Source organism: Kitasatospora sp. NPDC088134 (assembly GCF_044741705.1).
Taxonomy (GTDB): Bacteria; Actinomycetota; Actinomycetes; order Streptomycetales; family Streptomycetaceae; genus Kitasatospora.
The window spans coordinates 109943-165818 of record NZ_JBIUTD010000014.1 but is presented as its reverse complement, the minus strand read 5'-3'; the positions used below and the strand labels follow the sequence as shown (position 1 = coordinate 165818).

Annotated in this window: 51 protein-coding genes and 1 pseudogene (2 of these 52 cut by a window edge); 19 read left to right on the top strand and 33 right to left on the bottom strand. The window is 74.0% G+C overall.

The features are described from left to right. The 4 genes from ACIOHG_RS22530 to ACIOHG_RS22515 all read right to left on the bottom strand — a co-directional run. Positions 1-174 carry the beginning of a hypothetical protein gene (locus tag ACIOHG_RS22530; RefSeq protein WP_400953330.1) on the bottom strand. 363 nt of this gene lie to the left of the window's left edge, so only the first 174 of its 537 coding nucleotides appear in the window; its start codon is at positions 172-174; its stop codon lies beyond the left edge, outside the window. A gap of 14 nt (positions 175-188) precedes the next feature. Beyond that, positions 189-1397 carry a cyclic dehypoxanthinyl futalosine synthase gene (gene mqnC / locus ACIOHG_RS22525; protein ID WP_400953328.1) on the bottom strand — a complete coding sequence of 403 codons (1209 nt, stop codon included), beginning with the start codon at positions 1395-1397 and terminating at the stop codon, positions 189-191. 100 nt (positions 1398-1497) lie between these two features. Next, positions 1498-3132: a protein kinase gene (locus tag ACIOHG_RS22520; RefSeq protein ID WP_400953326.1), complete on the bottom strand. Its 1635-nt coding sequence runs from the start codon at positions 3130-3132 to the stop codon at positions 1498-1500. 130 nt (positions 3133-3262) lie between these two features. Further along, entirely contained in the window at positions 3263-4147 is an 885-nt protein-coding gene (locus tag ACIOHG_RS22515) for a menaquinone biosynthetic enzyme MqnA/MqnD family protein (protein ID WP_400953324.1), read from the bottom strand. 418 nt (positions 4148-4565) lie between these two features. On the opposite strand from ACIOHG_RS22515, the gene ACIOHG_RS22510 reads away from it, so the two are divergent. Continuing rightward, positions 4566-4769: a cold-shock protein gene (locus ACIOHG_RS22510; protein WP_003998944.1), complete on the top strand. Its 204-nt coding sequence runs from the start codon at positions 4566-4568 to the stop codon at positions 4767-4769. Between the two features lie 156 nt (positions 4770-4925). On the opposite strand, the gene ACIOHG_RS22505 is transcribed toward ACIOHG_RS22510, so the two are convergent. After that, positions 4926-5489, bottom strand: a complete 564-nt coding sequence (locus tag ACIOHG_RS22505; protein ID WP_400953322.1) for a TetR/AcrR family transcriptional regulator — start codon at positions 5487-5489, stop codon at positions 4926-4928. Next, positions 5486-5848: a DUF1304 domain-containing protein gene (locus ACIOHG_RS22500; RefSeq protein ID WP_400953320.1), complete on the bottom strand. Its 363-nt coding sequence runs from the start codon at positions 5846-5848 to the stop codon at positions 5486-5488. Before ACIOHG_RS22500 ends, ACIOHG_RS22505 begins: the two co-directional genes overlap by 4 nt. Before the next feature lie 103 nt (positions 5849-5951). Here ACIOHG_RS22500 and ACIOHG_RS22495 point away from each other — a divergent pair, with 103 nt between their 5' ends. Beyond that, positions 5952-6503, top strand: a complete 552-nt coding sequence (locus ACIOHG_RS22495; protein WP_400953318.1) for a DUF1707 domain-containing protein — start codon at positions 5952-5954, stop codon at positions 6501-6503. Positions 6504-6512: 9 nt separating this feature from the next. Here ACIOHG_RS22495 and ACIOHG_RS22490 read toward each other — a convergent pair whose 3' ends face one another. From ACIOHG_RS22490 to ACIOHG_RS22480, 3 genes are all read right to left on the bottom strand, one after another. Beyond that, positions 6513-7076: a Uma2 family endonuclease gene (locus ACIOHG_RS22490; protein ID WP_400953316.1), complete on the bottom strand. Its 564-nt coding sequence runs from the start codon at positions 7074-7076 to the stop codon at positions 6513-6515. 120 nt (positions 7077-7196) lie between these two features. Then, positions 7197-8528: a dicarboxylate/amino acid:cation symporter gene (locus ACIOHG_RS22485; RefSeq protein WP_400953314.1), complete on the bottom strand. Its 1332-nt coding sequence runs from the start codon at positions 8526-8528 to the stop codon at positions 7197-7199. Between the two features lie 124 nt (positions 8529-8652). After that, positions 8653-8790 (bottom strand): hypothetical protein, encoded by a 138-nt coding sequence (locus ACIOHG_RS22480; RefSeq protein WP_400953312.1) that lies wholly within the window; start codon positions 8788-8790, stop codon positions 8653-8655. Positions 8791-8953: 163 nt separating this feature from the next. Between ACIOHG_RS22480 and ACIOHG_RS22475 the strand changes: the two genes are divergently transcribed. Together ACIOHG_RS22475 and ACIOHG_RS22470 are read left to right on the top strand one after the other, a co-directional pair. After that, complete coding sequence (locus tag ACIOHG_RS22475; RefSeq protein ID WP_400953310.1) at positions 8954-10150, top strand: MFS transporter; 1197 nt, start codon at positions 8954-8956, stop codon at positions 10148-10150. A gap of 85 nt (positions 10151-10235) precedes the next feature. Then, positions 10236-10670, top strand: coding sequence for a GNAT family N-acetyltransferase (locus ACIOHG_RS22470; RefSeq protein ID WP_400953308.1), 435 nt, complete (start codon positions 10236-10238; stop codon positions 10668-10670). 47 nt (positions 10671-10717) lie between these two features. On the opposite strand, the gene ACIOHG_RS22465 is transcribed toward ACIOHG_RS22470, so the two are convergent. The 8 genes from ACIOHG_RS22465 to ACIOHG_RS22430 all read right to left on the bottom strand — a co-directional run bounded on the left by ACIOHG_RS22465 (position 10718) and on the right by ACIOHG_RS22430 (position 18110). Then, a complete protein-coding gene (locus ACIOHG_RS22465; protein ID WP_400953306.1) occupies positions 10718-11734 on the bottom strand; it encodes a LacI family DNA-binding transcriptional regulator in 1017 nt (338 codons plus the stop codon). 4 nt (positions 11735-11738) lie between these two features. Continuing rightward, complete coding sequence (locus ACIOHG_RS22460; RefSeq protein ID WP_400953304.1) at positions 11739-12068, bottom strand: DUF4229 domain-containing protein; 330 nt, start codon at positions 12066-12068, stop codon at positions 11739-11741. A gap of 74 nt (positions 12069-12142) precedes the next feature. Further along, a complete protein-coding gene (locus ACIOHG_RS22455; RefSeq protein ID WP_400953302.1) occupies positions 12143-12670 on the bottom strand; it encodes a GNAT family N-acetyltransferase in 528 nt (175 codons plus the stop codon). A gap of 37 nt (positions 12671-12707) precedes the next feature. Then, a complete protein-coding gene (locus tag ACIOHG_RS22450; RefSeq protein WP_400953300.1) occupies positions 12708-14018 on the bottom strand; it encodes an MFS transporter in 1311 nt (436 codons plus the stop codon). 87 nt (positions 14019-14105) lie between these two features. Beyond that, the gene (locus ACIOHG_RS22445) at positions 14106-15374 is read right to left on the bottom strand and encodes an MFS transporter (RefSeq protein WP_400953299.1); all 1269 of its coding nucleotides are present in this window, start codon (positions 15372-15374) and stop codon (positions 14106-14108) included. Positions 15375-15758: 384 nt separating this feature from the next. Then, positions 15759-16214, bottom strand: a complete 456-nt coding sequence (locus ACIOHG_RS22440) for an ATP-binding protein (protein WP_400953297.1) — start codon at positions 16212-16214, stop codon at positions 15759-15761. Between the two features lie 399 nt (positions 16215-16613). After that, complete coding sequence (gene purU / locus ACIOHG_RS22435) at positions 16614-17486, bottom strand: formyltetrahydrofolate deformylase (protein ID WP_400953295.1); 873 nt, start codon at positions 17484-17486, stop codon at positions 16614-16616. A gap of 117 nt (positions 17487-17603) precedes the next feature. Continuing rightward, positions 17604-18110, bottom strand: coding sequence for a hypothetical protein (locus tag ACIOHG_RS22430; RefSeq protein ID WP_400953391.1), 507 nt, complete (start codon positions 18108-18110; stop codon positions 17604-17606). Positions 18111-18337: 227 nt separating this feature from the next. Here ACIOHG_RS22430 and ACIOHG_RS22425 point away from each other — a divergent pair, with 227 nt between their 5' ends. Further along, positions 18338-19627: an ABC transporter substrate-binding protein gene (locus tag ACIOHG_RS22425; RefSeq protein WP_400953293.1), complete on the top strand. Its 1290-nt coding sequence runs from the start codon at positions 18338-18340 to the stop codon at positions 19625-19627. Positions 19628-19694: 67 nt separating this feature from the next. Here ACIOHG_RS22425 and ACIOHG_RS22420 read toward each other — a convergent pair whose 3' ends face one another. Both ACIOHG_RS22420 and ACIOHG_RS22415 read right to left on the bottom strand, forming a co-directional pair. Next, a complete protein-coding gene (locus ACIOHG_RS22420) occupies positions 19695-20873 on the bottom strand; it encodes a hypothetical protein (protein ID WP_400953291.1) in 1179 nt (392 codons plus the stop codon). A gap of 198 nt (positions 20874-21071) precedes the next feature. Next, positions 21072-22448, bottom strand: a complete 1377-nt coding sequence (locus tag ACIOHG_RS22415; RefSeq protein WP_400953289.1) for a transcriptional regulator — start codon at positions 22446-22448, stop codon at positions 21072-21074. Between the two features lie 255 nt (positions 22449-22703). Here ACIOHG_RS22415 and ACIOHG_RS22410 point away from each other — a divergent pair, with 255 nt between their 5' ends. Then, positions 22704-23408: a bifunctional DNA primase/polymerase gene (locus ACIOHG_RS22410; protein WP_400953287.1), complete on the top strand. Its 705-nt coding sequence runs from the start codon at positions 22704-22706 to the stop codon at positions 23406-23408. Between the two features lie 526 nt (positions 23409-23934). On the opposite strand, the gene ACIOHG_RS22405 is transcribed toward ACIOHG_RS22410, so the two are convergent. Then, positions 23935-24624, bottom strand: a complete 690-nt coding sequence (locus ACIOHG_RS22405; protein WP_400953285.1) for a metal-dependent transcriptional regulator — start codon at positions 24622-24624, stop codon at positions 23935-23937. 211 nt (positions 24625-24835) lie between these two features. On the opposite strand from ACIOHG_RS22405, the gene ACIOHG_RS22400 reads away from it, so the two are divergent. From ACIOHG_RS22400 to ACIOHG_RS22390, 3 genes are all read left to right on the top strand, one after another. Next, a complete protein-coding gene (locus ACIOHG_RS22400) occupies positions 24836-25585 on the top strand; it encodes a sugar isomerase domain-containing protein (RefSeq protein ID WP_400953283.1) in 750 nt (249 codons plus the stop codon). A 197-nt stretch (positions 25586-25782) separates the two neighbouring features. Then, positions 25783-26712 (top strand): DUF4231 domain-containing protein, encoded by a 930-nt coding sequence (locus ACIOHG_RS22395; RefSeq protein ID WP_400953282.1) that lies wholly within the window; start codon positions 25783-25785, stop codon positions 26710-26712. 22 nt (positions 26713-26734) lie between these two features. Beyond that, positions 26735-27604 carry an alpha/beta fold hydrolase gene (locus tag ACIOHG_RS22390; RefSeq protein ID WP_400953280.1) on the top strand — a complete coding sequence of 290 codons (870 nt, stop codon included), beginning with the start codon at positions 26735-26737 and terminating at the stop codon, positions 27602-27604. Between the two features lie 67 nt (positions 27605-27671). Here ACIOHG_RS22390 and fxsT read toward each other — a convergent pair whose 3' ends face one another. The 6 genes from fxsT to pdxH form a co-directional block, all read right to left on the bottom strand. Continuing rightward, on the bottom strand, positions 27672-31673 hold the full coding sequence (fxsT, locus tag ACIOHG_RS22385) for an FxSxx-COOH system tetratricopeptide repeat protein (RefSeq protein ID WP_400953279.1): 4002 nt from the start codon (positions 31671-31673) through the stop codon (positions 27672-27674). Positions 31674-31782: 109 nt separating this feature from the next. After that, on the bottom strand, positions 31783-33033 hold the full coding sequence (locus ACIOHG_RS22380) for a TIR-like protein FxsC (RefSeq protein ID WP_400953277.1): 1251 nt from the start codon (positions 33031-33033) through the stop codon (positions 31783-31785). Between the two features lie 102 nt (positions 33034-33135). Next, positions 33136-33918 carry an AAC(3) family N-acetyltransferase gene (locus tag ACIOHG_RS22375; protein WP_400953389.1) on the bottom strand — a complete coding sequence of 261 codons (783 nt, stop codon included), beginning with the start codon at positions 33916-33918 and terminating at the stop codon, positions 33136-33138. Positions 33919-34105: 187 nt separating this feature from the next. After that, complete coding sequence (locus tag ACIOHG_RS22370; protein WP_400953275.1) at positions 34106-36502, bottom strand: FxsB family cyclophane-forming radical SAM/SPASM peptide maturase; 2397 nt, start codon at positions 36500-36502, stop codon at positions 34106-34108. Positions 36503-36545: 43 nt separating this feature from the next. Further along, the gene (locus ACIOHG_RS22365; protein WP_400953274.1) at positions 36546-36716 is read right to left on the bottom strand and encodes a hypothetical protein; all 171 of its coding nucleotides are present in this window, start codon (positions 36714-36716) and stop codon (positions 36546-36548) included. Between the two features lie 232 nt (positions 36717-36948). Next, positions 36949-37680 carry a pyridoxamine 5'-phosphate oxidase gene (gene pdxH / locus ACIOHG_RS22360; RefSeq protein ID WP_400953273.1) on the bottom strand — a complete coding sequence of 244 codons (732 nt, stop codon included), beginning with the start codon at positions 37678-37680 and terminating at the stop codon, positions 36949-36951. Positions 37681-37995: 315 nt separating this feature from the next. Between pdxH and ACIOHG_RS22355 the strand changes: the two genes are divergently transcribed. From ACIOHG_RS22355 to ACIOHG_RS22345, 3 genes are all read left to right on the top strand, one after another. Further along, a complete protein-coding gene (locus tag ACIOHG_RS22355) occupies positions 37996-39096 on the top strand; it encodes a citrate synthase 2 (protein WP_400953272.1) in 1101 nt (366 codons plus the stop codon). A 195-nt stretch (positions 39097-39291) separates the two neighbouring features. Then, positions 39292-40416, top strand: a complete 1125-nt coding sequence (gene serC / locus ACIOHG_RS22350; RefSeq protein WP_400953270.1) for a phosphoserine transaminase — start codon at positions 39292-39294, stop codon at positions 40414-40416. Between the two features lie 335 nt (positions 40417-40751). Further along, on the top strand, positions 40752-41408 hold the full coding sequence (locus ACIOHG_RS22345) for a ScbR family autoregulator-binding transcription factor (RefSeq protein ID WP_400953269.1): 657 nt from the start codon (positions 40752-40754) through the stop codon (positions 41406-41408). Between the two features lie 116 nt (positions 41409-41524). On the opposite strand, the gene ACIOHG_RS22340 is transcribed toward ACIOHG_RS22345, so the two are convergent. Further along, a complete protein-coding gene (locus ACIOHG_RS22340; RefSeq protein ID WP_400953268.1) occupies positions 41525-42361 on the bottom strand; it encodes an AraC family transcriptional regulator in 837 nt (278 codons plus the stop codon). Positions 42362-42478: 117 nt separating this feature from the next. Here ACIOHG_RS22340 and ACIOHG_RS22335 point away from each other — a divergent pair, with 117 nt between their 5' ends. Next, the gene (locus ACIOHG_RS22335; RefSeq protein ID WP_400953266.1) at positions 42479-44245 is read left to right on the top strand and encodes a beta-galactosidase family protein; all 1767 of its coding nucleotides are present in this window, start codon (positions 42479-42481) and stop codon (positions 44243-44245) included. A gap of 30 nt (positions 44246-44275) precedes the next feature. Here ACIOHG_RS22335 and thpR read toward each other — a convergent pair whose 3' ends face one another. Next, a complete protein-coding gene (gene thpR, locus ACIOHG_RS22330; RefSeq protein ID WP_400953264.1) occupies positions 44276-44836 on the bottom strand; it encodes an RNA 2',3'-cyclic phosphodiesterase in 561 nt (186 codons plus the stop codon). Positions 44837-44888: 52 nt separating this feature from the next. Here thpR and ACIOHG_RS22325 point away from each other — a divergent pair, with 52 nt between their 5' ends. After that, positions 44889-45419, top strand: coding sequence for a GNAT family N-acetyltransferase (locus tag ACIOHG_RS22325; RefSeq protein WP_400953263.1), 531 nt, complete (start codon positions 44889-44891; stop codon positions 45417-45419). A 32-nt stretch (positions 45420-45451) separates the two neighbouring features. On the opposite strand, the gene ACIOHG_RS22320 is transcribed toward ACIOHG_RS22325, so the two are convergent. From ACIOHG_RS22320 to ACIOHG_RS22310, 3 genes are all read right to left on the bottom strand, one after another. After that, complete coding sequence (locus ACIOHG_RS22320; RefSeq protein ID WP_400953262.1) at positions 45452-47014, bottom strand: MFS transporter; 1563 nt, start codon at positions 47012-47014, stop codon at positions 45452-45454. A gap of 115 nt (positions 47015-47129) precedes the next feature. Then, entirely contained in the window at positions 47130-47564 is a 435-nt protein-coding gene (locus tag ACIOHG_RS22315; protein WP_400953261.1) for a MarR family winged helix-turn-helix transcriptional regulator, read from the bottom strand. 74 nt (positions 47565-47638) lie between these two features. Then, on the bottom strand, positions 47639-48184 hold the full coding sequence (locus tag ACIOHG_RS22310) for an FHA domain-containing protein (RefSeq protein ID WP_400953260.1): 546 nt from the start codon (positions 48182-48184) through the stop codon (positions 47639-47641). A 185-nt stretch (positions 48185-48369) separates the two neighbouring features. Between ACIOHG_RS22310 and ACIOHG_RS22305 the strand changes: the two genes are divergently transcribed. Beyond that, positions 48370-48858 carry a hypothetical protein gene (locus tag ACIOHG_RS22305; protein WP_400953259.1) on the top strand — a complete coding sequence of 163 codons (489 nt, stop codon included), beginning with the start codon at positions 48370-48372 and terminating at the stop codon, positions 48856-48858. 6 nt (positions 48859-48864) lie between these two features. On the opposite strand, the gene aspS is transcribed toward ACIOHG_RS22305, so the two are convergent. After that, positions 48865-50181, bottom strand: coding sequence for an aspartate--tRNA(Asn) ligase (aspS, locus tag ACIOHG_RS22300; RefSeq protein ID WP_400953258.1), 1317 nt, complete (start codon positions 50179-50181; stop codon positions 48865-48867). Positions 50182-50633: 452 nt separating this feature from the next. Here aspS and ACIOHG_RS22295 point away from each other — a divergent pair. Both ACIOHG_RS22295 and ACIOHG_RS22290 read left to right on the top strand, forming a co-directional pair. Beyond that, positions 50634-50813: pseudogene (locus ACIOHG_RS22295) on the top strand (tetratricopeptide repeat protein); the annotation flags it as partial. 83 nt (positions 50814-50896) lie between these two features. Beyond that, complete coding sequence (locus ACIOHG_RS22290; RefSeq protein ID WP_400953387.1) at positions 50897-51337, top strand: NUDIX domain-containing protein; 441 nt, start codon at positions 50897-50899, stop codon at positions 51335-51337. A gap of 115 nt (positions 51338-51452) precedes the next feature. Here the strand turns inward: ACIOHG_RS22290 and ACIOHG_RS22285 are convergent, their stop codons facing one another. Further along, on the bottom strand, positions 51453-52916 hold the full coding sequence (locus tag ACIOHG_RS22285) for an NCS2 family permease (RefSeq protein ID WP_400953257.1): 1464 nt from the start codon (positions 52914-52916) through the stop codon (positions 51453-51455). A 200-nt stretch (positions 52917-53116) separates the two neighbouring features. On the opposite strand from ACIOHG_RS22285, the gene ACIOHG_RS22280 reads away from it, so the two are divergent. Continuing rightward, entirely contained in the window at positions 53117-53485 is a 369-nt protein-coding gene (locus ACIOHG_RS22280; RefSeq protein WP_400953256.1) for a DUF2530 domain-containing protein, read from the top strand. A gap of 99 nt (positions 53486-53584) precedes the next feature. After that, positions 53585-55876: the 5' portion of an HAD-IC family P-type ATPase gene (locus ACIOHG_RS22275; RefSeq protein ID WP_400953254.1), read on the top strand. Its footprint extends 177 nt past the window's final position; the window shows 2292 of its 2469 coding nt (coding positions 1-2292); it begins with the start codon at positions 53585-53587; the stop codon falls past the right edge of the window.

The window sequence follows — 55876 nt, the reverse complement described above, 5'->3', positions numbered from 1 at the left end:
GCCGGGCCGCAGCAGGCCGGGCCACTCGCGGACCCGCGCGGCGCCCGCCAGTTCGGCGTAGCGGCCGATCGCGGTGATCACGGCCCCGTCGACCAGCACCGCCCCGTCGGTCAGGGGCGGTGCGTTCCCGGCGGGGTCGGCGAGCAGCAGCGCGGCCCGGTGCAGGGTCAGCATCGCTGCGCGGGGCGTCAGTTGGTGGCGAGGATGGTGAGTTCGGGGTGCGCGGTGCCGCCCTCGATCGCGGTGGAGGCGATGTGCGAGGCGACCCGCGGGTCGACCGGGTCGTTGGCCGGGTCGTCCAGGACCCGCAGGTGCTGGTAGGTGGTGGAGCGCTGCGCGGGGACCCGGCCGGCGGTGCGGATCAGGTGGATCAGCTCGTGCAGGTTGGAGCGGTGCTTGGCGCCGGCCGCGGAGACCACGTTCTCCTCCAGCATGACCGAGCCGAGGTCGTCCGCGCCGTAGTGCAGGGACAGCTGGCCGGCCTCCTTGCCGGTGGTGAGCCAGGAGCCCTGGATGTGGGCGACGTTGTCGAGGAAGAGCCGGGCGATGGCGATCATCCGCAGGTACTCGAAGACCGTGGCCTGGGTCGAGCCCTTCAGGTGGTTGTTCTGCGGCTGGTAGGTGTAGGGGATGAAGGCGCGGAAGCCGCCGGTGCGGTCCTGCACGTCGCGGATCATCCGCAGGTGCTCGATCCGCTCGGCGTTGGTCTCGCCGGTGCCCATCAGCATGGTGGAGGTGGACTCGACGCCCAGCCGGTGCGCGGTCTCCATGATCTCCAGCCAGCGCTCGCCGGACTCCTTGAGCGGCGCGATCGCCTTCCGCGGCCGCTCCGGCAGCAGTTCGGCGCCGGCGCCGGCGAACGAGTCCAGGCCCGCGGCGTGGATCCGGGTGATCGCCTCCTCCACCGACACGCCGGAGATCCTCGCCATGTGCTCGACCTCGGAGGCGCCCAGCGAGTGGATCACCAGCTGCGGGAACGCGGCCTTGATCGCGGCGAAGTTCTCCTCGTAGTACTCGACGCCGTAGTCGGGGTGGTGCCCGCCCTGGAACATGATCTGGGTGCCGCCGAGCTCGACCGTCTCCGCGCAGCGGCGCAGGATCTCGTCCAGCTCCCGCGACCAGCCCTTGTCGCTCTTCGGCGGCACGTAGAACGCGCAGAACTTGCACGCCGTCACGCAGACGTTGGTGTAGTTGATGTTCCGCTCGATGATGTACGTGGCGATGTGCTCGACGCCCGCGTACCGCCGCCGGCGCACCGCGTCGGCGGCCGAGCCGAGGGCGTGCAGCGGGGCGGAGCGGTAGAGCTCCAGCGCCTCGTCGGCGGTGATCCGGCCCCCCTCGGCCGCACGGTCCAGGACGGCCTGCAGCTGGGCGGCGGAAAGGTTCTTCTCGGACACCTGGCGGTCCTGCTTTCGTCTTCGAGAGGGCGGACCGGCCCAGCCTACGCCAGCGTATTTCCGGCCCGGCCCAGGCCCACGCGGTGCCTACGGCCGGTGCCTACTGCCGGTGCAGGTCGCCCTCCGGGTCGGAGCCGAGCGGGGCCCCGGTGACGGCGAGGTGCAGGCCGCCGTCGGTCAGGGTGTAGGTCTGCTTCTCGGCGGCGCCGGTGCAGCCGGCCTGCGGCCCGTCGGGGCGCTCCTGGAGCTGGACGCGCTCCGGCCCGGCGGACAGCAGGGTGAGGATGCCGTGGCAGACGGTACTGCTGAGCTGGGAGGCGTTGCTGGTGCGGCCGACGTCCTCGCCGACCTTGCCCGCCTTGAGCGCGACGGTGAAGGTGGACGGCAGCGGGACGATCTTGGTAGTGATGGTGCCCTTGAAGGTGCCGACGAACGCTGCGGGCAGCTCCTTGAGCGTGCCCTCCGCGGTGCTCCCGTCCGGGGTCCCGGCGGGGGACGGGGCGGGGCTGTCGGCCGCGCTGTCCTCGGGCGCGGGGCTCCCGGTGTCGGAACTCCCGCCGTCGGCACCGTCGGTGTCGGTGTCGGACGGCGAGGGGGCGACGCCGTCCGACCCGGGGCTGCCGCTCGCCCCGGGCGTCCTGGCGCTCCACGGCAGGTGGCCGGTGGCGGCGAGCCCGCCGTACAGGCCGCCGAGCAGCACGGCGACGGCGGCGGCCACTACCAGGGTCCGCCGCCCGCGCGGGGCGTGACGGCCCGTCACCGCCTCGGGCGCGGAGCCGCTGCCGCCGCGCGGGCCGTCGAGCGCGGTGGCCACCCGGTCGGCGAACACCGGCGGGGCCCCGTCGCCCTCCAGGTCGAGCAGTTCGACGGCGGTGCGGCCGACGGCGGCGGCCAGCGGGGCGGGCAGCCAGCCGTCGGGGCCGGTGGCGGCGCCGGGGGCGAGCCGGTCGCGGAGTTCGGCGGGGGTGGGCCGGTGCGCCGGGTCCTTGGCCAGGCAGGCGGCGACGGCGGCGCGCAACTCGCCGTCCAGGCCGCCGAGGTCGGCCTCCTCGTGCAGCACCCGGTAGAGCAGGACGGCGGCGCTGACGCCCTCGCCGAACGGGGCGGTGCCGGTGGCGGCGAAGGCCAGCAGGGTGCCGAGCGAGAACACGTCGCCGGCCGGGCCGACCGGCGCACCGGCGGCCTGCTCGGGCGACATGAAGCCGGGCGAGCCGACCACGTAGCCGCTGTGGGTGAGGGCCGCGGCGGCGTCCAGCGCCCGGGCCACCCCGAAGTCGATCAGCCGGGGGCCGTCCAGGGTGAGCAGCACGTTGGACGGCTTGACGTCGCGGTGCACCAGGCCGAGCGCGTGCACCTGTTCCAGCGCCTCGGCCAGCCGGGCGCCGAGGGCGTGCACGGAGGCGGTGGGCAGCGGTCCGGCGGTGCGGACGGCCTCGCCGAGCGAGGGCCCGGCGACGAAGCCGGTGGCGACCCAGGGGCGGGGGCCCTCGGTGTCGGCGTCCAGCACGGGCGCGGTCCACCGGCCGCCGACCCGGCGGGCCGCGGACACCTCCTGCCGGAACCTGGCCCGGAACTCGGGGTCGTCCGCCAGTTCGGCGCGCACCACCTTGACGGCGACGGTGCGCCCGCCGGCGGTGCGCCCGAGGTAGACCCGGCCCATGCCGCCGGCGCCGAGCCGCCGCAGCAGCCGGTAGTCGCCGATCGACGCCGGGTCCTCGGCCGTCAGCCGCTCCATGCCCGTCCCCCTCCACTGCCCGTGCGCTGCGGCCACTGCCCGTCCGCTGCGGTCCGATCATCCCAAAGCGGCCGTCGGCCCAGCACCGGATCGGGGGATCGTCCGCCCGGGCCGCCGGGCCGCCGTCCGCTCAGGCCACCGGGGCCATCTCTGCCGGGGCCGCCGCGGGCGCGGGCGCGAGCAGCCGGACCGGCACGTCGGGGGCGAAGCCGCTGTCGTGCGCGATCCGGCGGGCGAACTCGGCGATGCCGGCCAACTGCCGCTCCCCGAGCGAGAAGTCCAGCGCCTCGCCGAAGTACTTGGCCAGCAGCGGGGCGTCGAACGCCTCCCAGCGGGCGGCCTGCTCGGCGACCTTGTCCGCCTCCGCCGAGGAGAGGTCCCGGGACTCCAGGAAGGCCCGGTGCACGGCGGCCGTCAGGTCGGGGTGCCGCTCGGCGTAGTCGCGGCGGGCGGCCCAGACCGCGAAGACGAACGGCAGCCCGGTCCACTCCTTCCACATCGCGCCGAGGTCGTGCACGGCCAGTCCCTGCTGCGGGGCCTGCTCCAGCGAGGCCCGCAGCGCCGGGTCGCCGATCAGCACGGCGGCGTCCGCCTCGGCGAGCATCGCGTCCAGGTCCGGCGGGCAGGAGAAGTACTCGGGGCGGACGCCCTCGCGCTCCTCCAGCAGCAGCCGGGCCAGCCGCACCGAGGTCCGGCTGGTCGACCCGAGCGCGACCCGGCGGCCGTCCAGCTCGGCCAGCGGCACCTTGCTGACGATCACGCAGGACATCACCGGGCCGTCGCTGCCGACCGCGATGTCCGGCAGCACCACCAGGTCCGCCGCGTTGCGCAGGTACTCCACGCAGGTGATCGGGCCGATGTCCAGTTCGCCGGCGACCAGGCGGTCGCTGAGCTTCTCCGGGGTGTCCTTGCTGAGGTCGAGGTCGAGCAGGTTCCCGGTCCGCGCCAGCCCCCAGTAGAGGGGCAGGCAGTTGAGGAACTGAATGTGCCCGACCCGCGGCCTGACCGCGGTCACGGGCTGCGTCCCGGGCGGTGTCGCGGACCGTGTCGCGGGCCGTTCGGAGTCCCGACTGCTCACCGTGTGCTCCCTTGCCGTTGGTGCTCTCCCGGCAGGGTATGCCCGCCGCTCCGGAGGGCTCGCACCCGCCCTCCGACACACCGTCCGACACCCCGGTTCACCCCTGGTCGGGGCAGCCACCGCGTGCTACCGTCTCCCTCAGTTGCAGTTTGATTCCCCTTGCAGTACTTGGAGCCTGCGGAGCATGTAACCGCAGGCTTTTTGTAATTTTTCAGCAGTATCAGGCGTCAATTGAGCATTGATTGAAGCACTGTGCGAAAAAACTCCGGACTCGTCCGGAGGCGGGGCGATCAGCGCAGCGGACCCGGGCGCCACAAGGTGTGGTGTCCACAACGTCCCTCGCAAGGAGAACGGTATGGCGACCGGAACCGTCAAGTGGTTCAACGCCGAGAAGGGCTTCGGCTTCATCGCCCAGGAGGGCGGCGGCCCCGACGTCTTCGTCCACTACTCCGCCATCAACGCGAGCGGCTTCCGCTCGCTGGAGGAGAACCAGGCGGTCAGCTTCGACGTCACTCAGGGCCCGAAGGGCCCGCAGGCGGAGAACGTCACCCCCGTCTGAGAAACACCTCCTCACTGATCGCTCACGGCCCCTCGGGTCCGTACGAGTAGCAGTTCCAAGGGGGCTCGCCACCGGGCGGGCCCCCTGCCTTTTTGCCCCGCCCCGCCCGTTTGCCCCGCCCCGCCCGGCCCCGGAACCCCCGCCCCGTCCGCGGGCTCAGGCCAGCGGGGTGCGGTGCAGGCCGATCAGCAGGCGCCAGACCCGGGAGGCGACCGCGGCCGGGGGTTCGTCGACCAGGCCGTGCAGCCAGTCGGCCAGGACGCCGGTGAAGGTGCCGGCGACCGCCGAGGCGATCAGGGGGGCGTCCGGGGCGCCCGCCAACTCGCGCTCCCGGCGGCTGCGTTCGCGCAGCTCGCGGTGGAGCACCGGGCCGAGCGGACCGCCGCCGCCCGGGGCCAGCAGCTCCCGGTAGAGGCCGGCGTGCCCGCCGACCCGGTCGAAGAACTCCAGCAGGTCCGCGGGCGGGGCGGCCGGGTCCGCGACACCGCGCCAGGCGTGCAGCGCCTCGACCGCCTCCCGGACCACCTCGGCGCAGGCGTCCACGGCCAGCGCCGCCAGGTCGGGGTAGTGCAGGTAGCAGGTGGCCCGGCCGACCCCGGCCCGGCGGGCGACCGCCGCCACCGTCAGCCCGGCCAGCGGGCGGTCGGCGCACTCCGCGAGCAGCGCGGCCCGCAGCTTCGCCCTGGTCCGCTCGGCCCGCGGGTCGCCGGCCGCGCTCACCCGGCCGCCAGCACGGCGGCCAGCGCGACCGCGCCGGGGAGGGCCTGGGCGACCAGGATGCGGCGGTTCGCCGTCAGCCCGCCGTAGAGGCCCGCGACCAGCACGCAGGACAGGAAGAACACCCGCACCCCGAACGCCGTCAGGTCCCCCGCCAGCAGGCCCCAGAGCAGACCGGCCGCCAGGAAGCCGTTGTACAGGCCCTGGTTGGCCGCCAACGGGGCTGTCCGCCGGGCGAGTTCGGCGTCGAACCCGGACAGCTTCCGCCCCGGTGCGCGCTCCCAGAGGAACATCTCCAGCACCAGGATGTACCCGTGCAACAGGGCCACCAGGCCGACCAGCACCGCCGCCGCGAGCTCCATGTCGCCGCCTCCTCTTCTGGACAGGTGTCCAGCATAGCTGGACACACGTCCAGATTCTCCCCGGAGCTCCCACCCGCCCCCGGCCCCCGCCTACGCTGCACGGGTGACCTCACTCCCGGAGAGCCCGCGGACCCGGATCGGCGCGGCCGAGCGCGACGCGGCCGCCGAACGGCTCCAGCAGGCGTACAGCGAGGAACGGATCACCCGGGACGAGTGGGAGCAGCGCATCCACCAGGCGCTCACTGCGGCGACCCGGGCCGACCTCGACGCCGTCCTGCACGACCTCCCGGCCCCGGCCCCGGTCGCCGCCCCGACCACCCTCACCGCCGTCGCCGGCCGGATCGACCGCCGCGGCGCCTGGCGCGTCCCGCGCACCCTGACGGTCGTCTCCCCCTTCGCCAAGGTCCGCCTCGACCTGGGCCGCGCGATCATCGACCACCCCGTGGTCGACATCGAACTCCGCCTGGAGTTCGGCCGCGCCACCATCACCGTCCCGCACCACGCCACCGTCGACCTCGACGGCCTCACCCCGGGCTGGAAGGGCCTCCGCTACCGAGCCCCCCGCCACCCCTCCCCCACCCCGGGCCCCACCATCCGCCTCACCGGCACCACCGGCTTCGGCCGCCTCCGCATCCGCCACGCCAAGCCCCGCTGACCCACCCGCTCAGAACCCGGACGTGTCCACCCGCAGCCCGAACGGCTCCGGCAGCTCGATCGGCTCCCCGAACGGCAGCGGCCCGACCGCCCTGGTGTACCCGAGCGCCCCCGGCTCGGAGAACAGCGTGCAGGCCCGGTCCTGCCGGTCGATCAGTAGGTACAGCGGCGCCCCGTACTCGGCGTACCGCCGCCGCTTCACCACCCGGTCGGTGTCCGCGTTCGAATCGGACGTCACCTCGACCACCAGCAGCGTCTGGTCGGGCAGCAGCGCGGCACCACCTTTGGAGAGTGCCCGGGGGACAACCGCGATATCGGGGATGTACCAGTTGCTCGATCCTGGCAAGTCGAGATCGCCTGCGCCCATCACGCAGCCCATCTCCCGGACCTTGCCGAACAGTTGGTAACGGATGTCATCCGCCATCGTCTCGTGGTCCCACCCCGGCGACATCGGCTCGATGACTCCTTCCACGATCTGGACGCGATCACCGGCATGGTGCTGGATCGCGTACTTCAATGCCTGCTCCGGGTCGACCGAGCTGTACGGACGTTCACCGCCGGGCAGTGCACTCATCGGCCCCTCCTTCAGTCGCCCCCACGCTACCGACCGCGCCGCACCCTCCCAAGGAAACTCACTCCAACGTGCGAAGGCCCGCACCCCCTCGGTGGGGTGCGGGCCTTCGGGATGTCTCGGTCAGGCGGCGACGGGTTCGGTCGTGGCCTGGGCCGGGACGGCCGGGCGGTCCTCGGCGAGGAGGTCGCCGGTGGGGTTGTTGTAGGCGGTGAGGTCGAGGGTCTTCTCGCGGGCGGCGACCAGGATCGGGACGACCGCCTGCCCCGCCACGTTGGTCGCGGTGCGCATCATGTCGAGGATCGGGTCGATGGCGAGCAGCAGCCCGACGCCCTCCAGCGGGAGGCCGAGGGTGGAGAGGGTCAGGGTGAGCATCACGATCGCGCCGGTGAGGCCGGCCGTGGCCGCGGAGCCGATCACCGAGACGAAGGCGATCAGCAGGTAGTCCTGGACGCCGAGGTCGATGCCGTACACCTGGGCCACGAAGATCGCGGCCAGCGACGGGTAGATCGCGGCGCAGCCGTCCATCTTGGTGGTGGCGCCGAACGGCACCGCGAAGGACGCGTACTCGGACGGCACGCCGAGCCGCTCGGTGACCCGGCGGGTGACCGGCAGGGTGCCGACCGAGGAGCGGGAGACGAAGGCCAGCTGGATCGCGGGCCAGGCGCCCTTGAAGAAGTTCAGCGGGTTGAGGCCGGCCACGAAGCGCAGCAGCAGCGAGTAGACGCCGAACAGGACGATCGCGCAGCCGACGTAGACGTCGATGGTCAGCGTGGAGAAGGGCTTGAGCAGGTCCCAGCCGTAGACGGCGACGGACTTGCCGATCAGGCCGAGGGTGCCGAGCGGGGCGAGCCGGATCACCCACCACAGGGCGGTCTGGACCAGTTCGAGGACGGCCTCGGAGAGCTTGCGGACCGGGTCGGCCTTCGCGCCCAGCTTGAGGACGGCCGCGCCGACGACCACGCCGAGGAAGACGATCTGGAGGACGTTCACCTTCAGGAAGGCGTCGGCGATGTTGGTGGGGATGATGCCGGTCAGGAAGTCGATCCAGGTGCCGCCCTTCTCCACGCCCTTGAGGCCCTTGGTGGAGAGGTTGGCGCCCTTGCCGGGGTCGGTGAGCAGACCGAGGCCGAGACCGACGGCGACCGCGATCAGCGAGGTGGCGAGGAACCAGAACAGCGTGCGGGTGGCCAGCCGGGCGGCGTTGGTGACGTTGCGCAGGTTGGCGACCGAGACCACGATCGCGGTGAAGACCAGCGGCGGGACGGCCAGCTTGAGCAACTGGACGAAGGTCTTGCCGATGGTGTCGAGGGTGGTGGTCAGCCAGGACACGTCGTTGGACCGGGCGATCCAGCCGAGCAGCAGGCCGAGGACGAGGCCGCCGACGATCTGGACCCAGAACGGGGTGCGGCGGAGGCGTCCCAGCAGGGTCGCGGGCGCGGGCGCGGTGGACATGGGCGTACGGACTCCGGGGGTGCGGGGCGGAAGAGCGGGGCGGGGCGGAGGCGGCGGCACGGCGGGGACGCGGGGCCGGGCGGGGAGACCCGGGCGGGACCGACAGCGGGGAGGCGTCGGGGCGTCAGGAGCGGCGTGCCGCCCGCATACAGCCGCCGGAGCGACAGCGGCGCGGGCCGTCCACGGCACCGGACAGCCGCGGGCGGCACGGCGCGGGCGGGGTGCCCGGGCCGGTGCGGTGCGCGGCGTCTGCGGTGGTCATGACCGGCAGACTAGCAACAAACCTTTGAGATGTTCAAAGTACTTATTTGAGATCGTTTCCGAACGATCCCTTCCTGACGAGGCGTCAGCTCTGACCTGCCAACTTTGACGCTCGTCAGTTATACGTATAACTTAAAGCGACACCCGCCGCTGGAAGGACGCCCATGGGCTACGCCGCACTGCTCCGAGCCCCGCACGTCACCCGGCTGCTGGTCGGCACCCTGCTCGGCCGGCTCCCGGCCGGGATGACCGCCCTGGTGATCGCCCTCGCCCTGCGCGCGGCCGACACCCCCTACAGCCGGATCGGCCTGGCCACCGCCGCGTACGCGATCGCCGCCGCGATCGGCGGGCCGGTGCTCGGCCGGATCGTCGACCTGACCGGCCAGCCCCGGGTGCTGCTCGCCTCCGCCGTCGCGGCCGGCGGCGGCTACGCGCTGCTCGCCCTCGCCCCGGGCTCCCCGGTCGCCGCCCCGCTCGGCGCCGCGATCGCCGGGCTCTGCATGCCCCCGCTCGAACCCTGCCTGCGCTCGCTCTGGCCCGACGTGGTGGACGAGGAGCAGCTCGACACCGCGTACGCCTTCGACTCCGCCTCCCAGCAGGTGCTGTACGTGGCCGGGCCGCTCGCGGTGGCCGGGATCGCCGCCGCCCTGTCGCCGACCGCGGCCCTGTGGACGGCCGCCGTCCTCGGCCTGCTCGGCGCGCTGGTGGTCGCCACCTCCGCCCCCGCCCGGCAGTGGCGGGCGCCCGCCCGGGCGGCCTCCGCCGGGCTGCTCGGGCCGCTCCGCTCCCCCGGCCTGGTCCTGCTGCTGCTCGGCCTGGCCGGGGCCGGCTGGGCGGTCGGCGCGCAGAACGTGCTCTTCATCGCCTACGCCGAGCAGCACCCCGACGGCCTCCCCGGCGGGGCCGGCTCCCTGCTGGCGCTGGCCGCGCTGGCCGGCCTGCTCGGCGCGCTGGCCTACGGCGCCGCCGCCTGGAAGGCCGACACCGCGACCCGCACCTGGGTGCTCGCCCTCGGCATGGCCGCCGGCTACCTGCCGCTGCTGCTCCTGCCCGGCCCGCTCCCGATGGCCGCGCTGGCCTTCGTCTCCGGCCTCGGCCTCGCCCCGCTGCTCGCCGCCGCCTTCGTGCTGGTCGCCGAGCTCGCCCCCACCGGCACCGTCACCGAGGCGTTCGCCTGGCTGGTCACCCTGTTCGCCACCGGCAACGCGGCCGGCTACGCGGTCTCCGGCGCCCTGGTGGCCGGCTCGCTGCAGGCCGTCGCGCTCTGCGCCACCGCGGGCATCGCCCTCGGCGGCCTGCTGCTGCTGGCCGGCCGGGCCCGCCTGCGCCCGCTGCCGGCCCCGGTCCCGGCCCTGGCCTGACGCCCCGTCACCGGACTCCCGCCGGGCCGTCGGGGACCCGCAATCCGCTCGCCCGCACCGGCCCCGGGCTGCTTGGATGCGCCGCATGACGAACTACGCGCTGCCCGCGGGCTACGCCCTCTCCACCGACCCGTCCCGGCTCGACCGGGAGGCCGTGCACCGCTGGCTCTCCGAGGAGTCGTACTGGGCGCTCGGGCGACCGCGCGCCAAGCAGGACACCGCGATCGACGCCTCACTCAACTTCGGCCTGTACGAGGAGGGTTCGGGCGCGCAGGTGGGCTACGCCCGGGTGGTGACGGACCGGGCCACCTTCGCCTGGCTGTGCGACGTGTTCATCGCCGAGCCGGCCCGCGGCCGCGGCCTGGGCACCGCGCTCACCGCCGCCGTCCGGGACGAGCTGGCCGGGCTGGGCCTGCGCCGCGTGCTGCTGGCGACCCGGGACGCGCACGAGGTGTACGCCAAGGTCGGTTTCGCGCCGATGGCACTGCCGGAGAAGTGGATGATCCTCGGCGAGCAGTGAGCGGGTGAGCGAGCGAGCGAGTGAGCGGGCGGGCGGACGGGCCCGGTTCAGGCCGTCGCGGCCGCCGTCGAGCCCCGCACCACCAGGCTGGTCGCCAACGGGGCGGCGGGCGGCGGGAGTTCGCCGTTCAGCAGGGCGACCAGGGTGGCCAGCCCGGTCCGGCCGAGCCGCTCGCCGGGCAGGTCGACGGTGGTGAGCGGCGGGCTGAGCAGCTCCGCCACCGGGATGTTGTCCATGCCGACCACCGAGAGGTCCGCCGGTATCCGCAGGCCCGCCTCGTCCGCCGCCCGGTACAGGCCGGACGCCACCACGTCGTCGTCGCAGACCACGGCCCGCGGCCGGTCCGGTCCGGCCAGCAGCTCGCGGGCCGCCTCGGTGGCCGCCCGGCTGCCCTCGTTCAGGCTGACCGCCCGCTCCCGCACCTCCAGGTGCGCGGACGCGGCGGCGAACGCCGCCTGCCGGACCCGGAAGGTGTACGCGGAGTGCACCGAGCGCAGGTAGCCGATCCGCCGGTGGCCGAGCCCGGCCAGGTGGTCGACGGCGGCCCGCATGCCCGTGGCCAGGTCGAGCTCGACGGTGGGGCGGCCGGGGTTGGCCGCAGGGTCGGCGTCCAGGAACACCGCGGCGGTGTCGGCGGGCAGTTCGCCCAGCTGGCGGTCGTCGGGCGAGCAGACCAGCAGGCCGTCGAAGCGCCCGGCGGCGGCCGCCTCGGCGAGCGTCGCCGCGTCCCAGCCGCTGCTGGCCACCACCGACAGGCCGTGCCGGGCGGCCTCCGCGTGGACGCCGGTCAGCACCCGGCCGAAGAACGGGCCGAGCAGGTTGGGAACGGCCAGCAGCACCATGCCGCTGCGGCCGAGCCGCAGCTGCCGGCCGGCCGCCTGCGGGCGGTAGCCGAGCGCCTCGGCGGCGGTGCGGATGCGCTCCCGGGTGGCCGCCGAGACCCGGTGCCCGGAGCTGCCGGAGAACGCCAGCGAGACGGTGGCCTGCGACACCCCCGCCAGTCGGGCCACGTCCCGCCCGGTCGGCCGCCGCCGCGCGCCCTCGCCGGACGGGCTGTCCGACACGCCGTCAGCCGGCCTGCGCCTGCCGGGCCGCCGCGGCCCGGGCCGCGTCGTCGGCCGCGTCCTCGGCCGAGTCGCGGGCGGCGGAGCGCTCCTTGCGGTGCTCGACCCGGGCGGCGATCTGCGCGGACATCTCGTCGCGCTGCTTGCTCAGCACCACGTAGCTGATCGCCGAGGAGGCCACCATGGCGAGCACGAACAGGATCAGCAGGCCCAGCGAACCGACCACCGGGATCACCCCGAAGTGCCCGAGCAGCAGCGCGACCAGCAGGCAGGCCAGGAAGATGCTGGCCCGCAGCGAGGTGTAGCGGAGCGTGGCGTTGTTCTTGCTGCTCACCGGGGTTCGTCCTTCACTGCCGGGTCGCGCCGCAGGGCGCGTGGGGGGAATGGCCCTCCCAGTGAAGCACGACCTCACACCGCCGGGGTGCGCAGGTCGAGCCACATCGTCACGTCGTCGCGCTCGTCCCCCGGGGCGACCCGGATCGCCCCCGGCACCCGGCCCACCTCGACCCAGCCGCCGCGCCCGTAGAAGCGCTCCAGGCCGTGGCCGCCGCGCAGGGTGAGCCGCAGCCCGGACAGGCCCCAGCCGCGGGCCAGCCGCTCGGCCTCGGCGAGGAGTTCGGCCCCGTAGCCGCGGCCCTGGAGGTCGGGATGCACCATGACCCGCTTGAGCAGCCGCCAGTGGTCCATCAGCCCGAACCGCGGGTCCTCGAAGAACAGCACCGCGGCGACCCGGCCGCCCGGCTCGTGGCCGACCAGCAGCCGGTCCGGGCCGAGCGCCGCGAACTGCCGCTCGGCGACCGGCGCGACCTCCGCCTCCGTCACCGGGGGCACGAACCCGACCGCGCCCCCGGCGTTCGACACGTCCGTCCACAGCCGGGTGATCTCCGCCCGGAGCGCGGGCGACGGGTCGGTCTCCAGCACGAAACGCAAGCTCATGGGCCCAGCCTAGAAGCCGCCGCCGACCCTCCCCGGTTCAGGCCGCGGCGGCGGTCGGCTCGGGAACCCGGCGCACCGCCACGCAGCAGACCACCGCGACGGCGCACAGCCCGCCGGCCGCGTACCAGGTGGCGTCGTAGTCGCCGAACCGGTCCCGGGCCAGGCCGGCCAGCCCGGCCACCAGGGCGGCGCCGACCTGGTGCGCGGCCAGCACCCAGCCGAACACGATCGGGGCGTCCGGGCCGAAGTGCCGGCGGCAGAGCGCGACGGTGGGCGGGACGGTGGCGACCCAGTCCAGGCCGTAGAAGATCACGAAGGCCAGGATCGGCGGCCGCAGGCTGTCGCCGAACAGCGCGGGCAGGAAGAGCAGCGAGAGGCCGCGCAGCGCGTAGTAGGCGATCAGCAGCCGGGCGGGGGCGAAGCGGTCGGTGAACCAACCGGAGGCGATGGTGCCGGCGATGTCGAAGACGCCGATCAGGGCGAGCAGCGAGGCGCTGGTGGTCTCGGACATGCCGTGGTCGTGGGCGGCCTGGACGAAGTGGGTGCCGACCAGGCCGACGGTGGTGGCGCCGCAGATCGCGAAGGAGGCGGCGAGCAGCCAGAACGCCCTGGTCCGGGCGGCCTCCCGGAGCACCCGCAGCGAGCGGGCGACGGCGGAGCCGTCGGTGCGCGGCGGCGCGGGCGCCTCGGTGGCGCCGTAGGGCAGCAGGCCGAGGTCGGCAGGGCGTTCGCGCATCAGGACCAGGACCGGGACGGCGACGGCGGTGGCGCAGAGCGAGACCACCACCACGGCGGTGCGCCAGCCCTGCTGCTCGACCAGGGCGGCGAGCAGCGGCAGGAAGACCAGGTTGCCGGCCGCGCCGGCGGCGGTGAGCACGCCGGTGACCAGGCCCTGCCGGGCCTCGAACCAGCGGCCGGAGATGGTGGTGGCGAAGGCGCCGGCCATCGAGCCGCTGCCGAGGCCGACCAGCACGCCCCAGCACAGCACGAGCTGCCAGGGCGCGGTCATCAGGACGGTGAGGCCGGCGCCGGTGGAGATGGTGAGCAGCGCGCAGACCACGACCGGCCGGACGCCGAAGCGGTCCATCAGGGCGGCGGCGAAGGGCGCGGTGAGGCCGTAGAGGGCGAGGTTGACCGAGACGGCGCTGGAGATGGTGGCGCGCGACCAGCCGAACTCGTTGTGCAGGGCGTCCATCATCAGGCTCGGCGTGGAGCGGAACCCGGCCGAGCCGACCAGGACGACCAGCGAGACGGCGACGACGATCCAGCCGTAGTGCAGGCGGGGGGCGCGGGTCTGCGGCGGGGCCGGGTCGGCGGCGGGGGCGGCGGGGAGTTCCAGTTCCTTCACCCGCCGGAGTCTGCCGCTCCCGGCCCCGTCCGCGCGACGGGTCCGACTGCCATGTATCCCCGAGATCCGGACAGCGGGGCGGGGAGGTCAGTGCCCGCCGGCCACCGGTCCGGCGGCGGGGACCCGGCGCAGTTCGCGGATCGGCCGGGCGAGCAGCAGGGTGGCGGCGGTGGCCAGGGTGACCGCGCCGCCGATCAGGTAGACCCGGGTGGTGCCGAGGGCGTCGACGGCCGGTCCGGCCAGCGCCGAGCCGAGCGGGAACATGCAGACCGAGCCCGCGACCTCGTACGCGTGGATGCGGTTCAGCACCTCGCCGGGGACCTGGGTCTGCACGCTGGTGGCCCACATCACGCCCCAGAAGCTGATGCCGATGCCGGAGACCAGCTGGGCGGTGCCGAGCAGCGGCCAGGGCGGGGCGGCGGCGAAGGCGAACTGCTGGACGGCGAAGGCGAACAGGGCGACGGCACCGGCGGCCAGCGGGCGCTGCGGCTTGACCCGGATCGCCAGCAGGCCGCCGACCACGGTGCCGGCCCCGAACATGCCGTTGATCAGGCCGTAGACGGTGCCGCCGTCGCGCGCGATGACCTGGCCGGCCACCACGGGGCCGAACGGTCCCCAGGAGAGCACGGTGAAGACCATCCAGACCAGGATGACGCCCCACATCCAGCTGCGGGACCAGAACTCGTGCCAGCCGACCACCAGGTTGCGCCACAGGCTGTCGCCGGGCGGCGGGGCGGGGACGGGGCCGAGCCGCAGGGCGAGCAGGCAGCAGGCGCTGATCGCGTACATCGTGGCGGCGATCACCATCACCCAGCCGGTGGAGACGGCGGCGAGCAGGCCGGCCAGCGGCGGGCCGACCAGGGTGGTGAGGGCCTCGGAGATCCGCAGCACGCCGTTGGCGCCCTGCACGTCGGTGGAGACCAGCGGGACGGTGGAGGCGGCGCCGGGCTGGAACATCGCGGCGGCGGTGCCGGCCAGCGCGAGCAGCAGGTAGAGCTGCCAGAGCTGGTCGACGCCGCGGAAGAACAGCAGCGCGAGCAGCACCCGGGTGGTGAGGTTGAGCAGGTCGGCGAAGATCATCAGCCGCCGGGCGGTGAACCGGTCGGCGAGCACGCCGCCGAACAGCACCAGTCCGGCGAACGGGCCGAGCAGGAAGGCCATCGCGTAGCCGACCGTGGCGGTGGAGTGGTGGGCGGCGATCAGGCCGGCCGAGACGGCGACCGGGAGCATGGCGTCGCTCAGCAGGCCGGCCGAGCGGGCGGTGAAGTACAGGCGGAAGTTGCCCGACCAGATGGCGGGCCGGTGCGGTGCGACGACCTGCGCGGTGGGGGCGGAGTGCAGTTCGGGTGCGGTCACGGCACTCAGTTTTGGTGTAGACCACTGCTGGTTTCCAGTGGTTTTGGGTCACGATGCGGCGTCCGCCCGCCCCCGGCCCGACGCCGACCCGCCGCGCGCACCCCGAGCACGGCACGGCGGGCCGCCGTCCTTGGTCGGCGTCCGGGCCCTGAAGCCGTGACGCCCGGGCGCTCCGATTTCGCCGAGGTTCCGGGCGGAGTCGGCCAACGACCCCCTGAGTGTCGGCACCGCCCGGTCTCCCTCGGCGTCCCCTCGCAACGGGGCGCCGCACCCAAGAGTGATCAGTCGGATACGTCACGTCAATGGGTTGTCCGAAATTCAGACGGATCATCCGGGGTGCGGACCGCGCACGACCGGCGTGCACCGACCTGCCCGGACGGGGGCTCAGCCCACCGAGGCGACCGGCTGCGCGGCCCGCTCGCAGACCCCGAGCGCCGGGCCGACCTCGCACCAGACCCGCTTGCCGGAGTTCTCCGGGTACCAGCCCCAGCGCTCGCAGAGCAGCTCGACCAGCTCCAGGCCGCGGCCGTTGGTGGCGTCCTCGTCGGCCCCGGCGTGCCGGGGCGCCGGGGCGGCGCAGCTGGCGTCGGCGACCTCCACCCGGACCGGGGCCGGGGCGGCGGCCGGGTCGAGCGGCAGCAGCAGCCGGAGCACCGCCGGGCACCCGGTGTGCACGACCGCGTTGGTGACCAGCTCGGAGACCACCAGCACCAGGGTCTCGGCGACCGGGGAGTCCGGGTCGATCCCGCCGGCCCGCAGCCGCGCCCGGACCCACCGCCTGGCCCGCGAGACCTCGGCCGGGTCCGCCTGGACCGCCAGCTGTACCTGAAGTACCTGCACCGTTCCACCACCCGCACTCGGTATTCGGCCCGTTTGATCCCGCCGGTCCGGTCGGCCGCGTCCACCGCGGAGGTCGCCGAACCCGAACTGCCCATGGCATCGACACGAACACGCCCCAGAATGATTCCGCGACCGGGTCGCAGCAAGAGCTTCGGGCATATTCCAGCGTTCGGGGGACGCCGCGGTGCATACTGTCCCGCTCACCCTGCCGGGGTTCGCACGACCGGTCGGCGGCACCGCCCTCACGGGGTACCCCCGACCGTACCGCCGCGGGCCGCCGGGCACCGGCGCGCCACGGGCGAACCACCCTTGCGACAAATGTCCAGCGGGGCTCGAACGGCGGCCGCCGTCAAGGGCGCTGACGGTGTGCGGGGAGCCGACGGGGCGTCAGGCGGGGCGTCAGGCGAAGACCACCGTCCGGGAGCCGTTCAGCAGCACCCGGTGCTCGCTGTGCCACTTCACCGCGCGGGCCAGCGCCTGGCACTCGACGTCCCGGCCGAGCGCGACCAGCTGCTCGGGGGTGACGTCGTGGGTGACCCGGGCGACCTCCTGCTCGATGATCGGGCCCTCGTCCAGGTCGGCGGTGACGTAGTGCGCGGTCGCGCCGATCAGCTTCACACCCCGGGCGTGCGCCTGGTGGTAGGGCTTGGCGCCCTTGAAGCTCGGCAGGAAGGAGTGGTGGATGTTGATGACCCGGCCGGACAGCGCCTTGCACAGGTCGTCGGAGAGCACCTGCATGTAGCGGGCCAGCACCACCAGGTCGACCCGCTCCTCGGCGACCAGGTCGAGCAGCCTCCGCTCGGCGGCCTCCTTGGTGTGCTCGGTGTCCTTGGTCACCGGGATGTGGTGGAACGGGATGCCGTAGGACTCGGTCAGCTCGCGGAAGTCGGTGTGGTTGGAGACCACCCCGGCGATCTCCACCGGCAGCGCCCCGATCCGGGTCCGGAACAGCAGGTCGTTCAGGCAGTGCCCGAACTTCGAGACCATCAGCACCACCCGCATCCGCTCCGCGGACTCGTGGATCTGCCAGTCCATCCGGAACGAGGCGCCGATCGCCGCGAAGCTGGCCCGCAGCCGCTCCGCCGTCACCGGCTCCTCGGCGGAGAAGTGCACCCGCATGAAGAACAGACCGGTCCCGGCGTCGCCGAACTGCTGGCTGTCGATGATGTTGCACCCGGTCATGAACAGGTAGCTGGAGACCGCGTGGACGATGCCCTGCTTGTCCGGGCAGGACAGCGTGAGGACGTACTGGGAGCGGGCGGTCTCTTCCATGTGCGCGGGGCCCCGTTTCTCGGCTCTGGTGCGGACGACAGGGGCCCACCCTGGCACAGATCGGGCGGCGGCGGGGCGGGCGACCGGTTCCCGAGACCGGCCGCCCGGCCGCACCGGTCAGTGGTGCGCGGTCAGTTCCCGCAACTCGTCCAGCGGGCGCGGCGGGAGGTCGGGATCGTCGCCGTCGTTGACGGCCAGCCGGTGGTGCGCCTCGCGGGCCGCCTGCACGGCCTCCGGCCAGTCCGGGTGGCCCAGGTACACCGCGGCCGGGGCGTCGCCGCCGACCTGGTGCAGGATGCGCAGCACCCGGAGCACGGCCGCGTCCACCGCGACCGCCTCCGCGGAGTCCCGGAAGATCGAACCGACGTACTTCTCCGCCGACCAGCGGTCCAGCCAGGTGTCCTCCACCAGCCGGTACACCGCGTCGGTGAGGTCTCCGTAGCCGTCCTGGCCGTCCAGCCAGGCCGCCTGCTGGAAGACGGGGTCGGAGAACATGTGCAGCGCCGAGCGGATCCGGGCCCGCCAGCGCCACCAGGGCAGATCAGTCAGGGGCATGCCGCCCATCGTGCTGGAGCGGCCACCCGTTCGAGAAGTGTTTCGGGCAGACCGGTGCGGAGAATCCATGCTGTCGGACACGGGGACCGATCGTACGTTCCCGGGCCGACTCCGCTCCACCCGCGCCTCTACACGCGTCACGCCCCGTGCGCACACCGTGTTCGCGCCTCGTTGGCGATCCGTTCAGACAGCGTCCCTCTCGGCGTGCGAAGCCGGGACCACCCTTGATCCGCCGAGCCTGCGCGACGAAGCACGGGACACCCCGCAGCAGCATGTCCAGGGAGGAACAGAGCAGCATGACGCGGAACGGAACCCCCCACCCGCATCCCGCCGTCAGTGGACGCCGCCGCACCACCGCCGCGCTCGCCGCCGGATCCGCCGTCCTTCCCGCCCTGCTCTCGCTCTCCGCCTGCGGCGGCCCCGCGTCCGCCGACTCGGCCGGCCAGGAGGTCACCGTGATGACCTGGGCCCCGTCCGGCACCGGCGCGGCCGACCGCCCCGGCATGACCGCGCTCGCCGAGGCGATCGGCCGCGACTTCAACGCCCACGGCGGCCTGGCCGGCCGCAAGGTCCGCGTCCTGACCTGCAACGAGCACGACACCACCGACGGCGCCACCGCCTGCGCCGACCAGGCCGTCAGCGCGCACGCGGTCGCCGTGGTCGGCTCCGCCAGCCAGTACGGCAGCAACTTCATGCCCGTCCTGGAGGGCGCCGGCATCCCGTTCATCGGCGGGTACGGCCTCTCCAGCCCCGAGTTCAGCAGCCCGCTCTCCTACCCCGTCAACGGCGGCCTGCCCGCCCTGGTCGCGGGCAGCGGGCGCCAGCTGGTCGAGGCCGGCTGCAAGCAGATCTCGCTGATCCGCCCCGACTCCCGGGCCGGCGACGCCCTGGTCAACTACCTCGGCTCGGCCACCCGGCAGACCGGCATCAAGGTCGTCGACGTCAAGGCGCCGGAGAAGTCCAACGACTACTCCCCGTACGCCCGCAAGGCCATCGGCGAGGACCGGCCCGGCAACTGCGTGCTCTCCGCGCTCGGCGCCGAGCCCACCGCCAACCTGCTCGACCCGTACCGCCGGGCCAACCCGAAGAACACCCAGCTCGCCTCGGTGATCGGCTCCTTCCAGCAGTCCGTGGTCGACTCCACCAGCGGCGACAACGGCCCGCTGCGCGGCGCGCTCGCCACCGGCTGGTTCCCCGCCGAGTCCTCCACCGTCTGGGACAACCTGCGCTCCACCGCCCACACCTACGGCAACGGCGCCACCATCGACGTCGCCGACCCCGGCGTGCAGACCACCTGGGTCGCCTACGAGGTGTTCCGGCAGGCCGCCGGCCGGATCGACCGGTCCAGGCCGATCAGCGCGAAGGGCCTGCAGAGCGTCCTCGACAGCGGCGACCCGATCGACACCGCCGGTGCCACCCCGCCGCTCAGCTGGGGCGTCACCAACATGCTCCCGACCGCCGACGCCCCCCGCCTGGTGAACACCTCGGTCACCTTCCAGCAGGTCCGGGACGGCCGCCTCAGCGAGCAGCGCAAGGGCTTCACGGACGTCCGCTGGGTCCTGACCAACGACAGGCCCCCGGCGTAAGCACACCGCAGGACGGCGAGGAGGAGGGGCGCGGGGAACCGCGCCCCTCGGCCGTTCCCCCGGCCGGCTACAGCTCGATCGCGCCCTTGGTCGGGAGGCCGGTCTTCCCCGCGATGGCGCCCCAGAGGGTCGAGGCCTGCTCCTTCGCCGTGGTGGCGGAGCCGCTCGCGGTGTTGCCGTTGCGGTAGTGGTCGTTGTCCTTGGCCTTGCCCGGGTCGCAGCCGGCCACCAGGTCGCCGGCCCAGGCCGCGTACTCGGTGTCGGCGGTGGCGGAGGCCTGCCACGCGGCCTGCAGCTGCGTCACCAGCTTCGCGCCGTCCGGCAGCTGATCGACCTTCAGGTCGCCGAGCTTCTTCAGCAGGTCCTGCCGCTGCGCGGCGGCGGCGGTGAGCGCGCCCTGCGCGTCCGGCAGGGTCTGGCACTTGCCGACCGCGCCGACCGCGTTGACCACCGAGGTGCGGCTGGCGCTGGCGGTGCCCAGCAGGTCGGACATCGCCTGGGCCTGGGCCTTCATCGCCGGGGTGACGGCGTCGCCGCCGGCCCCGGTGGCCGGGGCGGACGCGGGCTGGCTGGTCCCGGCCTTCGCCTTGGTCTTCTCCTTGTTGCCCCGGTCGCCCTCGTCACCGCCGCTGAGCAGCACCCCGGCCAGCACGGCGACCAGCGCGACGCCGGCCACGCCCGCGCCGATCAGGACCTTGCGGTCGGGCTTGCGGCTCCCGCCGTCCTCGCCCTGCGGGTAGCCGCCCGGGGCCTGGTAGCCGGGCTGCTGCGGCGCCTGGTAGCCGCCCGCCGCCCCGCCGTAGCCCGGCTGCGCGGGGCCGTAGCCGGGCTGGGCCGGCGGCTGGAGCGGGGCCTGCCCGCCGAAGGTGCCGCCCGGGTACGGGACTTGCTGCGGCTGCTGGCCGCCGAAGGTCGGGTCACCGGTCGGGTACGGCGGCAGGTACTGGGTGGCGCCCTCCTGCTCGGGCGCGGCGGGCCCGGCCTGCTGGGGCGCGCCCCAGTACTCGGGGCTGCCGCTCTGCCCGACCGGCGGCACCGACTGCTGCTGCGGGACGGGGTCGTACGGCTGGGCCGGCGCCGCCGGGTAGGGCGGCCGGGCCGGCGGCTGCGCGGGGTACGGGGCCTGGGTCTGCGGGGGCTGCGCGGCACCGGCCGGGCCGCCCGCCCCGTCCGCGGCGGGCTCCGGCCGGAACAGGTCGTCCAGATTGAAGTCGCCGGAGTTGGGGTACGAGCGGCGCTGGCTCAACGCGATTCCTCACCTGTGCACGGCACCGGTGGTCCCGGGCCTTTCGGTTGCCCCGCCGGTCGCTGACGGCGGACCACAACTGCGGGCCCACGCTACCGGTTCACCGGCACGGGTGACTACGTGCGCCGTTGTTCCGTGCCAAGGCTTCACCTTCGGACGGGCCGGTCCGCCCGGCCCGTCCCCGCGCCGCTCCGCCCGCTACGCCGCCTCCCCGTCCATCCGGGCGTGGAACTCGCGGACCGCGCGGTGCCCGCGGTACGGCTCCAGCCGGTTGCGGAAGTCGTCCAGGTACTCGACGCCCCGGTTCGAGCGCAGGCCGCTGAGCAGCCGGACCGCCTCGCTGCCGGTCTCGCAGGCGCGTTCGAGGTCGCGCTGCTGGAGCTGGGCGGTGGCGAGCAGCACCAGGTCGACGGCGCGGCGGCGGACCCGGTGCGCGGGGTGCAGTTCGAGCGCGGTGCGGGCGTAGTGCTCGGCCCGCTCGCCCTGCTGCAGGTCCCGGTGGCAGTGCGCCAGCTCGTCGGCGAGGTAGGCCTCGTCGAAGTGGACGATCCAGTCCGGGTCGTCGGCCGGGTTGCGGCGCTCCATCGCGGCGAGCGCCTTGGCCGCGACGTTCTCGCAGGCGAAGGCGTCGCCGAGCAGGGCGTGGCCGCGGGCCTCGGCGGCGTAGAACATCGCCATCGCGGTCGGGGTGGCCACCGTGCGGGCGCCCTCCTGGGCGGCGCGGGCGAGCTGGGCGATCTCCCGGGGGTTGCCGAGGGTCGCGGCGAGGTGGCTCATCGACGCGGCGAGCACGTAGCCGCCGTAGCCGCGGTCGTCGGCGGCCTGGGCCAGCCGCAGCGCCTGGATGTAGTAGCGCTGGGCCAGGCCGGGCTGCCCGGTGTCGACCGCCATGTAGCCCGCCAGCTCGGTCAGCCGGGCGACCGCGCCGAAGAGCTGCCGGCCCGTCTCGTCCCGGTAGGAGCCGCCGAGGAAGCCGGAGACCACGCTGTTCAGGTAGTGCACCACGACGGGCCGGACGTGGCCGCTGCCGAACCGGTGGTCGAGGTCGACCAGCATCTGGGTGGTGGCCCGGATCGCGGCCACGTCGGCCAGGCCGACCCGGGTGCCGCCGGTGCGGGCGACCACCGGGTCGGGCGGGGTGATCAGCCAGTCCCGGCTGGGTTCGACCAGCGCGGAGGCGGCGACGGTGGTGCCGGCCAGGAAGTCGCGCTTGCCGACGTCGCTGCGCCAGAGCTCGCAGATCTGCTCCAGCGCGGTGGACAGGCTGGGCGCGAACTGGAGTCCGACGGCGGAGCTGAGGCTCTTGCCGTCGGCCATCCCGATCTCGTCCACGGTGACGCCGCGGCCGAGCTTGCGACCGAGCGCCTCGGCGATGACGGCGGGCGCCTGCCCGCGCGGCTGCTGCCCGCGCAGCCAGCGGGCGACCGAGGTCTTGTCGTAGCGCAGGTCCAGTCCGTGCTCTGCTCCGCAGAGGTTGACCCGGCGGGCCAGGCCCGCGTTGGAGCAGCCCGCCTCCTGGATCAACTGCTGCAGACGTTCGTTCGGCTCTCGTGCGACGAGCGGTCTCGCGGCCATGGGATTTTTCCGCCTCCCCAACGCCGTCCGGACCCGACCGGAGGGCGACGACTGTGCAACACCATGCGGAATACCCACGGTGACGTACCCACTCCCCACGCGCCCGGGTGAATGCCCCTGTGCGCCCCCACTGCGCCCGTTACCGCCCCTGCTCGGCGGAGGGGTTCCGACCAGGATCACCGTCCCGGGTGACATCGCGCGCCCCGTGCGGGGCGTTCGGCGGCGGCCCGTAACCCGCACTCACGGACGGTAGTTGTGCTGCACGTGGACAACACCTCCGGAGCCCCCGAACAGAACCTGCCGCCGCTGCTGCTCGAAGCCGTCCGCTACGCCGAGGAACGCCACTGGGAGGTGGTCCCGGGCACCTGGCTGGTCGACGGCGACGGACCGGCGTGCTGCTCCTGCGGTGCGCCGGACTGCGCGCTCCCCGGCGCGCACCCGGCCGAGCAGGACTGGCGCCGGCGGGCCAGCGCCGGGCCCGGCGTGGTCCGCAAGTGGTGGACGGAGAACCCGGCGGCCTCGATCCTGCTGCCGGCCGGACGGGCGTTCGACGTGCTGGACGTGCCGGAGGTGGCGGGCTGCCTGGCGCTGGCCCGGATGGAGCGGATGGGGCTGCAGCTCGGCCCGGTGGTGGCGGTCCCGGCCGCGCCGGGGCGCGACGGGCGGCGGTTGCACTTCCTGGTGCTGCCCGGGGTGGCCGCCAAGCTGCCGGACATGCTGCGGCAGATCGGCTGGTCGCCGGAGCGGCTGGACCTGGTGGCGCGCGGCGAGGGCGACTGGGTGGTGGCCCCGCCGTCCCGGGTCGGCGGGTACGCCTCCGCGCAGTGGGCCCGGCCGCCGTCCGCGCTGAACCGCTGGCTGCCGGACGCCGCGGAGCTGGTCAGCCCGCTGGCCTACGCCTGCGGCCGGGAGGCCTCCTCGCCCCGCCAGGCACCGCGCCAGGCGGCCGCGGTGCGCTGACCCCGAGTGTGCCTCCGGCCGATCCGGCGGGGGCGTTCCCGCGCGGCACCCCGCGCGGGCGGCGGCGGGTGCGGGCCTCCCGATCGGGGGCCGGGCCCGCCGCCGGCACGTCCGGGCTGCCGCGCCTCGCAGCCGTCCGGAGCCGGATCTTCCGGAACCGGTCGTCATACCCGCAGGTCAGCGGCGGAAGCCCACCGATCGGGTGACAGCGCTCAAGGATTGGCCGCAGCTGCCGAGGGGATCATCTCCAGCGTCGGCACGGAGCGGAGCGAAGGGAGCGAGCAGGCCGAGGGAGGCCGAGGAACGTGGGGGGCTGCCGGGAGGGGTTCGGACGGGGAAGCCGAACGTGGCAGCGGGAGGGGACCGGCGCGGATCAGGGGCCGCGCCGGGCACGGCAGGGAGGGAACGGGAGGGGACGGGGCGGGACGGCGGGGGAACCCCGGGGGGACAGGGAGGGAGCGCACGGGCCCGGTGTGGGGACACCGGGCCCGAGGCGCGCCCCGCCCGTCAGGGGGCCGGCCGGGGGCTACGGCTGGGCGACGAACACGTGCGCGGCGATCTCCTTGCCGAGCTCGGCCGCGCTCTCGCCGGTGCCGACCAGCACGCCGCCGGGCGCCGGGGAGACCCGGACGGTCGCGCCGGGGCGGACACCGGCCCGGCGGAGCGTGCGCATCAGGTCGCCGTCGGTCTGGATCGGCTCGCCGATCCGGCGGACCACCACGTCGGCGCCGTCCGCCGCCGCGACGGCCTCCAGCGTCAGCAGCCCGGCGTCGAAGCCCTCGCCCTCGGCCTTGGTGTCGCCGAGCTCGTCCAGGCCGGGAATCGGGTTGCCGTACGGGGACTGGGTGGGGTGGCCGAGCATGGCGAGCACCTTGCGCTCGACCGTCTCGCTCATCACGTGCTCCCAGCGGCAGGCCTCCTCGTGCACCTGCTCCCACTCCAGGCCGATCACGTCCACCAGCAGGCACTCGGCGATCCGGTGCTTGCGCATCACCCGGACGGCCAACTTGCGGCCCTCACCGGTCAGTTCGAGGTGGCGGTCCTCGGCGACCTGGAGCAGGCCGTCGCGCTCCATCCGGCCCACCGTCTGGCTCACCGTCGGGCCGGACTGCTCCAGCCGCTCGGCGATCCGGGCGCGCATCGGGGTGATGCCCTCCTCCTCCAGCTCCAGGATGGTGCGGAGGTACATCTCAGTGGTGTCGATCAGCCCTGACATCGCCCCTGGCTCCGTTCTTCGGTGTCCTCACCGCCAATTCTGACGTACCGGAGTGACAACCCCTCCCGCGTGCCCGCTATGCCCCCGGCTTTTCGTGGTGGTGGACAGTGGTGGTTGACAGCCGCCTGCGGCAGGGGACACCGTGCACGCCGTAGCTTTCTCCCCAGTGGTCCGGACCACCGGACCGCCCCCGAGCTCGGACGGAGCAGAGATGAGCGGACTGGTCGGCCGGTACCTGGACATCGCGGTGGCCCACCTGGAGCGGGTCCGGGCGGAGGAGGGGGAGAACATCGAGGCCGCCGCCGAGCTGCTGGCCGAGGCCGTCGAGCACGGGCGGCGGATCTTCACCTACGGGGCCGGGCACTCCTCGCTGGCCGCCCAGGACGTGGTCTACCGGGCCGGCGGGCTGGTCGTGATGAACCTGCTCAACGTGCCCGGGATGACCGGCGTCAACGTGATGCCCGCGCACCTGGGCAGCGCCCTGGAGCGGGTCTCCGGGCTGGCCACCACCACGCTCGACCTGACCCCGGCGCGCAGCGGCGACCTGCTGTTCCTGATCTCGCTCTCCGGCCGCCAGGTGATGCCGGTCGAGCTGGCCCGGCACGCCCGCGACCGCGGCCTGAAGGTGATCGGCGTGACCTCGCTGGCCTATCCCGGCGCGGTCTCCTCGAACCACTCCTCCGGCACCTACCTCAAGGACAACTGCGACGTGGTGCTGGACAGCAAGATCGGGCTCGGCGACGGGGAGCTGGAGCACCCGGGCGCGGGCGCGCCGTTCGGCTCGGTCTCCACCATCGTCACCAGCGCCCTGATGCAGTGCGTCACGGCCGCCGCGACCGCCAAGCTGGCCGACCGCGGCATCACCCCGCCGCTGTTCCGCTCCGGGAACGTGGACGGCGGCACCGAGTGGAACAACAAGGTGATCGCCGACAACGCCGACCGGATCTTCTACGCCTGGTGACAGCCGGTGCCGCCCGGTGCCGCCGGGTCCGCACCGGCCCGCGCCGACCCGTGCCCGCCCGCGCCGACCCGCCCCATTCGGCCAACTCATGCTCCGTTCGCGTAAGTTCACCCGTCACTGGGCAGGACTCCCGAGACCGGTGAGACGGCGCTGCGGGGGCGGGGATGGCGGCTGGGGCGGGGCGTTCGATCGGCTTCGTGCGGGAGCAGGACCTGCTCCCGCGCCTGTTCTGGGCCGCCGACGGCGCGTCCCTGCTGGGGCAGACCAGGGCGGTCGCGCTGTCCCGCTGGGAGCTGCTGCTGCTGGTCGGCGCGGCCTTCGCCGGCTCCGCCGACGGGCCGCTCTGGGCCTGGGCGGCGGCGGTCGCCTACCTGGGCGCGCTGTTCATCGCCGTCGTGGTGGCCTGGCAGAACCCGCAGCGGCTCTGGTACGACGGCCGGGCGGTCGCCGAGTCGGTGAAGACCCTGGTGTGGAAGTACGCGGTGCGTGCCGACTCCTACCAGCCGCCGCCCCGCAAGCTACCCGACGCCGAGCGCCTCTACGACATCCAACTCGCGGGAATTCTGGGTGAGTTCGACACCGACCGGGTCACTCCGGGGGTCGCCGAGGAGCTGCGCGCCTGGCGCGCACCGGCCCGGCACCCGCAGATCACCGAGACCATGGAGCGGCTCCGCGACCAGCCGCTGACCGTCCGCCGCGAGGTCTACCTGCGCGAGCGGGTGCGGAGCCAGCGCGAGTGGTACCAGGCCAAGGCCGTCCAGTGCCGGAACGCCACCCGCCGGGTCGGCCGGCTCGCCATCGTGCTGCCCGCGGCCGGCCTGCTGCTCGCGGTGCTGCGCGCGGTCGGCGAGTTCAGCTTCGACGCGCTGGGCGCGATCTCCGCCGTGGCGGCCTCGATCGCCGCCTGGGCGCAGCTGCGCCAGTACCGCCCGCAGGCCGCCGCCTACACCCTGGCCGCCGCCGAACTGTCGAAGGTGGAGGCCCAGTTGGCCACCGTCGACCTCTCCTCGCCGGACGCCGAGGAGACCTGGGCCCGGCTCGCCCGGGACGCCGAGGACGCGATCTCCCGGGAGCACACCACCTGGCAGGCGCGCCGCGAGGTGCGCAGCCTCGACATCCCCAGTTGACCAGTCGAACAGGAGGGTCCGCGTGGCGACACGGAGGATCGAGACGCCGGACGGCGGCGTGCTCGCCGTCGAGACGTCCGGAGACCCGTCCGGGACACCGGTGTTCCTGCTCCACGGCACCCCCGGCAGCCGGGTCGGGCCCGCTCCGCGCAGCGCCGTGCTGGCCCGGATGCGGGTCCGGCTGATCTCCTTCGACCGGCCCGGCTACGGCGACTCCACCCGGCTGCCGGGCCGCAGCGTGGCCGCCGCCGCGACCGACGTCACCGTGATCGCGGACGCCCTCGGCCTGGACCGGTTCGCGGTGGTCGGCCGCTCCGGCGGCGGGCCGCACGCGCTGGCCTGCGCCGCGCTGCTGCCCGACCGGGTCCGCCGGGCCGCCACCCAGGTCTCGCTGGCGCCGCGTCACGCGGACGGCCTGGACTGGTTCGCCGGGATGACCCCGTCCAACGAACGGGCCTACCGGCAGGCCGAGTTGGGCCAGCCCCGGATCGCCGGCCAGTTCCAGGTCCGGTCCCGGGTGATCCGCCGCGACCCGGCCCAACTGATCCGCAACCTGGTCCCCGAGCTCACGCCGCCGGACCGCACCGTGGTCGCCGACATCGGCATCCGCCGGATGCTGCACTCCACCTACCGGCAGGCCTTCCGGTTCGGCGCCGACGGCTGGATCGACGACGTGCTGGCCTTCATCACCGACTGGGGCTTCGACGTGGAGAGCATCCTGACGCCGGTGCGCCTGTGGCACGGCGCCGACGACAAGTTCTCCCCCGTCGGCCACTCCGCCTGGCTCGCCGACCACATCCCCGGCGCCCAGCTCTACCTGGAGCCGGGCGCCGCGCACTTCGGCTCGCTGAAGGAGATGACCGACGCCATCCGCTGGGTCGTCCGGCCCTGAGCCCGCCGAGGGGGCGGGGCGCCCGGCTCCGGACGGAGAGCCGGGCGCCCCGCCCCCTCGGCGTCCGCTACAGCGGCTGCGGCTCCAGGTCGCGGTTGGTGCGCTGCCAGCTGCGGGCGGCGACCACCGACGGGTGCTCCTCCCCGAAGAGCTCGACCAGCGCCGCGATCGCCTGCATCCGCAGGCTCTCGGCCTCGCTGCGCCGCCCGGCCGCCCGGAGCGTGACGGCCAGGTTGGCCTGGCAGATCAGCGCGTCGGGGTGGTTGGTGCCGTACCGGGCGACCAGCCCGTCGTAGGCGGTCCGGGCCAGGTCCTCGGCCTCGGCCAGCTCGCGGGCCTCGGCGAGGGCGTTGGCCAGGTTGATGACGGCGTTCAGCGTGAAGGGGTGGCTGTCGCCGAGCGACCGGGTGAGTCCGTCGACCGCGGCCCGGCCGTGCTGCAGCGCCCCCTCGATGTCGCCGGAGCCGCGCAGGTAGATGGAGAGGTTGTTCTCGCAGGCGAAGGTGAAGGGGTGGCTGTCGCCGAACAGCCGCCGGTGGCCGTCGAACGCGTCGGTGGCGATGTCCCGGGCGGTCTCCTTGTCGCCGGCCGCGCTGAAGTCGGCGGCGAGGTTGAGCCGGCAGGCCAGCGCGTCCGGGAAGTCGGAGCCGTACAGGTCGAGGTAGCGCTCGTAGGTGCGCTCGGTCAGTTCGCGGGCCTCGGCGTACTGGCCGGCCCGGCGCAGCGAGACCGCGAGCGACTTGGCGTTGCGCAGCTCCTCCGGCAGGCCGGGGGCCTCGACGGCGCCGAAGGTCTCGGTGACCTCCCGGAGCAGTTCGGCGGAGGCCTTGTAGTCACCGAGTTCGCGCAGGTCGCGGGCCAGGTTGGACTTGACGCTGAGGGTGTAGGGGTGGAGCGGGCCGAGGACCGCGGAGCGGCGCTCGAAGGTGTCCTGGTCGAGTTCCAGGGCCTCCCGGCTGTTGCCGACCAGGCGGTGGTCGATGGCGAGGTTGTTGGCGACCGACAGGGTGCGCGGGTCGTCCTCGCCGAACAGCTCGACGAACTGGCCGAAGGTGTCGCGGTCCAGGTCCAGGGCTTCCTGGAAGCGGCTGAGGTAGCGCAGGTCGGCTGCCATCGAGTTGGCGGTCATCAGGGTGTAGGGGTGGTGCTCGCCGAGCAGTTCGCGCTGGCCCGCCAGGGTCTCCTGGTTGAGGTTCAGCGAGTCGGTGTAGAAGCCCTGGGAGCGCAGCACGTTGGCGATCTGCAGCCGCAGGCTGTAGATCTGGCGCCGCCACAGGCGCTTCTCGGCCGGGTCGGTCTCGGCCTCGGCCCGGCCCGTCCAGGCGGTGTCGAGCTGGCGGCCGAGCTGCACGGCCTGCTCCAGGTCGACGCGCTTCCAGAGGTAGCGGACGCGGTCGATGAGCATCTCGCGGACCTCCTTCTCGTCGCAGTCCTGGGCCCTGGACGGCGCGAGGTGGGGCCAGATCTGTTCGAGCGTCGGCCAGTTGGCGGGGTCGTCGGTGTCGCCGCGGGAGGGCCGGGCGTTCACCAGGATGCGGTGCACCTGGTGCATGGTGGCGTTCCGCTCGTCCTCGGTCATGCCGCTGCGGACCACGGCCTGCACCAGCCGGTGGACCTGGAAGGAGTCGGAGCCGGCGTCGGTCTTGGCCAGCGCGTACCGGCTGACGGCCCGCAGCACCTTGCCGAGCAGGAAGGTGTCGGTCAGTTCCTCGTCGTAGGGGTAGAGCGCGAGCCGCATCTGCTCGGAGAAGAAGAACTGCTTGAGCGAGATCGGCTCGGGCGCGAAGAAGGCGCACAGTTCCAGCAGCCGGACGGCGGCGGGCGACTGCTCGCGCAGCCGGGCGATCGAGACGTTCCAGGTGAGGCCGACGGGCGTCGGGTAGTCGACCGGGGTCTCGCCGGCGGCGAGGACCCGGGTGGCCTCGGCCTTGAGCTGGTTGACGTAGCTGTCGACGGGGGTGCGGGTGGTCTCCAGCCAGGCGGCGGCGACCTCGACGGCGAGCGGGAGGTCGCCGACGGCCTCGGCGACCCGTTCGGCGTCGGTCCGGGACAGGCCGCGGACCCGGCGGGTGAGGTGGTCGACGGACTCGGTGCGGTCGAAGACGTCGACGTTGAGCACGCCGGCCTGCCCGGACCAGCCCTGGTTGCGGGAGGTGACCAGGATGTGGCCGGGGCCGTCGGGGAAGAACCGGCGGATCTCGCCGGGCTCGTCGGCGTTGTCGAAGATCAGCAGCCAGTTGGGGGTGGGGATGCCCTGCCGGAGCGCGTCGCGGGCGGCCTGGGCGGCCTCGTTGACGTTGTCGCCGACCCGCAGCCCGAGCCGGCCGGCCAGTTCGGCGAGGTCGACGGCGACGTTCTCGCTCTGCTCGGCGTCGACCCACCAGACCAGGTCGTAGTGCGACATGTAGCGGTGCGCGTACTCCAGCGCGACCTGGGTCTTGCCGACGCCGCCGAGGCCGTACAGGGTCTGCGGCGGCGGGAGCACCGCGGTGGTGCCGCCGGCGAGTTGGGCCCGCAGGTCGTCGAGGACCTTGACCCGGCCGGTGAAGGAGTGGTTGCGCTGCGGGACCTCCCAGTAGGTGGGCTTGGTCCCGGGGAAGCGGGGCGCGCCGGGGCTGCGCTCGGGCAGTTCGGTCTCGGTGCGGCCGAGGGCGCGCAGCAGCGCGGTGGCGGCGGCGGGTTCGTCGCGGCCGATCAGGTCGACGGGGTTGCGGCTGTTGTAGGGCGCGTTGAGGCGCACGTCGGAGACCCGGACCGGGATGAGCTGGCGGCGGGCGCCGGCCGGGTCGGCGAGCACGGCGCGGTCCCACAGCGCCTGGGCCTGCGGGGACTGCAGGTAGGCCGCGGACAGCAGGGCGACGGTGCGGTAGGCGGAGTCGATGCCGCGGCCGGTGGCCTCGCGCGGGTTGGCGCCGGCCCCGAAGTCGCGCGGCACCACCCGGTAGCCGGCGTCGGCCAGCAGCGCGGAGATCCAGTCGGCCCAGGCCCGGTCCTCGGGGACGTAGCTGAGGTACAGGTCGGCGGGGGCGGTGGGGCGGCGGCGGGCGAAGCCGTCCAGGTGACGGAGCCTCAGGTCCTCGGCCATCGGCGGCAGTCCGCCGACCCGGCCCTGGGTGATCTCCCGGGTGAGGCGCTCGTTGGCGGCGAGCATCGAGCCGGGCAGGCCGGGCTGGTCGCCGAACGGGGAGAGGATCTCCTCGTAGGCGTAGAAGGGGCGGTAGGGGATCTCCACCCCCGCCCAGTAGCGGGCCAGGTCGGACTCGGTCAGTCCGGCGGGCAGCCCGGCGAACTTGATCCGGGCCAGGGCCCGGCCGGCGTCGGCCTTCTCCTTCTCGCCCTCGTCGATGCGCATCGGGACGGGGAGGATGCGGATCTCCCGGTCGCCGTAGCGGTCCTCGATCACCCGGGCGATCCGGGAGGCGCCGTCGATGGACTGGTCGCTGAGGGTGAAGCAGATGACCAGGTCGTCGGGCATCTCGACGGTGCAGATGTCCGCGGTGTCGGTGAGGCCGGTGCGGCTGTCGATCAGCACGTAGTCGTAGCGGCGCTTCATGTCGGCGCGCAGCGACTGGATGAAGCGCCGACCGTGGTAGCGCTCGTACAGCAGGTCCCAGTCCAGCCGGGTGACGGCGTAGTCCCGGTTCTGCTGGCCGGCCGGCACCAGGTCGATCCGGCCGGCGCCCGGGAAGTGCGGCCAGGACAGCGAGAGCGCGTGCGGGTGGATGCGGGCGAAGTCCTCGATCCACTCGGGGTCGCGGTCGACCGGGCGGCGGGCCTCGTCGAGGTAGTCGGCGAACAGGTCCATGATGCCGGTGGTGGCGGCCACCACCTCGGGGTTGAGGAAGGGCCGGTAGAACTGGCTGAGGCCGGGGGCCTCCAGGTCCCAGTCGACCACCAGCACCCGGTAGCCGCTGGCGGCCAGGATCCAGGCGGTGTTGGCCAGCGCCATCGTGCGGCCGGTGCCGCCCTTGTACGAGTAGAAGGTGATGATGCGGCCGCGCCGGTTCTCGGTGGTGGCGTCGCGGCGGTGCGCCTGGATCTGCGGGCCCTTGGCCTGCCTGTCGGTCATGACGTTCCCTCCCCCGGGGGCCCTCGGCGCCCGTGCTGTCCCGCACACCGTGCCGCCGGACGGGTTCCCGACCGTCCGACGTCGTGCTGCTGTCCGTTCGCGGCCCCGGTCAGGGGCCGATGCTCGGCCGGGGCGACCCCGTCCCGTCGTCGGGTCTGTCCCGGTGCTGCTGCTCGTGGGCGGTGCAGGCGCGCATCACGGCGCGCTCCATCTCGCCGCGGAACTCCTCCAGGCTGCCCGGGGCGCCCGCGGCGCTGTCGTCCCGCAGGCTGGGCTTCTGCCGGGCGCCGCGGCTGACGGTCAGCACGCTGTCGCCGATCTCGTTGAGCATCCGCTCGTGGTCGCGGCTCTGCTGGTCCTCCCGGTTCCAGGGCTCGATGATGGCGACCGAGCCGAGGTTGCGCCGGTCGAGCCGGCGCACCGCCTCGGCCCGCCGCCCGTCCAGGAAGGCCCACCGGTCGACCAGCAGCACGCAGGGCGCGGGCGGGTGGTCGCCGGTCAGCAGGTGCTCGGACTCCTCCTCGAACTCCCGGACGGTGGGCTGGAATCCCATGTTCCGGGCGACGTCGGCGGCGTCCTGGGCGAGCGGCCGGGAGGAGTCCGGCCGGTACGGCTGCCAGTCGGTGCGCTGCTCGCCGTACCAGGCGGCGCTGCGGTTCGGCGGCAGTTCGGGGCGGTGGTAGGAGAACACCGAGATCCGGACCTTGTCGGCGATGTCCGGCGGGTCGAAGGCGGAGGGCTGGGACTCGAAGTCGAGCACCTGCCCGGCCGGGATGACGGTCTGCTCGGCGACGTCCACGATCCGCTGGGCGAGCCGCCAGACCGCGGTCTGGTACTGCGGGCTGTACGTGGCGATCTTCATCAGCGCGTACAGGCCCTCGGCGGCGTAGTCCAGGCCGAAGCTGTCGTGGTTGAACTGGAGTTCGCCGGCCACCCGGGGCAGCGGGTAGTGGTCCATCGGCACCCACAGCGCGGGCACGATGCCGGTCATCCGCTCGGCGGTGGGCCGCCGCTGGTACACCGAGCGGCGGCTGAACAGGTGCCACTCCCGGCCGCAGGCCTCGGACTTGAAGTACCGGGGCGAGTACAGCGGCACGAAGACCCGGCAGTTCGCCAGCTCCCGGGACAGTCGCTCGGCCCACTTCTGGCCCTGGTGCATGGAGCGGTCCATGAACCCGATCGGATGCCCGGCGGGCGCGTCGGTGATCTGCAGGATCGCCTCGCACAGGTCCTGGTACAGCTTGGCCACCCACAGGTTCGGGTCGGCCGAGCCCCGCGAGTTCATCCTCGGCGTGTGGGCGTAGCTGAGGAAGAAATAGGGCCTGGGCGGTTCCTTGCCGCGGCCCGTTGGGCTGTTCACACGCGCCTCCCCCGAGCCCGCCTGTCACTGTTCCCCCGAAAGGGTCTCAAGTGTAGGAAGACCGGGAGCCCGAATGGAATAGGGCCTTGATCTGACGCGTGGTCAATCCTTCGTGGAACGGAACCACTTGTCGGCGAGGTCGACCGCCTCCCGGATCGGCATCAGGTAGCAGTGCGCGTCGCCGACCGGGCCGCTCTCCAGCAGGTCGGGCGGGCCGGCCAGCAGGGCGTCGCCCATGGCGGGGAAGTGCCCGTCCTGGAGCCGGGTGCCGGTGAAGCTCCGCCACTGCCGCCGGCCGTCCGGGGCGCGCACCACGCACCGGTAGCGCTGCTCCTGCCGGTCCGGCTGCCAGTACTCCAGCAGGTGGAGCGGGGTGCAGCACCAGACCGGGACGCCGATCATCAGGCAGCGCGCTCCGCTGTCGTAGAGCCGCCGGGCGGGCGACTCCTCGCCCAGGTGGCTGCTCCACAGGTGACCCTCGGTCAGCTGCCCGGCGCGCGGCCCGATCGCGGTGAACGAGGTCTGCGGGTGGCCGCTGCGCAGGGCCCCGGGCAGCAGTCTGACCTCCTCGGAGAGCCGCCCCATGGTGGGCGAGGCGGGCGTCTGCGCGCGGTCCCAGGCCGGCATCCGGGCGTGGTGGCGGCGCAGTTGGGCGGGGGTCATCCCGGCCGTGGCCGCCCGGTAGGAGGACGAGGTCCGCGAGTTCTCGGGTGTAGCGGTGTACACGACCAGCGTGCCGTCCGCCCCGAGCGCCCCCCTGAGCGCCCGAACGACCCCGTGCACGCCGTCCACCACCGGCCCGACGGCCCGCAGCGAAGCCTGCACCAGCAGGGTCTCCCCCGCCCGGACGCCCAACTTGTCCAGGTCTGTGGTGAGTTTCGCCACGGAGTACAACGGGCCTCCCCTGCACGGTTCGAAGCCCCAAACCCTAGGACCCGCGCCCCTCCCGCAGCCAGTCCGGCGTCATCCCTTCGGGCGTTGACAACCCGTCGGACACCGTGCGTACCACCGGAGTTGGCCGCGCCGCCGGACCTCTCCCCCGGACTTCGATCCCGGCCCGCGCCCCCGGTCCTCAGTCCCGGGCCGCCGCCCCGGCCGTCGCCCGCCACTGCGCGAGGTTCTGCTCCGCGGCCTCGCGCGCCGCCGCCTCGGCCGCCGCGCCGACCGGCACCGCCAGCCAGGGCTCGACGGCGGTCCGCATGCCCGCGACGAAGCGCTCGCCGAGCGGGGTGAGGGCGCCGGAGCCGGCCAGGTTCTCGACCGCCCGGGCGGTGTGCGCGCGCCAGCTCGCCAGCTGGACCCGGGCGTACTGGGCCGGGTCGTTGCGCAGCCCGTCGTAGGCGTGCACCCGGGCGGCCCAGAACTCGGTCACCGCGAGGTGCGCGTAGGTGCCCTGGAGCAGTCCCTCGACCGGGCGCGGATCCGGCCGCCACGGGGCGTGGAACAGCCGCTGGTCGGTCCGGTCGTAGAGGTCGTGGAAGTCCAGCACGGCGCCGAGCTTGACGTGCTGGAACTCGTGGGCGACCAGCAGGGCCAGGGTGGGCGCGGTGCCGGGGCGGGCGATGCCGACGCTCCCGAAGGCCTGCCGGGCGGCGGCGGACACGTCCCGCCCGGCCGGGCCGGGCCGCAGCGGGGTGACGGTGGACAGGCCCGCCCGGATGCCGGGCGCGTAGCCGGGCAGTTCGCGGCCGATCAGCTCCCAGGCCTCGCGCAGCGCCCCGGCCCAGGCCAGGTACTCGGGCTCCGGCAGCCGCTCCTCGACCGGCCACTGGTGGCTGTCGCGCTGCGGGTCGGTGTCCTCCAGGGCGACGGTCCAGCCGTCGGCGAGCGCGACCCGGCGCACCGGCTGCCACGGCCCCCCGCCGGGGGTGTCCCAGTCGACCCGCACCCCGCCGACGGTGAAGCCGCCGGCGTCCGAGGCCAGCACGGTCTCGCCGGCGCCGCCGACCAGCACCCGGCCCAGGGTGGGCAGGTGCACCGCGCCGCCGCGGACCGGCAGCGGCAGCGCGAACGCGCGGCGGGCGCGCAGCGCGGCGGCGGCGGCCAGTTCGGCCAGGCCGCCGAGGTCGGCCCCGGCCTCGCCCCGCAGGCAGCGCACCGCCCAGGCCCGGGTGTACGGGTGGGCGAGCACCGCGTCGAGGGCCGCGGGGTGCTCGGCGTCCAGCGCGGTGACCAGCTCCCAGCCGGGGGCGCCCGCGCCGACGGCGGCCACCAGCCGCCGGGTGAGGCCGAGTTGGGACCGGAGCAGGGCGCGCACGGTGTCCGCGCCGCCGTACCCGGCGGCGAGTTCGTCGAGCTGCGGGCCGGTCAGGGCGGCGCCGGGGGCGTCCTGCGGCGGGACGGCGGCGGCGGCCGTCCGGTCGCGGATGGTGGTGATCAGCTTCATGAGGTCCCCGCAGAAGACGGAGGGGTTGCGGAAGCCGGAGCCGTCGCCCCGGTAGCGGTGGGCGTACAGGCCGCCGCCGCAGGAGCGCACCACGGGGCAGCCGCGGCACTCCTCGGCGAGTCCGGCCAGCCCGGACTGGCGCTCCACCATGCCGGGGTGCGCGGCGACCTGGTCCAGGGTGTGCTCGAACACGGTGAACCCGGTGGCGGGAGCGCCGTCGTAGGCGGTCTTCAGGCTGTCGGCCTGCTCGAAGGAGCCGTCGGTCTCGACGACCACCAGGTCGGCCGGGTCCAGGCCGAGCGACTCGGTGAGGCTGGAGCGGCCGCGCAGGGTCCGGTGGATCGACTCGAAGGTGCGCACGGGTACCGGGCGGCCGCGCTCCTCCCAGCGCCGGTACACGGCCAGCAGCCAGTCCGCGTAGGGGGTCCCGCCCATTCCGGCGGGGCGTTTCGGCGGCTGCTCGTGGGTGGCGTGCGGCAGCAGGAAGTCGACCCGGGGCGGTTCCAGGTCGAGCAGGGCGTCCAGCACCGCGACGGGGTCGTTCTCCACATCGACGGTGCAGAGCAGTCCGGCGTACAGGTGCCGGTAGGCGGGGGTGCGCAGCAGGTCGACGGCGGCGATGACCAGGTCGTGGCTGCTGCGGCCGTCGGCGAAGCGGCGGTGCCGGTCGTTGGCGGCCCGGTCGCCGTCGAGCGAGATCCCGACCTTGATGCCGTGTTCGGCGAACAGGTCGAGGAAGCGGGTGCCCAGCCGCACCCCGTTGGTGTGGATGCGCAGGTCGAGGGCACAGTCGGGGGGCAGGGCGGCGCGGAGCAGTTCGGCGGCCCGGCGGAGCAGGACCGGCCCGGCGAGCAGCGGCTCGCCGCCGTGCAGCACCACGTGGACGGCGGGCAGCCGGTGGGCCCGGGCGTGCTCGGCGATCCGCTCGGCGGTCCGGGCGAGGACCGCCTCGGAGGTGGCGCGGCCCTTGGCGCGCCAGCTGGTGTCGGCGTGTTCGTAGATGTAGCAGTGGTCGCAGGCCAGGTCGCAGCGTGCGTGCGTCTTCAGCACGAACTGGGAGAACGGCACCAGCTGGCGGGTCATGGTGATCGGGTGGGGCGTCGGTGCCGGTCGCGCTCGTCGCCGGTCAGATGGAGGAGTTGAACGCGGCCACGGCCACCTGGCCGGTGTCGCTGCCCGGGAGGGCGCGGTGGAGATCGGCGGTGAGTTCGTCCACGCCGAGGGAGGCCAGAGCAGCCAGCGAAGGAGCGGACTCCTCGGAGCGCGCGCTGTCGGCGGGCTTGGTGGCGGCGACCATGATGACTCGTTTCTGCGCCTGTCGGCGCGAGACAGGCCTCGGCGTCCTGAGCCGAGAATTCACCCAATCGGAAACCTTACCCGCGCTTCCCCCTCCCGGCCGAGCTAAACCAGCGAGAATTGAGCCATCCGTGACGATCCGCCCGCCAAGCCCCGAGCGGGAGTTGACGATCAGTCAGGTTTGATCTTGGGGGACCGACGAAACGTCGGGAACGGATCCGCTCGGCGCCTCGTCAGGGGCACAGCCGTTCGACCCGCCAGCCCTCGCCGTCGGCGACGTAGCGGAGGCGGTCGTGCAGCCGGTTGGCCCGCCCCTGCCAGAACTCCACGGTGCGCGGGACGACCCGGTAGCCGCCCCAGAACGGCGGGACGGGGACGCCCTCGCCCTCGGGGTAGCGGGCGGCCAGCTCGGCGTAGCGCCGCTCCAGCACCTCGCGGCCGGCCACCGGGCTGGACTGCTCGCTGGCCCAGGCCCCGAGCCGGGACCCGTGCGGACGGGTGCGGAAGTAGGCGGCGGTCTCGTCCCGGCCGACCTTCTCGACCCGGCCGCCGATCACCACCTGGCGGGCCAGCTCGATCCACGGGAACAGCAGCGAGGCGTACGGGTTGGCGGCCAGCTCGGCACCCTTGCGGGAGCCGTAGTTGGTGTAGAACACGAAGCCGCGCGGGTCGTAGCCCTTGAGCAGCACGGTGCGCGAGGAGGGCACGCCCGCGGCGTCCGCCGTGGAGAGCACCATCGCGTTCGGCTCCGCCACCCCGGCCTCGCCGGCCTCCTGGAACCAGCGGGCGAACTGGCGGAACGGGTCCTCGGCCAGCTCCCCCTCGGCCAGCCCGTCGTGCCGGTACTGCCGGCGCATCACGGCGGGGTCCGGTCCGGACCGCCCCTCGGCCGGCGCGGACGGGTCGCTCGGGCGGCGTTCCGGGGTGGGCACGCCGGTGGGCACGTCGGTAGGCACGCCACCCATCATTCCGTACGACAAGCGCCGGGCGCCGCTACGCCCGCCCGAACCGCTGGGGATATGGTGGCTCGCCACCGCTTCACGACCCGCCTGCCCGGGGAATCGTCCGGTTTTCACCGGCCCGCCCCGGAAAATCCGCCGAGGACGCCGGAGACGACAGGGGTTCGGGCGGCCCGTGGGGGAAACATCACCGTCGTGGTGTATGGCGCAATGCACTCCGTGCCTGAGAGTCTGACACCGAGTGCCAACCACCATCGGCCTCCGGCCTGCCGCCCCACCAACGGCGGTCCGCCGTGTCGGATCATTGAAGGAGCCGTTCTGATGTCGGATTTCGTACCCGGCCTTGAGGGTGTAGTCGCCTTCGAGAGCGAGATCGCCGAACCCGACCGCGAGGGCGGGGCGCTGCGCTACCGCGGGGTGGACATCGAGGACCTGGTCGGCCAGGTCTCCTTCGGCCACGTCTGGGGCCTGCTGGTGGACGGCAAGTTCGCGCCCGGCCTGCCGGCCGCCGAGCCGTTCCCGATCCCGGTCCACTCCGGCGACATCCGGGTCGACGTGCAGTCCGCCCTCGCCATGCTCGCCCCGGTCTGGGGCCTCAAGCCGCTGCTGGACATCTCCGCCGAGGAGGCCCGCGACGACCTCGCCAGGGCCGCCGTGATGGCGCTCTCCTACGTGGCCCAGTCGGCCCGCGGCCAGGGCCTGCCGATGGTCCCGCAGCGCGAGATCGACAAGGCCGAGACCATCGTCGAGCGCTTCATGATCCGCTGGCGCGGCGAGCCGGACCCGAAGCACGTCAAGGCCGTCGACGCGTACTGGACCTCGGCCGCCGAGCACGGCATGAACGCCTCCACCTTCACCGCCCGCGTCATCGCCTCCACCGGCGCCGACGTCGCGGCCGCGCTGTCCGGCGCGGTCGGCGCGATGTCCGGCCCGCTGCACGGCGGCGCCCCGTCCCGGGTGCTCGGCATGATCGAGGAGATCGAGCGCACCGGCGACGCGGTCGGCTACGTGAAGAAGGCCCTGGACAAGGGCGAGCGCCTGATGGGCTTCGGCCACCGGGTCTACCGCGCCGAGGACCCGCGCGCCCGGGTGCTGCGCCGCACCGCCAAGGAGCTCGGCGCGCCGCGCTTCGAGATCGCCGAGGCGCTGGAGAAGGCCGCGCTGGAGGAGCTGCACAACCGCCGCCCCGACCGCGTGCTGGCCACCAACGTCGAGTTCTGGGCCGCGATCATGCTGGACTTCGCCGAGGTCCCGGCGCACATGTTCACCTCGATGTTCACCTGCGCCCGCACGGCCGGCTGGTCGGCGCACATCCTGGAGCAGAAGCGCACCGGCCGGCTGGTCCGCCCGGCCGCCCGCTACATCGGCCCGGGCACCCGCACCCCGCAGGAGATCGAGGGCTGGGAGCAGATCGCCGGCTGACCCGTCGCCGGGGCACCCACTTCCGGGTGAAAAGCTGACGCTCCGTCAGCGCGAGAGGGGCCGACACCGGGCGCGCGCACGTCTCCTGACCAGGGGTCACGCGCCCCGGTGGCGGCTGTCCCGAGCGGCCAAGATCACGTCTCAGCGGCCGGACTGCCGTACCGCTGCCGCTTATCCGGGGGATAGGCTGCGGCCGTGGCTCAGATTCAGATCCCCGCCGACAATCTGCCCAACGACGGCCGCTTCGGCTGCGGCCCCTCCAAGGTGCGCCCCGAGGCCCTGAGTGCCCTCGCCGCCACCGGAACCTCCCTGCTGGGCACCTCCCACCGCCAGGCCCCGGTGAAGAACATCGTGAAGCGCGTCCGCCAGGGCGTCGCCGAGCTGTTCTCGCTGCCGGAGGGCTACCAGGTGGTGCTCGGCAACGGCGGCTCCACCGCGTTCTGGGACATCGCCGCGTTCGGCCTGGTGCGCGAGAAGTCGCAGCACCTGGACTTCGGCGAGTTCTCCTCCAAGTTCGCCTCCTCCGTGAAGGCCGCCCCGTGGCTGGCCGAGCCGACGGTGATCAAGACCGCCCCGGGCACCCACCCGCTGCCGGTCGCCGAGGCGGGCGTGGACGTCTACGGCCTCACCCACAACGAGACCTCCACCGGTGTCGCGATGCCGATCCGCCGCCCCGAGGGCGCGGACACCGGCTCGCTGGTCCTGGTCGACGCCACCTCCGGCGCCGGCGGCCTGCCGGTCGACATCCGCGAGACGGACGTCTACTACTTCGCCCCGCAGAAGTCCTTCGCCTCCGAGGGCGGCCTCTGGCTGGCCACCTTCTCGCCGGCCGCGCTGGAGCGCGCCGCGGAGATCGCCGGCTCCGGCCGGTACGTCCCGCCGTTCTTCGACCTGCCGACCGCGATCGACAACTCCTCGAAGGACCAGACGTACAACACCCCGTCGATCTCCACCCTCTTCCTGCTGGCCGACCAGCTGGAGTGGCTGAACGGCAACGGCGGCCTGGACTGGGCGGTGGCCCGCACCGCGGAGTCCTCCTCGATCCTGTACTCCTGGGCCGAGAAGTCCTCCTTCGCGCAGCCCTTCGTGGCCAAGCCGGAGGAGCGCTCGCAGGTCGTCGGCACCATCGACTTCGACGAGTCGGTGGACGCCGCCGCGGTCGCCAAGGCACTGCGTGCCAACGGCATCGTGGACACCGAGCCCTACCGCAAGCTCGGCCGCAACCAGCTGCGCATCGCGATGTTCCCGGCGATCGACCCGGCGGACGTCGAGAAGCTCACCGGCGCGATCGACTACGTGGTGGAGCACCTGAACGACTGACCCTCCGTCAGCCTCCCGAAGGCCCCGGTCCGTTCGCGGACCGGGGCCTTCGACGTGCCGGGCGCCGGATCCCATACAGACTCACCTGTACGGTAATTCGCCGGGGCGGCCCGGCCGGGATTCCGCCCGTCCGGCAAAGCCCGAGTTGAACGCCGCCCCTCCGGGGACAAGCCGCTGTTCGGAGCACTCGGCATACAGACCTGTACGGCGCAGCACGGGCCCGGGTCCGAGCAAACCCGCCGATCGGCGGCTCCGGGCCATCCGTGTACCCCACTATGATGCAGACAGGTCGGCATCTTTCCCCGGTGGCCGATCCCCCCAGCAGGAGGTCGGACATGACGAAGCAGGAACGGGGCATCCGCTCCCGGAGAGCCATCCTGGAGGCCGCCGCGGAGGTCTTCGACCTGCGCGGCTACGACGCCGCCGGGACGAACGAGATCCTCGCCCGGACGGGGCTGACCAGGGGCGCGCTCTACCACCACTTCCCGTCCAAGGAGGCGATCGCGCTCGCCGTGCTGGAGGCCCACGTCGACGGCCTGGCCGTCCCCGAGGGCAGCGGCAGCAAGCTGCAGGCCGTGATCGACCTGGGCTTCGCCTTCGCCGACCGGCTGCGCACCGACGCGGTGCTGCGGGCCGGCGTCCGCCTCGCGGTCGAGCAGACCTCGCTCCCCCGGCCCGCCGACACCCCGTACGACCAGTCCCGGGCGGTCGTCCGCACCCTGCTCACGCAGGCCGCCGAGCAGGGCGAGACGCTGCCCGGGCTGGACGTGGCGGAGACCGCGGACGTCGTGATCGCCGCGTTCACCGGCGTCCGGGTGATGTCGCAGGTCTACACCGACCGGGCCGACCTCCCCGAGCGGCTGACCGCGCTGTGGCGGGTGCTGCTGCCCGGCATCGCCAGCCCCGGCATGATCGGCCACCTCCGGATCGCCCCGCCGAAGCCGCCGGAGCCCGCCACAGAGCCCGCCGCAGAGCCTGCCGCGGAGTCCTGACCGGCCCGGCCGGGCGGCTACTTCTGCAGGAGCGCGCCGACGATCACCACGGCGAGCAGCAGGACGAACGCGCCGGTCACGATCCGCATACGGGTCTTCGGGTCCACGCTTCGAGACTAGTCGGTCGCCCGCCCGGGCCCGGCCCCGCCCCGGTACTCCCGCTCCCGGAAGACCGTCGGGGCGACGCCGACCCGGCGGGTGAAGATCCGGGTGAAGTAGGCCGGGTCCTGGTAGCCGACCCGGCGGGCGACCACCGCGACCGGGAGCCCGCCGGCCGCCAGCAGGTGCTTGGCCTCGTTCAGCCGCTCGGTGAGCAGGTACTCCTTGGGGCTGCTGCCGCCCGCCGCGCGGACCGCCCGGCGCAGTTCCTCGACGGTCATCCCGACCCGGCGGGCGTGCTCGGCGACCGGGATCGGCAGGCAGGCGTCCCGGCGCAGCAGTTCGAGCACCGGCGCGCCCTCCGGGTCGAGGTCGGCCCGGTGCCGGTGCAGCTCCACCAGCAGCTGGTGCACCGCGGCGGCGGCCCGCGGCCCGGCGGACGCCCCGCCGCGGCGGCACACCGCGGCGATCCCGGCGATCACCCGCAGGGCCGGTTCGGCGGTGTCGAGCGGCACCACCTCGGCGTCCGGCAGCAGGCCCAGCTCGGCGTACCCGGCGGTGCCCGACCCGGTGAAGTCGACGAAGGACTCCGACCAGCCGTCCCGGTCCGGCCCGTAGTGGTGCGGCACGCCGGGGCGCAGCCAGAGCACCGCCGGGGCCGCCACCGGCAGCCGGCGCCCGGCCGGGGTCCGGTACCAGCCGCCGCCGGTGCCGATCACCACCGCGACCCAGTGGTCGAGGACGCGCGGGCCGACCACCGGGAGCCGGCCGCGCTGCAGGCCGACGCCCAGGCAGGCGAGGCCGGTGGCCAGCTGGGCCGGGCCGGGCGTGAGGTAGTGCCACCAGCGCTCCATCGGTCCTCCGTCCCGTCCCCGGTGCTCCGGCCGGTCGGCCGCCGGTCCGCGACAAGTCCAACACGCCGGGCCGCTTTGTCCATGGTCCGGGCCGGTCCGGGCGGGCAGGCTGGGGGCATGCTCACCTACGACTCGACCGGTTTCCGACTCGACGGCCACCCGCTGCGCATCCTGTCCGGCGCGATGCACTACTTCCGCACCCGCCCCGAGCAGTGGCCGGCCCGGCTGGCCGCGCTGCGCGCGCTGGGGCTGAACACGGTGGAGACGTACGTGCCGTGGAACCTGCACGAGCCCGCCCCCGGCCGGTTCGAGCGGCTGGAGGAGCTGGGCGCCTTCCTGGACGAGGCGCGCCGCCAGGGCCTGTGGACGATCGTCCGGCCCGGCCCGTACATCTGCGCCGAGTGGGACAACGGCGGCCTGCCGGCCTGGCTCACCGCGCGGGTCGGCCGCCGGGCCCGGACCTCCGACCCGGAGTACCTGGCCGCGGTGGACGCCTTCTTCGACGTGCTGCTCCCGCAGGTGGTGGAGCGCCAGTGGGGGCGGCCCGGCGGCAGCGTGCTGATGGTGCAGGTGGAGAACGAGTACGGCTCCTTCGGCGGCGACGCCGCCTACCTCGGGCACCTGGCCCGCGGGCTGCGCGCGCGCGGGATCACCGTGCCGCTGTTCACCTCGGACGGCCCCGAGGACCACATGCTGGCGGCGGGCGCCGTCCCCGGCGTGCTGGCCACCGTGAACTTCGGCTCCGAGCCGGAGGCGGCGTTCGAGGTGCTGCGCCGGCACCGGCCCGAGGACCCGCCGTTCTGCATGGAGTTCTGGAACGGCTGGTTCGACCACTGGGGCCGCCCGCACCACACCCGGGAGACCGACGACGCCGCCGACGCGCTGCGCCGCATCCTGGCGGCCGGCGGCTCGGTCAACCTGTACATGGCGCACGGCGGCACCAACTTCGGCACCACCGCCGGGGCCAACCACGCCGACCCGCCGTTCAACTCCACCGACTGGACGCACTCCCCGTTCCAGCCGGTCACCACCTCCTACGACTACGACGCGGCGCTGGACGAACGCGGCGCCGCCGCCCCGAAGTTCGCGGCCTTCCAGCAGGTGATCGCCGAGTTCGCGGCCGAACACCCGGAGTTGGTGCGGTACGTGGACGACCGCGAGCCGCAGTTCCCCGCGCTGCCGCCGGTTCTGACGGCCCGTCAGATCGAGCTGGACGAGGTGGCCGAGCTGCCGTTCGGCCCGGCCGTGGCCTCCCCCGTGCCGCCGCTGTTCGAGGAGCTGGGCCTGGCCCACGGGCTGGTCCGCTACACCACGACGGTGCCCGCGCTGAGCGGCGCGTACCCGCTCGCCGTGGAGGGGCTGCGGGACCGGGCGACGGTGTACCTGGACGGCGAGCGGGTCGCCGAGCTGGAGCGGGGCGTGGAGGGCGAGAAGCTCACGGCCGACGGCGGCACCCGGGTGCAGCTGCTGGTCGAGTCGCTCGGCCGGGTCAACTACGGCCCGCAGGTGGGCGAGACCAAGGGCCTCACCGGCGTCCGGCACGAGCGCCAGTACCTGCACGGCTGGCAGGCCGAGCCGCTCGCCCTGGAGCCGCTGCCCGCCGCCGCCTGGGCGCCCGGCACGCCCACCGCCGAGCGGCTGGCCCGCGGCGTCCTGCACCTGGACGCCACCGGCGACGCCTTCCTGGCCGTCCCCGGGGGCGGGCACGGCTACCTCTGGGTCAACGGGTTCCTGCTCGGCCGCTACGACGCGCGCGGCCCGCAGACCACCCTGTTCTGCCCGCAGCCGCTGCTGCGCGAGGGCGCCAACACCGTCGCCCTGCTGGAGCTCGGCGACGCCGCGCCGAACCGGGTCGAACTGCGCGAGCAGCCCGACCTGGGCTGACCGAACGGGGCGGCCGCGGTGCCGGTGCGCTCAGCGGGCCAGCGGCCAGCCCTCGACGACCGTGTAGCGGGACGGGCCGTAGCCCGTTTCGCTGCGCATCAGCTGGATCCGTCCGGCCTGCCACTCGGTGCCGCGGAAGCCGTGCAGCGCGGCGGCCATCGCGGGCAGCGGGCCCGTCCCGCCGCGCTCGCGGCCCCGGGCGGCGCCGGACCTGGCCAGCGTGAGGTGCGGCCGGTAGACCGGGTGCTCGTCGTCGCCGCCGACGGCCTGCCGGACCGCCTCCGCGAGCTGCCGCAGGGCCGGGACCTCGCCCGCCACGCCCGCCCAGAGCGCCCGGTCGCCGAACGTCCCGCCGCCGGCCAACTGCAGCCGGTGCGCCGGGTGCTCCCCCGCGACCCGCGCCAGTTCGCCCTCCAGGCGCGGGAGTTCACCGGCCTCGACCTCGCCGAGGAAGGCCAGGGTCAGGTGCCAGCCGGCCGGTTCGGTCCAGCGCAGGCCGTCCGCGCCGGGCAGGCCGTGCAGCGGTGCGGCGGCGTCGACGAGTTCCTGTTTGGCGGCGGCCGGCGGATTCACGGCGACGAAGAGCCTCATCCCGTCATAGTGCCTTACCGCCCCGGCCCGACCGTCGGATAAAAAGGTCCTCATGCGCATCCGTACCGGAGGACCCGAGTCCGCAGCCGACCTGCTCGCCCTGATCGACGGCGCCGTCGCCTGGCTGGCCGCCCGGGGCCGCACCGGCCAGTGGGGGACCGTCCCGTGGTCGCAGCGGCCGGAGTCGGTGGAGCGGGCCGAACGCTCCTGCCGGGAGCAGCTGGTGCGGGTCGCCGAGGCCCCGGACGGGGCGGTGGCCGGCGTCTGCGTGCTGTCCGAGCACGCGCCCGGGTACGCGGGCCCGGCCGGGGAGCGCGAACTGTACGTGCACTGGCTGGTCACCGACCGGGCGCGCAGCGGCTCCGGGATCGGCGCGGCCCTGGTCGCGGACGCCGTCCGGGAGGCCCGCGCCCGCGGCATCGGCCTGCTCCGGGTGGACTGCTACGCGGGCGGCGACGGCCGGCTGGTCGAGCAGTACGAGCGGCTCGGGTTCACCCGCACCACCGCGTTCACCGTCGAGCGGCTGGCCGGCCCGTGGCCGGGCCAGGTGCTGGCGCGGCGCACGGACCGGTCCGACGACTGATCAGCAGGACGACCGATCAGCAGGGCGGGCGGTCAGCAGGCGGTCGCCAGGTCGCCCTTCTGGACCACCGAGAACACCCGGCCGCGGGTCCGCACCGGGTGCGGGTCCAGGCGCAGCCGCAGGCCGCCGATCCGGCCGAGCACCAGGGCGACCACGCCGGCCGCGGCGGCGGAGACCAGGCCGCAGGCGAGCAGGCCGGGGCGCGGGCCGTACGCGGCGGTGACCCAGCCGACCAGCGGGGCGCCGATCGGGGTGCCGCCGGTGAAGACCAGCACCAGCAGGCCCATCACCCGGCCGCGCATCTCGGGGTCGGTGCCGAGCTGGAGCGCGGCGTTGACCGAGGTGTTGAAGGTCAGGCCGAAGACGCCGATCAGGGTGAGCAGCAGCGCGAAGGTCCAGTAGCCGGGCGCGAACGCGGCCAGCACCTCCAGTGCGCCGAAGGCCAGCGCGGCGCCGACCAGGCGGCGCAGCCGGGGCGCGCCGCGTCGGGCGGCGAGCAGCGCGCCGGTCAGCGAGCCGACCGCCATCGCGGTGTTGAGCAGGCCGTACGCGCCGGCGCCTACGTGGAAGGTGTCGCGGGCGAAACCGGCCAGCAGGGTCGGGAAGTTGAACCCGAAGGTGCCGATGAAGCCGGCCAGCACCATCGGCCAGAGCAGCTCGGGCCGCTCCCGAACGTAGCGCAGGCCCTCGCGGAGCTGGCCGCGCTCGCGGGCGATCGGCTCGACGGGGCGCAGTTCGCTGCTGCGCATGGCGAGCAGGCCGCCGATGACCGCGGCGAAGGAGAGCGCGTTGACGGCGAACGCCCAGCCGCTGCCGACCGCGGCGATCAGCACGCCCGCGACGGCGGGGCCGACCAGGCGGGCGGTCTGGAAGTTGGCGGCGTTCAGGCTGACCGCGTTGGCGAGGTCCTTGGCCGGGACCATCTCGCTGACGAAGGCCTGCCGGGTCGGGTTGTCGACCACGGTGACCAGGCCGAGCAGCAGGGCGAAGCCGTACACGGCGACGGCGGTGACGGTGCCGGTGACGGTGAGCACGGCCAGCGCGGCGGCGAGCAGGCCCATCGCGCCCTGGGTGGCGATCAGCAGGCGGCGCTTGGGCAGCCGGTCGGCGAGGACGCCGCCCCACAGGCCGAACAGCAGCATCGGCAGGAACTGCAGGGCGGTGGTGATGCCGACCGCGAACGGGCTGCCGGTGAGGCTGAGCACCAGCCAGTCCTGGGCGATGCGCTGCATCCAGGTGCCGGTGTTGGAGACCACCTGGCCGGCGAAGTAGTACCGGTAGTTGCGGATGCGCAGGGACGCGAACATCCCTCCCGGGCGGGTGAACCGGCCCGGCTGAGCGGCGGGGATCTCCGCCGCGGTGGGATGCTCGGGGTCGTCGTCGCCGCTGCCCGGCAGGCCCGCGGGGGCGGGCGCCTGGCTCTGCGCGGCGGGGGCGCCGGCGGGCGCGGTGGCGGTGGCCGCTTCGTCGGTGAGCGGTTCGTCGGCGCGGAGCCCGGTGGGCCGGGCGGCGGTGATGCGCCGGGGGTCGGTGCGGAAGTCGGTGCGGATGGTCGCGGTGCGGATCGCGGCGGCGCGGGTGGCCGGCGGTGTCACAGTGTTCTCCCCTCGGCGCGCCGCGGCCGTCTCCCGGACGGCCGCGGCGCGGTGTACTGCGCTGGTGGGTGCTGCGGTGATGCGGTTCTCCTTCGTTCGCCCGGGACGGGCCTTCCTACAGGTGGGCCAGCTTGTAGAGCACGGGCGCGGCCGCCTTCAGCCGCTCCCACTCCTCCTGGTCGAGGCCCTCGGCGAGTTCGGCCAGCCAGGCGTTGCGCCGCCGGCGGGACTCGTTGAGGATCTCCTCGGCCTGCTCGGTACTGCTGACCACCACCTGCCGGCGGTCCTCCGGATGCGGCTCGCGCCGCACCAGGCCCTTCTCCTCCAACATGGCGATGATCCTGGTCATCGACGGCGGCTGGACGTGCTCCTTGCGCGCCAGCTCACCTGGTGTCGCCCTCCCGCAACGGGCGAGCGTGCCGAGCACCCCCATCTCGGTGGGGCTCAGCGACTCCTCGACCCGCTGGTGTCGCAACCGTCGGGCCAGGCGCATCGCGGACGACCTCAGCTGGCTGACCGCCGGCAGGTCGTCCTCGGACATCTCGGGCATGTCCTTAGCCTACGTCATTACCGAAGCTAAAGAAAATCCATTTCGATCACCGCCCCGGGCGGCTCCGGCCGGGTTCAGTCGGCGGTCAGGTGGAAGCCGAGGCGGCCGAAGCGGAGGCGGTCGCCCGGGCGGACCACGGTGCCGCCGGCGACCCGGCGGTCGTTGACGTAGGTGCCGTTGCTGGAGCCGAGGTCGTAGAGCACCCAGTGGCCGCCCTCGAAGCGCAGTTCGGCGTGCCGCCGGGAGACCGTGCCGTCGCCCAGGCGCAGGTCGGAACCGGTCATCCGGCCGATCAGCAACCGGGCCACGGCGGGTTCGGGCAGCCGCAGCCTGGTCAGCTGTTCGGCCTGCCAGGTCTGCCGCAGGCGGACGTTGAGCGCGGAGACCTTGGCGACGGTGCGCAGCAGCAGGCGGGAGACCGGACCGTACGGGCGCAGGTCGCCGACCACCTCGGCGAGTTCGGCCCGGCTGCGGGCGGTCAGCACCAGTTCCATCCGGCGGACGAAGGTGTCGTGGGAGAGCCGGCCGCTGCCGACGCCGTCCTTGAGCACGTCCAGGGCGTGGTCCCGTTCGGCCTGCGAGGGGCGGGCCGCTTCGGTGCCGAACTCCTGAGCGCTCATGGCGAGATTGTCCGGTGCCCGGGGCGGCACTGTCCAGCATCCGGCCCCGCGATGACCAGCGGCGTTCACGATCCGCCCGGTGCCGTGCGCCGTTGGGTCCAATCTCCGTCAACTCCCGCGCGGGACGGCCTCCTGCTGGCAGGATCCGGCCCAGCACCGGACGACCGCCGAGAGGGAGCCCCGCCATGCCCGTGATCGCCGTGACCGGGCACCTCGACCTCTCCCCGGACACCGCCCGGTCGGTCCGCCGCGCCCTGGACGAACTCCTCGCCCCTTACCCGGCAACGGAGTTGACGGGCGTCTCGTGCCTGGCCCCGGGCGCCGACTCGGTGTTCGCGGACGCCGTGCTGGCCCGCGGCGGCCGCCTGTTCGCCGTCCTGCCGGGGCCCGGCTGTCCGGGGCCGTCGGCCACGGCGGCCGAGCAGGCCGGGTTCGAGCGGCTGCGGGCCGCCGCGCACCGGGTGCTGACCCTGCCCGCGACCGTCCTCGACCCGGCCGCGTACGTCGCCGCCAACGAGCAACTGCTGCGGCTGGCGGACCTGTTGGTCGCGGTCTGGGACGGCGGGGCGGGCAACGGCCCGGGCGGGACGGCCGACATGGTCGCCGCGGCCCGGGCCGCCGGGCTGCCGGTGCAGGTGATCTGGCCGCCCGGCGCGGCCCGCACCGGGCGCTGAACTCCGTTACGGTTCCAGCCGGTTGGGGCCACGGAACAGGAAGACCGCGTCCCGGATCGAGGGCAGTCCGAGGGCCTGCATCAGCACCCGGCCGAGCCCGAGGCCGAACCCGCCGTGCGGCGGCATGCCGTACCGGAAGCAGTCCAGGTAGCGGCCGAGCGGGCCCTCCGGGCCGGTGTCCATGCCCTGCTCGGCGGCCTGCGCGACCAGCCGGTCGTACCGGTGCTCGCGCTGGGCGCCGGTGGTGATCTCGATGCCCTTCCAGAGCAGGTCGAAGGAGTCGGTGAGGCCCGGTTCGCCGTCCGGCCGACGGTGGTAGAACGGCCGCACCGAGGCCGGGAAGCGCGTCACGAAGACGAACTCGTGCCCGGTCTCCTCGGCCACCAGCGCGCTCAACAACCGCTCGCCCTCCGGGTCGAGGTCCTCCCGGACGCCCTCCGCGTCCCAGCCGGCGGCCCGCAGTTTCTGCATCGCCTCGGCCATCGTCAGCCGGGGGAACGGGAGTTCGGGCACCACGACGGGGGTGCCCCAGTGCCGCTCGATCTCCGCGCCGTGCCGCTCGGCGACCCGCTCCAGCACCCGGCGGAGCATCGCCTCCTCGAAGGCCATCACCTCCTCCGCTCCGTCGGTCCACGCCAACTCGACGTCCACACCGGTGAATTCGGTGGCGTGCCGGGAGGTGAACGAGGGCTCGGCACGGAACACTGGGCCGACCTCGAAGACCCGGTCGATGCCGGCCGCGATCGCCATCTGCTTGTAGAACTGCGGCGACTGCGCCAGGTAGGCCGTCCGGTCGAAGTACCCGACCTCGAACACCTCGGCGCCCGACTCGGAGGCCGTGCCCATCAGCTTCGGCGTGTGCAGTTCGGTGCAGCCCTGCTCGGCCGCGACCTCCCGCATCGCCCGCTCGACGGTGGTCTGCACCTCGAACACCAGCCGCCGGGCGGGGCGCCGGAGGTCCAGGAACCGCCAGTTCATCCGCTGCTCCGCACCGGTCTCCGGACCGATCGGCAGGCCCGGCTCGGCCACGGACGCCACCACGACCCGCTCCGGCACGATCTCCAGCCCGCCCAGCTTCACCACCGGGTTGGCCACCACCCGACCGGTCACCTCGACCGCCGACTCCACCGTCAGCCCGCGCAGCAACTCCCCCAGCGCGTCCCCCGCACCCCCGCGCCGGTGCGTCACCTGCACCGCCCCGGTGTGGTCCCGCACCACCACGAACTGCACCTTGCTCTGCAGCCGCAGCGTCTCGACCCACCCCTTGACCGTCACCGTCCCACCGACCGCGGACGCCAACTCACCGACGAGGACACGCACCATGCCGAAGCAACTCCCTGGGTTGCGGACGCGTTGCTCGCGCCACAAGAAGAGCGGTAAACAGCCGCCCGAGGACCCGCCCAACCTAGCCCGCCCCCGCCCCGCCCCACCTCCCCTTTTTCCCGCCCCACAGCCCGACGGCCCTGCTCCGCCGACCTCACGGGAAAGGGCCGTCGAGGGGCCGGGCTCGGGTCGGAGCAGGCCGAGAGCCGGGACCGAGGGGAGGTTCTTGAGGACGCGTCTGTCCAGGTTCCGTGGGCTGACTCGGCGATCTCACGGGGCGACTCGGCGTCGAACTGGCCGAAGGTGGCCCCGGCCACCGTCAGCTGTTCGCTGCGCCGGGCGCGGGCGTGCTCCGCATAGGGGGTACCTGAGCGAAGGATGTGGCCCATCAGCGCGAACGGAAGGATCGACTCGGCCCCCTCCTCCCGGAGTCGGGCCGACCCGGCTGTTCAGCACGAGCCGACGAGGCCGTGACCACGTGGGGCCGCGCGCTCGACCTCATGGAGGGGATGACCTCCGACCGGACGAGAAAGGCGATCAGCTCGATCCGGCCGCAGTTGGCGATCTACCGTAGTCGCGGAGTCCCAGGGGCCAGCGACCTGAAACGCCGAGCACGCGAGGCACTGACCTGACAGCCCCACCGCCGGAAGGAACCGAACCCGTGGACCGGACAAGCACCGATCAGCCCGTCGCGCTCAAGCCAGCCACCGAGTCGATGACCCTGCTGGTCGCCGCTGTGATCGTCCACGACCGCGAGGCCCGACGAGTGGTCCTCCTCCGGCGCGGCCCGAAGGCCAAGTTCGCACAGGGCATGTGGGACCTCCCCGTCGGCAAGAACGAGCCGGGCGAGCCGATCACCCAAACCGCCGTACGCGAACTCGCCGAGGAGACCGGACTCGTCGTGTCGCCCGACGCCCTGAACCTGGTGCACGTCATCCACGGAGCACGCGGAGTCGAAGCCCCCAACGGCTTCCTGACCGTGGTGTTCGCCGCCCACGAGTGGTCCGGCAGCCTCCACAACGGAGAGCCGGAGAAGCACTCCGAAGTCGCCTGGGTGAGCACCGAGGCGCTCCCTCAGGAGTTCGTCTCCACCACAGGGACGGCCCTCAACCGCTACCTCCAGAACGGCCCCAGCGTCTCGCTCGACTCCTGGTGACCCGGCAGCGATCGGGTCGCCATCAACTCCGCCCGATCCCGCGAGCACGGCACCACACAGGTGGCTCCGCACTCGTCCAGGAGTGCGGAGCCACCGTCGTAGCCGAGCGGCTCGGTCAGAGCAGGCCGAGGGCCGGCATCAGGTAGTAGAAGGCGAAGACCGCGGCGACGCCGTACATGGCGACGGGGACGGTGCGGGCGCGGCCGGCGACGATGCGCAGGACGCAGAAGGCGATGAAGCCGAAGCCGATGCCGTTGGTGATGGAGTAGGTGAACGGCATCATCACGATGGTGAGGAAGGCCGGCATGGCGATGGTGTAGTCGGTCCAGTCGATCTCCTTGACGGAGTTCGCCAGGATCAGGAAGCCGACGGTGACCAGGGCGGGGGTGGCGGCCTGGGCCGGGACCATGGTGGCCAGCGGGGTGAGGAAGAGGGCTAGCAGGAAGAGCGCGCCGGTGACGATCGAGGCGAAGCCGGTGCGGGCACCCTCGCCGACGCCGGCGGTGGACTCGACGAAGCAGGTGTTGGCGGAGGAGGAGGTCGCGCCGCCGGCCGCCGTGGCGATGCCGTCCACCATGAGGATCTTGTTGATGCCGGGGAGGTCGCCCTTGTCGTCGAGCAGGTGGGCCTCGTCGGCGACGCCGAGGATGGTGCCCATCGCGTCGAAGAAGCAGCTCATCAGGACGGTGAAGACGAACAAGCAGCCGGTCAGGACGCCGACCTTGGAGAAGCCGCCGAACAGGCTGAAGTGGCCGACCAGGCCGAAGTCGGGGGTGGCGACGGGGTTGCCGGGCCAGGTGGGGACGGTGAGGCCCCACGCCTCGCCGGAGAGGCCGGCGGCCTGCTGGACGACGACGGCGACGGCGGTCATCACGGCGATCGAGATCAGGATCGCGCCGGGGACCTTGCGGACGACCAGCGCCATCGTGAGCAGCAGGCCGAGGATGAAGATGAGCACCGGCCAGCCGTGCAGGTGGCCGCCGAGGCCGAGCTGGAGCGGGACGGTGGTGTGCGCGGCGTCCGGCATGCGGGTCACGAAGCCGGAGTCGACCAGGCCGGCCAGGCTGATGAAGAGGCCGATGCCGATGGCGATGGCCTTGCGCAGGCCGAGCGGGACGGCGTTCATGACGCGCTCGCGCAGGCCGGTGGCGACCAGCAGCATGATCGCCACACCGGCCAGCACGACCATGCCCATCGCGTCGGGCCAGGTCATCTTGGGCGCGAGCTGGAGCGCGACGATGGTGTTGACGCCGAGGCCGGCCGCCAGGCCGATCGGGACGTTGCCGATGACGCCCATCAGCAGGGTGGTCAGACCGGCGGTCAGCGCGGTCGCGGTGACCAGTTGCCCACTGCTCAGGTGGGCCCCGTTCATGTCCGTGGCCGAGGCCAGGATGATCGGGTTGAGCACCAGGATGTACGCCATCGTGAAGAAGGTGGCGACACCGCCGCGGATCTCCCGGGGCAGGGTGGAGCCCCGCTGGGAGATCTTGAAGAAGCGGTCCAGGGCGCCGGACGGGGGCTGCGACGCGCTCGGGGAGGGCTCGGGCGACGCGGTGGTCGACTGGGCCTGCGAAGACATGGCGGGGGTCCTCGATCGGGAGAAGGAGGGCCGGCGGGAACCGGCCGGAGAACTGAGGGTGGGGGAGTTTCAGTATGGCGATTCCGGTCGTGCACGCGCCATCTTCGCGCGTAGAACAAGGCCCTTACGATCACCCGCGATCAACAGCGGAACCGGCCGCCTCTCCCGGCCCGCCGGAACCGCCCCGTAGGCTAGGCCCCATGCCCAAGACCGCACTGCGCCCCGCTCCCCCGGCGATCGAGGGGAACGACGTCGCCATCGTCGGCACCGGTACGGTGCTGTGGTTCGTCGGCTTCGTGGCGCTGGTGCCGTTCCAGGGATGGCTCTCGGACCACGGCCACGGCAACTGGCCGTGGATCTGCCTGTCCGGCGGTCTGCTCGGACTGATCGGCCTGAAGTACTGCACGGCCCGCCGGGCCGCGATCCGCCGCGCCCGGGCGGCCGCGACGGACGGGACGGACGCGGCGGACGGGACGGACGCGGCGGACGGGACGGACGCGGCGGACGGGACGGACGCGGCGGACGGGACGGACGCGGCGGACGGGGCCGAGGCCGGCGCCGGGAGCTGACGCCCCCTCAGCCCTCCGGGGCCACCCCCGCCACCCGTCCGGCCCGAATAGCACCGAGGTGGGACGCATCGGACAAATCACCCACCTAGAGTCGGTGCCATGACGCACCCCGCGGAAGGCACGGCCCCCCAGCAGCCCGGTACCGACAACGGCCCCGGCGCGCACCCGACCGGCGCGGGCGGCGCGTACCGGCCCGGGCTGAGCGCGGCCGAGGTCGCCGAGCGGGTCGCCCGCGGGCAGGTCAACGACGTGCCGGTGCGCTCCAGCCGCTCGGTGCGGGAGATCGTCCGGGCCAACGTGTTCACCCGGTTCAACGCGATCATCGGCGTGATGTTCGGCATCATCCTGGTGGTCGGCCCGCTCCAGGACGGCCTGTTCGGCCTGGTCATCGTGGCGAACACGGCGATCGGCATCGTCCAGGAGCTGCGCGCCAAGAAGACCCTGGACAGCCTGGCGCTGATCGGCGAGTCCCGCCCGCAGGTGCGCCGGGACGGGGCGGCGACGCAGGTCGCCACCGCGGAGATCGTGCTGGACGACACCGTGCTGCTGGGCACCGGCGACAAGGTGGTGGTGGACGGCGACGTCACCGAGGCGGACGGCCTGGAGATCGACGAGTCGCTGCTGACCGGCGAGCCGGACCCGGTGCTCAAGCACCCGGGCGACCACGTGATGTCGGGTTCCTTCGTGGTGGCGGGCGCGGGCGCGTTCACCGCGACCAAGGTCGGCAAGGAGGCGTACGCGGCCAAGCTGGCCGAGGAGGCCAGCCGGTTCACCCTGGTCAAGTCCGAGCTGCGCTCCGGCATCGACCAGATCCTGCGGTTCATCACCTACCTGCTGATCCCGACCGCGATCGGCCTGATCATCAGTCAGCTGGCGGTGCAGCGCAACGACTGGAAGGAGGCCGTCCGCCGGATGGTGGCCGGCATCGTGCCGATGGTGCCCGAAGGGCTGGTGCTGCTGACCTCGGTGGCGTTCGCGATCGGCGTGGTGCGGCTGGGCCGCAAGCAGTGCCTGGTGCAGGAGCTGCCGGCGATCGAGGGCCTGGCCCGGGTCGACACCGTCTGCCTGGACAAGACCGGCACCCTCACCGAGGGCGGGATGGACCTGATCGACCTGCGCCCGCTCGCCGACCCGGCCGAGGTGCCGCAGGCCGACAAGGCGCTGCTGGCGGAGGCGCTGGGCGCGATCGGGGCCGCCGACGCCCGGCCGAACCCGAGCATGCGGGCGGTGGTCGACGCGTACGGGCCGCCGCCGGAGGGGCGCTGGCGGGTGCTGGAGGCGATCCCGTTCTCCTCGGCCCGCAAGTGGAGCGGGGTGCAGCTGCTGGAGCCCGGCGGCACCGAGGGCAGCTGGCTGCTCGGCGCGCCGGACGTCCTGCTCCCGGCCGGGGACCCGGCGCTGGCCGAGGTGGACGAGCTGGGCGCCAAGGGCCTGCGGGTGCTGCTGCTGGGCCGCAGCCCGCTGCCGCTGGACGACCCCGACCCGGCCGCGCAGCTGCGGCCGCTGGCCCTGCTGGTGCTGCAGCAGCGGCTGCGCGCGGACGCCGCCGACACCCTGCGCTACTTCCGCTCCCAGGACGTCCGGGCCAAGGTGATCTCCGGCGACAGCGCCGTCTCGGTGGGCGCGGTGGCCGCGCACCTGGGCCTGCCGGGCGCCGAGACCGCGACCGACGCCCGGACGCTGCCCACCGATCCGGCCGAACTCGCGGAGGTCGCCGACCGCACCGCCGTGTTCGGCCGGGTGACGCCGCAGCAGAAGCGGGCCCTGGTCGGCGCCCTGCAGTCGAAGGGCCACACGGTGGCGATGACCGGCGACGGCGTCAACGACGTGCTGGCCCTGAAGGACGCGGACATCGGCGTCGCCATGGGCACCGGCTCGGACGCCACCCGGGCGGTGGCGCAGATCGTCCTGCTCGACGACCGGTTCGCCACCCTGCCCTCGGTGGTCGCCGAGGGCCGCCGGGTGATCGGCAACATCGAGCGGGTGGCCGGGCTGTTCCTGGTGAAGACGGTCTACTCGGTGCTGCTGGCCCTGCTGGTGGTGTGCACCCAGGTCCCGTACCCGTTCCTGCCCCGGCACTCGACGGTGCTCTCCTCGCTGACCATCGGCATCCCGGCGTTCTTCCTCGCGCTGGCCCCGAACAACGAGCGGGCCCGCACCGGGTTCGTCCGGCGGGTGCTGCGACTGGCCGTCCCGGGCGGGCTGATCTGCGGGACGGCGACCTTCGTGGCGTACGCGCTGGCCCGGGGCGACGAGGAGACGGCCCTGAAGGCGGACACCTCGGTGGCGACCCTGACGCTGTTCATCACGGCGATCTGGGTGCTGGCGATCGTCGCCCGGCCGTACACCTGGTGGCGCCTGCTGCTCATCGGCACGATGGCCGGGGCGTTC

Excerpts from the sequence above, each read along its gene's own strand:
- pdxH (WP_400953273.1), bottom strand. The coding sequence starts at position 37,680 with ATGGGTGGCGTGCCTACCGACGTGCCCACCGGCGTGCCCACCCCGGAA.
- thpR (WP_400953264.1), bottom strand. The coding sequence starts at position 44,836 with ATGAGGCTCTTCGTCGCCGTGAATCCGCCGGCCGCCGCCAAACAGGAA.
- ACIOHG_RS22480 (WP_400953312.1), bottom strand. The coding sequence starts at position 8,790 with ATGACCACCGCAGACGCCGCGCACCGCACCGGCCCGGGCACCCCGCCC.
- ACIOHG_RS22475 (WP_400953310.1), top strand. The coding sequence starts at position 8,954 with ATGGGCTACGCCGCACTGCTCCGAGCCCCGCACGTCACCCGGCTGCTG.
- ACIOHG_RS22510 (WP_003998944.1), top strand. The coding sequence starts at position 4,566 with ATGGCGACCGGAACCGTCAAGTGGTTCAACGCCGAGAAGGGCTTCGGC.
- ACIOHG_RS22315 (WP_400953261.1), bottom strand. The coding sequence starts at position 47,564 with ATGCCCGAGATGTCCGAGGACGACCTGCCGGCGGTCAGCCAGCTGAGG.
- ACIOHG_RS22485 (WP_400953314.1), bottom strand. The coding sequence starts at position 8,528 with ATGTCCACCGCGCCCGCGCCCGCGACCCTGCTGGGACGCCTCCGCCGC.
- ACIOHG_RS22305 (WP_400953259.1), top strand. The coding sequence starts at position 48,370 with ATGCCCGTGATCGCCGTGACCGGGCACCTCGACCTCTCCCCGGACACC.
- ACIOHG_RS22400 (WP_400953283.1), top strand. The coding sequence starts at position 24,836 with ATGAGCGGACTGGTCGGCCGGTACCTGGACATCGCGGTGGCCCACCTG.
- ACIOHG_RS22280 (WP_400953256.1), top strand. The coding sequence starts at position 53,117 with ATGCCCAAGACCGCACTGCGCCCCGCTCCCCCGGCGATCGAGGGGAAC.
- purU (WP_400953295.1), bottom strand. The coding sequence starts at position 17,486 with ATGGAAGAGACCGCCCGCTCCCAGTACGTCCTCACGCTGTCCTGCCCG.
- ACIOHG_RS22345 (WP_400953269.1), top strand. The coding sequence starts at position 40,752 with ATGACGAAGCAGGAACGGGGCATCCGCTCCCGGAGAGCCATCCTGGAG.
- ACIOHG_RS22470 (WP_400953308.1), top strand. The coding sequence starts at position 10,236 with ATGACGAACTACGCGCTGCCCGCGGGCTACGCCCTCTCCACCGACCCG.
- ACIOHG_RS22310 (WP_400953260.1), bottom strand. The coding sequence starts at position 48,184 with ATGAGCGCTCAGGAGTTCGGCACCGAAGCGGCCCGCCCCTCGCAGGCC.
- ACIOHG_RS22405 (WP_400953285.1), bottom strand. The coding sequence starts at position 24,624 with ATGTCAGGGCTGATCGACACCACTGAGATGTACCTCCGCACCATCCTG.
- ACIOHG_RS22355 (WP_400953272.1), top strand. The coding sequence starts at position 37,996 with ATGTCGGATTTCGTACCCGGCCTTGAGGGTGTAGTCGCCTTCGAGAGC.
- ACIOHG_RS22415 (WP_400953289.1), bottom strand. The coding sequence starts at position 22,448 with ATGGCCGCGAGACCGCTCGTCGCACGAGAGCCGAACGAACGTCTGCAG.
- ACIOHG_RS22520 (WP_400953326.1), bottom strand. The coding sequence starts at position 3,132 with ATGGAGCGGCTGACGGCCGAGGACCCGGCGTCGATCGGCGACTACCGG.
- fxsT (WP_400953279.1), bottom strand. The coding sequence starts at position 31,673 with ATGACCGACAGGCAGGCCAAGGGCCCGCAGATCCAGGCGCACCGCCGC.
- ACIOHG_RS22340 (WP_400953268.1), bottom strand. The coding sequence starts at position 42,361 with ATGGAGCGCTGGTGGCACTACCTCACGCCCGGCCCGGCCCAGCTGGCC.
- ACIOHG_RS22335 (WP_400953266.1), top strand. The coding sequence starts at position 42,479 with ATGCTCACCTACGACTCGACCGGTTTCCGACTCGACGGCCACCCGCTG.
- ACIOHG_RS22325 (WP_400953263.1), top strand. The coding sequence starts at position 44,889 with ATGCGCATCCGTACCGGAGGACCCGAGTCCGCAGCCGACCTGCTCGCC.
- ACIOHG_RS22430 (WP_400953391.1), bottom strand. The coding sequence starts at position 18,110 with ATGGATTCTCCGCACCGGTCTGCCCGAAACACTTCTCGAACGGGTGGC.
- ACIOHG_RS22425 (WP_400953293.1), top strand. The coding sequence starts at position 18,338 with ATGACGCGGAACGGAACCCCCCACCCGCATCCCGCCGTCAGTGGACGC.
- ACIOHG_RS22290 (WP_400953387.1), top strand. The coding sequence starts at position 50,897 with ATGACCCTGCTGGTCGCCGCTGTGATCGTCCACGACCGCGAGGCCCGA.
- ACIOHG_RS22455 (WP_400953302.1), bottom strand. The coding sequence starts at position 12,670 with ATGAGCTTGCGTTTCGTGCTGGAGACCGACCCGTCGCCCGCGCTCCGG.
- ACIOHG_RS22285 (WP_400953257.1), bottom strand. The coding sequence starts at position 52,916 with ATGTCTTCGCAGGCCCAGTCGACCACCGCGTCGCCCGAGCCCTCCCCG.
- ACIOHG_RS22490 (WP_400953316.1), bottom strand. The coding sequence starts at position 7,076 with ATGAGTGCACTGCCCGGCGGTGAACGTCCGTACAGCTCGGTCGACCCG.
- aspS (WP_400953258.1), bottom strand. The coding sequence starts at position 50,181 with ATGGTGCGTGTCCTCGTCGGTGAGTTGGCGTCCGCGGTCGGTGGGACG.
- ACIOHG_RS22500 (WP_400953320.1), bottom strand. The coding sequence starts at position 5,848 with ATGGAGCTCGCGGCGGCGGTGCTGGTCGGCCTGGTGGCCCTGTTGCAC.
- ACIOHG_RS22365 (WP_400953274.1), bottom strand. The coding sequence starts at position 36,716 with ATGGTCGCCGCCACCAAGCCCGCCGACAGCGCGCGCTCCGAGGAGTCC.
- ACIOHG_RS22370 (WP_400953275.1), bottom strand. The coding sequence starts at position 36,502 with ATGACCCGCCAGCTGGTGCCGTTCTCCCAGTTCGTGCTGAAGACGCAC.